Source organism: Paraclostridium sp. AKS73 (assembly GCF_025671395.1).
Lineage (GTDB): Bacteria > Bacillota > Clostridia > Peptostreptococcales > Peptostreptococcaceae > Paraclostridium > Paraclostridium benzoelyticum.
This window is the reverse complement of record NZ_JAIXHU010000012.1, coordinates 1-57,671: the sequence shown is the minus strand read 5'-3', so window position 1 is coordinate 57,671 and position 57,671 is coordinate 1. Positions and strand designations below refer to the sequence as shown.

The 57,671-nt window shown below is 29.1% G+C and carries 57 protein-coding genes and 10 pseudogenes (1 of these 67 running past the window's edge); 64 read left to right on the top strand and 3 right to left on the bottom strand.

The window, feature by feature from the left end; translation table 11 throughout:
• The 5 genes from LEQ07_RS08800 to LEQ07_RS08780 form a co-directional block, all read left to right on the top strand.
• Window positions 1-814 carry the 3' portion of a hypothetical protein gene (locus tag LEQ07_RS08800; RefSeq protein ID WP_046821668.1) on the top strand. Its footprint begins 299 nt before the window's first position, so only the last 814 of its 1,113 coding nucleotides appear in the window; the start codon falls outside the window, past its left edge; the stop codon is at window positions 812-814.
• Window positions 815-907: 93 nt separating this feature from the next.
• A complete protein-coding gene (locus LEQ07_RS08795) occupies window positions 908-2,023 on the top strand; it encodes a M20/M25/M40 family metallo-hydrolase (protein WP_046821667.1) in 1,116 nt (371 codons plus the stop codon).
• A gap of 184 nt (window positions 2,024-2,207) precedes the next feature.
• Window positions 2,208-3,104, top strand: a complete 897-nt coding sequence (locus LEQ07_RS08790) for a cation diffusion facilitator family transporter (RefSeq protein ID WP_046821666.1) — start codon at window positions 2,208-2,210, stop codon at window positions 3,102-3,104.
• Between the two features lie 108 nt (window positions 3,105-3,212).
• Window positions 3,213-3,377 carry a hypothetical protein gene (locus tag LEQ07_RS08785; RefSeq protein ID WP_263330273.1) on the top strand — a complete coding sequence of 55 codons (165 nt, stop codon included), beginning with the start codon at window positions 3,213-3,215 and terminating at the stop codon, window positions 3,375-3,377.
• 8 nt (window positions 3,378-3,385) lie between these two features.
• Window positions 3,386-4,006 (top strand): hypothetical protein, encoded by a 621-nt coding sequence (locus LEQ07_RS08780; protein WP_263330272.1) that lies wholly within the window; start codon window positions 3,386-3,388, stop codon window positions 4,004-4,006.
• Window positions 4,007-4,030: 24 nt separating this feature from the next.
• Here the strand turns inward: LEQ07_RS08780 and murC are convergent, their stop codons facing one another.
• Complete coding sequence (gene murC, locus LEQ07_RS08775; protein WP_263330271.1) at window positions 4,031-5,383, bottom strand: UDP-N-acetylmuramate--L-alanine ligase; 1,353 nt, start codon at window positions 5,381-5,383, stop codon at window positions 4,031-4,033.
• Between the two features lie 223 nt (window positions 5,384-5,606).
• On the opposite strand from murC, the pseudogene purR reads away from it, so the two are divergent.
• From purR to LEQ07_RS08495, 58 genes and pseudogenes are all read left to right on the top strand, one after another.
• Window positions 5,607-6,490, top strand: a pseudogene (gene purR, locus LEQ07_RS08770) (pur operon repressor).
• 174 nt (window positions 6,491-6,664) lie between these two features.
• A complete protein-coding gene (gene spoVG / locus LEQ07_RS08765) occupies window positions 6,665-6,943 on the top strand; it encodes a septation regulator SpoVG (RefSeq protein ID WP_021430398.1) in 279 nt (92 codons plus the stop codon).
• A 209-nt stretch (window positions 6,944-7,152) separates the two neighbouring features.
• A complete protein-coding gene (gene glmU, locus LEQ07_RS08760) occupies window positions 7,153-8,520 on the top strand; it encodes a bifunctional UDP-N-acetylglucosamine diphosphorylase/glucosamine-1-phosphate N-acetyltransferase GlmU (RefSeq protein ID WP_046821662.1) in 1,368 nt (455 codons plus the stop codon).
• Between the two features lie 94 nt (window positions 8,521-8,614).
• Complete coding sequence (locus LEQ07_RS08755) at window positions 8,615-9,565, top strand: ribose-phosphate diphosphokinase (RefSeq protein WP_046821661.1); 951 nt, start codon at window positions 8,615-8,617, stop codon at window positions 9,563-9,565.
• A gap of 184 nt (window positions 9,566-9,749) precedes the next feature.
• Window positions 9,750-10,811 (top strand): type IV pilus twitching motility protein PilT, encoded by a 1,062-nt coding sequence (locus LEQ07_RS08750; RefSeq protein ID WP_263330270.1) that lies wholly within the window; start codon window positions 9,750-9,752, stop codon window positions 10,809-10,811.
• Between the two features lie 44 nt (window positions 10,812-10,855).
• Window positions 10,856-11,461, top strand: coding sequence for a prepilin peptidase (locus tag LEQ07_RS08745; protein WP_046821659.1), 606 nt, complete (start codon window positions 10,856-10,858; stop codon window positions 11,459-11,461).
• Between the two features lie 50 nt (window positions 11,462-11,511).
• Window positions 11,512-12,070: pseudogene (pth, locus tag LEQ07_RS08740) on the top strand (aminoacyl-tRNA hydrolase).
• A gap of 20 nt (window positions 12,071-12,090) precedes the next feature.
• A pseudogene (mfd, locus tag LEQ07_RS22490) lies at window positions 12,091-15,562 on the top strand (transcription-repair coupling factor).
• Window positions 15,495-16,106 (top strand): SurA N-terminal domain-containing protein, encoded by a 612-nt coding sequence (locus tag LEQ07_RS08730; protein ID WP_263330269.1) that lies wholly within the window; start codon window positions 15,495-15,497, stop codon window positions 16,104-16,106. The pseudogene mfd and the gene LEQ07_RS08730 overlap by 68 nt, the downstream one beginning before the upstream one ends.
• A gap of 40 nt (window positions 16,107-16,146) precedes the next feature.
• Window positions 16,147-16,488: pseudogene (locus tag LEQ07_RS08725) on the top strand (peptidylprolyl isomerase); the annotation flags it as partial.
• A gap of 99 nt (window positions 16,489-16,587) precedes the next feature.
• A complete protein-coding gene (locus tag LEQ07_RS08720) occupies window positions 16,588-17,127 on the top strand; it encodes a stage V sporulation T C-terminal domain-containing protein (RefSeq protein ID WP_021430424.1) in 540 nt (179 codons plus the stop codon).
• A 119-nt stretch (window positions 17,128-17,246) separates the two neighbouring features.
• A pseudogene (locus LEQ07_RS22485) lies at window positions 17,247-18,871 on the top strand (putative polysaccharide biosynthesis protein).
• A gap of 79 nt (window positions 18,872-18,950) precedes the next feature.
• The gene (gene mazG, locus LEQ07_RS08710; protein WP_263330268.1) at window positions 18,951-20,399 is read left to right on the top strand and encodes a nucleoside triphosphate pyrophosphohydrolase; all 1,449 of its coding nucleotides are present in this window, start codon (window positions 18,951-18,953) and stop codon (window positions 20,397-20,399) included.
• Between the two features lie 89 nt (window positions 20,400-20,488).
• Window positions 20,489-20,767: an HU family DNA-binding protein gene (locus LEQ07_RS08705; RefSeq protein ID WP_021430423.1), complete on the top strand. Its 279-nt coding sequence runs from the start codon at window positions 20,489-20,491 to the stop codon at window positions 20,765-20,767.
• 62 nt (window positions 20,768-20,829) lie between these two features.
• Entirely contained in the window at window positions 20,830-21,072 is a 243-nt protein-coding gene (locus tag LEQ07_RS08700) for an RNA-binding S4 domain-containing protein (RefSeq protein WP_046821653.1), read from the top strand.
• Window positions 21,073-21,136: 64 nt separating this feature from the next.
• Window positions 21,137-21,391: a sporulation protein YabP gene (gene yabP, locus LEQ07_RS08695; RefSeq protein WP_021430372.1), complete on the top strand. Its 255-nt coding sequence runs from the start codon at window positions 21,137-21,139 to the stop codon at window positions 21,389-21,391.
• A complete protein-coding gene (yabQ, locus tag LEQ07_RS22480; RefSeq protein ID WP_046821652.1) occupies window positions 21,391-21,885 on the top strand; it encodes a spore cortex biosynthesis protein YabQ in 495 nt (164 codons plus the stop codon). Before yabP ends, yabQ begins: the two co-directional genes overlap by 1 nt.
• A gap of 57 nt (window positions 21,886-21,942) precedes the next feature.
• Window positions 21,943-22,098, top strand: coding sequence for a hypothetical protein (locus LEQ07_RS08685; RefSeq protein WP_263330267.1), 156 nt, complete (start codon window positions 21,943-21,945; stop codon window positions 22,096-22,098).
• Complete coding sequence (locus LEQ07_RS22985; RefSeq protein ID WP_442952413.1) at window positions 22,074-22,196, top strand: FtsB family cell division protein; 123 nt, start codon at window positions 22,074-22,076, stop codon at window positions 22,194-22,196. The genes LEQ07_RS08685 and LEQ07_RS22985 overlap by 25 nt, the downstream gene beginning before the upstream one ends.
• Window positions 22,197-22,252: 56 nt before the next feature.
• Window positions 22,253-23,173, top strand: coding sequence for a Ppx/GppA phosphatase family protein (locus LEQ07_RS08680; RefSeq protein WP_263330266.1), 921 nt, complete (start codon window positions 22,253-22,255; stop codon window positions 23,171-23,173).
• 91 nt (window positions 23,174-23,264) lie between these two features.
• Window positions 23,265-25,631 (top strand): stage II sporulation protein E, encoded by a 2,367-nt coding sequence (gene spoIIE / locus LEQ07_RS08675; RefSeq protein WP_046821649.1) that lies wholly within the window; start codon window positions 23,265-23,267, stop codon window positions 25,629-25,631.
• 419 nt (window positions 25,632-26,050) lie between these two features.
• On the top strand, window positions 26,051-26,263 hold the full coding sequence (locus tag LEQ07_RS08670; protein ID WP_263330265.1) for a hypothetical protein: 213 nt from the start codon (window positions 26,051-26,053) through the stop codon (window positions 26,261-26,263).
• 17 nt (window positions 26,264-26,280) lie between these two features.
• Entirely contained in the window at window positions 26,281-27,960 is a 1,680-nt protein-coding gene (locus LEQ07_RS08665) for a M3 family oligoendopeptidase (RefSeq protein WP_263330264.1), read from the top strand.
• 165 nt (window positions 27,961-28,125) lie between these two features.
• Window positions 28,126-28,773: a fructose-6-phosphate aldolase gene (gene fsa / locus LEQ07_RS08660; RefSeq protein ID WP_046821647.1), complete on the top strand. Its 648-nt coding sequence runs from the start codon at window positions 28,126-28,128 to the stop codon at window positions 28,771-28,773.
• Between the two features lie 157 nt (window positions 28,774-28,930).
• Window positions 28,931-29,929, top strand: coding sequence for a class II fructose-bisphosphatase (gene glpX, locus LEQ07_RS08655; RefSeq protein ID WP_046821646.1), 999 nt, complete (start codon window positions 28,931-28,933; stop codon window positions 29,927-29,929).
• A 195-nt stretch (window positions 29,930-30,124) separates the two neighbouring features.
• A complete protein-coding gene (gene rho / locus LEQ07_RS08650) occupies window positions 30,125-31,570 on the top strand; it encodes a transcription termination factor Rho (protein ID WP_263330288.1) in 1,446 nt (481 codons plus the stop codon).
• 113 nt (window positions 31,571-31,683) lie between these two features.
• Window positions 31,684-31,884 carry a 50S ribosomal protein L31 gene (rpmE, locus tag LEQ07_RS08645; protein WP_025161269.1) on the top strand — a complete coding sequence of 67 codons (201 nt, stop codon included), beginning with the start codon at window positions 31,684-31,686 and terminating at the stop codon, window positions 31,882-31,884.
• 57 nt (window positions 31,885-31,941) lie between these two features.
• Window positions 31,942-32,451 (top strand): thymidine kinase, encoded by a 510-nt coding sequence (locus tag LEQ07_RS08640; RefSeq protein ID WP_332843037.1) that lies wholly within the window; start codon window positions 31,942-31,944, stop codon window positions 32,449-32,451.
• 197 nt (window positions 32,452-32,648) lie between these two features.
• Window positions 32,649-32,846 (top strand): hypothetical protein, encoded by a 198-nt coding sequence (locus LEQ07_RS21135; RefSeq protein ID WP_332843036.1) that lies wholly within the window; start codon window positions 32,649-32,651, stop codon window positions 32,844-32,846.
• Window positions 32,847-32,914: 68 nt separating this feature from the next.
• Window positions 32,915-33,499 carry a DUF1385 domain-containing protein gene (locus LEQ07_RS08635; protein ID WP_334307506.1) on the top strand — a complete coding sequence of 195 codons (585 nt, stop codon included), beginning with the start codon at window positions 32,915-32,917 and terminating at the stop codon, window positions 33,497-33,499.
• A gap of 15 nt (window positions 33,500-33,514) precedes the next feature.
• On the top strand, window positions 33,515-34,108 hold the full coding sequence (locus tag LEQ07_RS08630) for a N5-glutamine methyltransferase family protein (RefSeq protein WP_263330263.1): 594 nt from the start codon (window positions 33,515-33,517) through the stop codon (window positions 34,106-34,108).
• A 300-nt stretch (window positions 34,109-34,408) separates the two neighbouring features.
• Window positions 34,409-35,473 (top strand): peptide chain release factor 1, encoded by a 1,065-nt coding sequence (gene prfA / locus LEQ07_RS08625; RefSeq protein WP_046821643.1) that lies wholly within the window; start codon window positions 34,409-34,411, stop codon window positions 35,471-35,473.
• A 245-nt stretch (window positions 35,474-35,718) separates the two neighbouring features.
• The gene (locus tag LEQ07_RS08620) at window positions 35,719-36,285 is read left to right on the top strand and encodes a ZIP family metal transporter (RefSeq protein ID WP_263330262.1); all 567 of its coding nucleotides are present in this window, start codon (window positions 35,719-35,721) and stop codon (window positions 36,283-36,285) included.
• A gap of 7 nt (window positions 36,286-36,292) precedes the next feature.
• Window positions 36,293-36,873: pseudogene (locus LEQ07_RS22980) on the top strand (L-threonylcarbamoyladenylate synthase); the annotation flags it as partial.
• The gene (locus LEQ07_RS22975) at window positions 36,874-37,353 is read left to right on the top strand and encodes a Sua5 family C-terminal domain-containing protein (protein WP_442952412.1); all 480 of its coding nucleotides are present in this window, start codon (window positions 36,874-36,876) and stop codon (window positions 37,351-37,353) included.
• Between the two features lie 122 nt (window positions 37,354-37,475).
• A pseudogene (rpiB, locus tag LEQ07_RS08610) lies at window positions 37,476-37,921 on the top strand (ribose 5-phosphate isomerase B).
• Window positions 37,922-37,933: 12 nt separating this feature from the next.
• Entirely contained in the window at window positions 37,934-38,563 is a 630-nt protein-coding gene (upp, locus tag LEQ07_RS08605) for a uracil phosphoribosyltransferase (protein WP_021430412.1), read from the top strand.
• A 568-nt stretch (window positions 38,564-39,131) separates the two neighbouring features.
• A complete protein-coding gene (locus tag LEQ07_RS08600; protein ID WP_046822496.1) occupies window positions 39,132-39,362 on the top strand; it encodes an AtpZ/AtpI family protein in 231 nt (76 codons plus the stop codon).
• Window positions 39,363-39,366: 4 nt separating this feature from the next.
• Complete coding sequence (locus LEQ07_RS08595; protein ID WP_263330261.1) at window positions 39,367-39,756, top strand: ATP synthase subunit I; 390 nt, start codon at window positions 39,367-39,369, stop codon at window positions 39,754-39,756.
• Between the two features lie 2 nt (window positions 39,757-39,758).
• Complete coding sequence (gene atpB / locus LEQ07_RS08590) at window positions 39,759-40,460, top strand: F0F1 ATP synthase subunit A (RefSeq protein WP_046822498.1); 702 nt, start codon at window positions 39,759-39,761, stop codon at window positions 40,458-40,460.
• 59 nt (window positions 40,461-40,519) lie between these two features.
• The gene (gene atpE, locus LEQ07_RS08585; protein ID WP_021430381.1) at window positions 40,520-40,774 is read left to right on the top strand and encodes an ATP synthase F0 subunit C; all 255 of its coding nucleotides are present in this window, start codon (window positions 40,520-40,522) and stop codon (window positions 40,772-40,774) included.
• An 85-nt stretch (window positions 40,775-40,859) separates the two neighbouring features.
• Window positions 40,860-41,360: a F0F1 ATP synthase subunit B gene (gene atpF, locus LEQ07_RS08580; RefSeq protein ID WP_035118335.1), complete on the top strand. Its 501-nt coding sequence runs from the start codon at window positions 40,860-40,862 to the stop codon at window positions 41,358-41,360.
• Window positions 41,357-41,898 (top strand): annotated as a pseudogene (locus LEQ07_RS22970) (F0F1 ATP synthase subunit delta). The gene atpF and the pseudogene LEQ07_RS22970 overlap by 4 nt, the downstream one beginning before the upstream one ends.
• A 15-nt stretch (window positions 41,899-41,913) precedes the next feature.
• Window positions 41,914-43,417, top strand: a pseudogene (gene atpA / locus LEQ07_RS22475) (F0F1 ATP synthase subunit alpha).
• Window positions 43,418-43,460: 43 nt separating this feature from the next.
• Window positions 43,461-44,308, top strand: a pseudogene (gene atpG / locus LEQ07_RS22470) (ATP synthase F1 subunit gamma).
• A 16-nt stretch (window positions 44,309-44,324) separates the two neighbouring features.
• Entirely contained in the window at window positions 44,325-45,719 is a 1,395-nt protein-coding gene (gene atpD / locus LEQ07_RS08555; RefSeq protein WP_021430421.1) for a F0F1 ATP synthase subunit beta, read from the top strand.
• A gap of 2 nt (window positions 45,720-45,721) precedes the next feature.
• Entirely contained in the window at window positions 45,722-45,982 is a 261-nt protein-coding gene (gene atpC / locus LEQ07_RS08550; protein WP_263330256.1) for an ATP synthase F1 subunit epsilon, read from the top strand.
• A 336-nt stretch (window positions 45,983-46,318) separates the two neighbouring features.
• A complete protein-coding gene (acpS, locus tag LEQ07_RS08545; protein ID WP_317852050.1) occupies window positions 46,319-46,579 on the top strand; it encodes a holo-ACP synthase in 261 nt (86 codons plus the stop codon).
• 4 nt (window positions 46,580-46,583) lie between these two features.
• The gene (locus LEQ07_RS08540) at window positions 46,584-47,045 is read left to right on the top strand and encodes a CBS domain-containing protein (protein ID WP_046822503.1); all 462 of its coding nucleotides are present in this window, start codon (window positions 46,584-46,586) and stop codon (window positions 47,043-47,045) included.
• A gap of 22 nt (window positions 47,046-47,067) precedes the next feature.
• Window positions 47,068-47,658: a germination lipoprotein GerS gene (gene gerS / locus LEQ07_RS08535; protein ID WP_263330255.1), complete on the top strand. Its 591-nt coding sequence runs from the start codon at window positions 47,068-47,070 to the stop codon at window positions 47,656-47,658.
• A 14-nt stretch (window positions 47,659-47,672) separates the two neighbouring features.
• Window positions 47,673-48,836, top strand: a complete 1,164-nt coding sequence (gene alr / locus LEQ07_RS08530; RefSeq protein ID WP_046822505.1) for an alanine racemase — start codon at window positions 47,673-47,675, stop codon at window positions 48,834-48,836.
• Between the two features lie 42 nt (window positions 48,837-48,878).
• Window positions 48,879-49,154: a hypothetical protein gene (locus LEQ07_RS08525; protein ID WP_035118413.1), complete on the top strand. Its 276-nt coding sequence runs from the start codon at window positions 48,879-48,881 to the stop codon at window positions 49,152-49,154.
• Window positions 49,144-49,509 carry a type II toxin-antitoxin system PemK/MazF family toxin gene (locus LEQ07_RS08520; RefSeq protein ID WP_021430410.1) on the top strand — a complete coding sequence of 122 codons (366 nt, stop codon included), beginning with the start codon at window positions 49,144-49,146 and terminating at the stop codon, window positions 49,507-49,509. The genes LEQ07_RS08525 and LEQ07_RS08520 overlap by 11 nt, the downstream gene beginning before the upstream one ends.
• 161 nt (window positions 49,510-49,670) lie before the next feature.
• Window positions 49,671-50,498 carry a transketolase gene (locus tag LEQ07_RS08515; RefSeq protein ID WP_046822506.1) on the top strand — a complete coding sequence of 276 codons (828 nt, stop codon included), beginning with the start codon at window positions 49,671-49,673 and terminating at the stop codon, window positions 50,496-50,498.
• Window positions 50,491-51,426 (top strand): transketolase family protein, encoded by a 936-nt coding sequence (locus LEQ07_RS08510; protein WP_046822507.1) that lies wholly within the window; start codon window positions 50,491-50,493, stop codon window positions 51,424-51,426. The genes LEQ07_RS08515 and LEQ07_RS08510 overlap by 8 nt, the downstream gene beginning before the upstream one ends.
• Window positions 51,427-51,544: 118 nt before the next feature.
• A complete protein-coding gene (locus LEQ07_RS08505) occupies window positions 51,545-51,970 on the top strand; it encodes a hypothetical protein (protein ID WP_046822508.1) in 426 nt (141 codons plus the stop codon).
• A 200-nt stretch (window positions 51,971-52,170) separates the two neighbouring features.
• Window positions 52,171-54,315, top strand: a complete 2,145-nt coding sequence (locus LEQ07_RS08500) for a Lon protease family protein (protein ID WP_263330251.1) — start codon at window positions 52,171-52,173, stop codon at window positions 54,313-54,315.
• Between the two features lie 26 nt (window positions 54,316-54,341).
• The gene (locus LEQ07_RS08495; protein WP_263330250.1) at window positions 54,342-54,551 is read left to right on the top strand and encodes a hypothetical protein; all 210 of its coding nucleotides are present in this window, start codon (window positions 54,342-54,344) and stop codon (window positions 54,549-54,551) included.
• Window positions 54,552-54,595: 44 nt separating this feature from the next.
• Here LEQ07_RS08495 and LEQ07_RS08490 read toward each other — a convergent pair whose 3' ends face one another.
• A complete protein-coding gene (locus LEQ07_RS08490; protein ID WP_263330249.1) occupies window positions 54,596-55,027 on the bottom strand; it encodes a 5-formyltetrahydrofolate cyclo-ligase in 432 nt (143 codons plus the stop codon).
• Between the two features lie 291 nt (window positions 55,028-55,318).
• Here LEQ07_RS08490 and LEQ07_RS08485 point away from each other — a divergent pair, with 291 nt between their 5' ends.
• Window positions 55,319-56,440 carry a S41 family peptidase gene (locus tag LEQ07_RS08485; protein ID WP_263330248.1) on the top strand — a complete coding sequence of 374 codons (1,122 nt, stop codon included), beginning with the start codon at window positions 55,319-55,321 and terminating at the stop codon, window positions 56,438-56,440.
• 75 nt (window positions 56,441-56,515) lie between these two features.
• On the opposite strand, the gene LEQ07_RS08480 is transcribed toward LEQ07_RS08485, so the two are convergent.
• Window positions 56,516-57,388: an aldose 1-epimerase family protein gene (locus tag LEQ07_RS08480; protein WP_263330247.1), complete on the bottom strand. Its 873-nt coding sequence runs from the start codon at window positions 57,386-57,388 to the stop codon at window positions 56,516-56,518.
• Between the last annotated feature and the right edge of the window lie 283 nt (window positions 57,389-57,671).

Sequence of the window (57,671 nt, the reverse complement as noted above, 5' to 3'; positions counted from 1 at the left end):
TTTAACATACGAAAAAAGTATTCCTTTAATAGGTTTTAAAGGAAGTAAATTAGAAAATTATGAAGAACTAATATTTGCTGAAAATGAAGAATATGGAGAATATGAAGAAATAGAAGATGATGAATATGAATACGAAGAAGTTGAGTATATTGATGTAGAAGATGAAGATAGCGAATATGAATATGAATATTTAGAGTATATAGAAGTAGAAGAAGGTGATCAAGAAGAAGAGATAGAAGATGAATACACAGAGCCTAAACAAGAATATGTTCCTAATAACAATAATAGAAATCAAAATCAAAGTCAGAAACAAAAACAAAATAAATATAGCAAACAAGTTGAAGATATAAAACAGGTAAATGAAAATATAGAATATGAAGAAGTTGAAACAACTAAAATAAGAAACTTATTAATGCCTAGACAAATAAAAAAAGGATTAAAAATGTTTAAAGAAGTGAAACCATTTGTAAATGAAAGCTTTGATAATACTAGATGGTGGAAAATAGAAATAACACCAATGACTATGTGTGGTTATACAATGCCTTATTTAGGATATGTAAATACTCTAAATTATACGATGTATAGTGATATAGTTTTACAAGCTTATAGATATAGACACTATTTATTTGGTGTTGAATATGATGAATATAATAAACGTAAAAATTATATATATGCAATTCCAGGTAATAAAAATGAACAGCCTGATCAAGGACATACAGGATTTGATATGTATAAGCCTTGCGATGACAGAAGTGATAAATTAGGATACTGGATATGTCTTGTAGATTCTAGAACTAGAAAAATTGTAAAATAATTGGCACTAGTTTTAAAATATCGTTTTCTCTTGAAAAAACTACCAATATAAATTACAATGTATATATCACATATACCAAGGAGGAGATTTAAGATGATAAACAAACAAAGATTAATAGACGAATTCATTGAATTAGTAAAAATAGATAGTCCTTCAGCTAAAGAAGGCAAAGTTGCAAAGGCTTTAGTAGAAAAGTTAGAAGCTATAGGATGCGAAGTTTGCATAGATGAAGCTGGAACAAAAGTTGGAGGAGAAACAGGAAACGTAATAGCTAAATTAAAAGGAAACAGAGAAGGTAAAACTATTTTATTCAGTTCTCACATGGATACAGTTAGCCCAGGAGAAGGAATAAAACCTATAATAGATGAAGCTACTGGAATAATAAAAAGTGATGGAACTACAGTTTTAGGTTCTGACGATAAAGCTGGTATAGCAGCTATATTAGAAGCTTTAAGAGTTATACAAGAAAACAATATAGACCACGCTGATATAGAAGTAGTATTCTCTATATGGGAAGAAGGTGGATTATTTGGAGCTCAATACTTAGATTATTCTAAAGTAAGCCCAGATTTTGCATTCGTTTTAGATAGCGGTGGATCTCCAGGAGAAATAATAACAAAAGCTCCGGCTCAAGATAAAATAGAAATAACTATAAAAGGTAAGCCAGCACATGCAGGATTACAACCAGAAAATGGAGTAAGTGCTATAATGGTAGCTTCTAAGGCTATAGAAAATATGAAGTTATTAAGAATAGATGAAGAAACTACTGCAAACATAGGTATAGTTAATGGAGGAATAGCTACTAACATAGTTATGCCAGAACTTGAAATAGTTGCAGAGGCTAGAAGTTTAGAAGTAGGTAAATTAGAAGCTCAAACTAACCATATGGTAGAAGAATTTAAAAAAGCAGGAGAAGCTATGGGAGCAGAAGTAACAGCTAAAGTAACTAGATGTTATGCACCATTCAAAATGGATGATAATGAAGAAATAGTAGAACTTGCTAAAAAAGCATTCTCTAACTTAGGAATAGAAGCTTATACAGCAGCAACAGGTGGAGGAAGTGACACTAACGTATTAAATGGAAATGGCGTAAAAGCTGTAAACTTAGGAATAGGTATGAAAAATGCTCATACATTAGAAGAATATATAGCTATAGAAGATATAATAAATTCTTCAAGAGCAGTATTAGAAATAATTAAAGAAGCTTAATCAAATATATGATATAATATAAAGATCGCCCAACATTTGTTGGGTGATTTTTCATTTTAAAGATAAATGATAATTAATATTGAATTATAACTATAATTTATTGCACTTAATATTTAATATAAGTTTAAATGTGAATAAAAATGGATAGTAAAATAAAAGATAGTATTAAAAGGAGGAAAATTAAGTGGAAACAAGGTATGATGAAGCAAATAAGGTAACAATAAAATCTATAGTATGGAATGTTATTTTAACTTTTATAAAAATATTTGCAGGTATGGTAGGTAAATCTAACGCTATGGTTGCAGATGGACTACATTCAGCATCTGATATTATTAGCTCGGTAGGAGTTTTAATAGGAAACAAAATAGCTAATGCTCCCAATGATGAAAATCACAATTATGGACATGAAAAAGCTGAGACATTGGTATCTTTTTTACTTTCTATATTATTAATAGTGGTATCTGTAAAAATAGGATTTGATGCATTAAAATCATTATTTAATTTAAATAGTGTTAAAATCCCCACAGTTTTACCATTAGTAGTATCTGTTATATCAATAGCTATAAAAGAGTATCAATATAGAATAACAATAAAAATAGCTCAAAAAATAAATTCACCATCATTAAAAGCAGATGCATGGCATCATAGATCAGATTCTCTTTCATCTATAGCAGCATTTATAGGTATAGGAGGAGCTATGTTAGGATTTAAAGCATTAGATCCTATTGCTTCTATAGTAGTTGCTTTATTTGTTGCAAAGGTTGGATTTGATATATTGAAAAATTCAGCAAATGAACTTATGGACTATTCTATTGATACAGAAGAAGAAAAACAAATTATAAGCATAGCTGAAGGAACAGAGGGTGTAATCAACTTAGGTGAAATTAGAACAAGAAAACATGGTGCAACTGCATATGTGGATTTAACTATATGTGTAAATAGAGATTTAACTGTATATGAAGGGCATGAAATCGCCACGAAATTAGAAAAAAGGATAATAAAAGACATGCAGTTTGTCAAAGGAATAACAGTTCATGTAGAACCATGTATAAATTGCCCAGGAAATTCATGTAAAAAATAATAAAAAATTTTAAAAGTAATAAAAAAGCACTATGATTAAATTGTAGTGCTTTTTAGTTTGTGAATTTTATAGTATAATAAAATCGTAATTATATAGGGGGGAGCTTTTATGGCAAAGAAAAGAAAAATAAAAAAACGTGTAATCATACTTATAGGGATTATTGTTTTTTCGTTGTATATGCAGGTACATATATTTATTTCTCAAAACAACAAGAAAGTAGTGAACCTGTTAAAGTTCAAGATAAAAGTACAGAATCCGATAATAAAACTTTAATTTCTCAAATGAAAGAGACTGATACTGTGTATATTTCAGATGATAAATTAAAGGATGTAAGGATAGAAAAAGATTACTGGGATCAAATAAAGTTTTTCTCTACAAAATTTAAAGAAGTTAGAAAGCCTAGTAATTACGAAAGTAAATATGAAGCTTACATGGACAATGGAATTAGATTTTCTACAGACTTAGATTACTTTAGAATTTATACAGTAAATAAAGAGGAGTTTTATAAAATTCCAGTATCAGAAAAACAAGCATTTGACAAGTTGCTTCAAGAAAGTATATATACATCTATAGATTCTGTAAAGAAATATAAAACTTGGGATAGTGTAGAAATAATATACAAAGATGAAGTGAAAAAACCGTGGAAATGGAAATATGATGATTTAGCTTATAAAATATCTGTAAAGAGATTAGTTGGAAAAATTCAACCAGAAAAGAGTAAAGAAAGAAGTGAATATAACTTTACTATTAAAATTCATGGTGATGGTTACTCTACTACATTAGAAACAATGGGTAATGATTATGTTAAAATAACATCAGATAAAGCAACTGCATATTATGAAGTTCATAATGGATTATATGAATATTTAAAAAATGATATATTTAAGATTGGAAACAAATAAAAATAGGGCTTAACCCTAGTTTTTTTATTTATTAAGAAGCATTTCACCGATTTTGTAAACTGTACCAGCTCCTGCAGTTATAACTAAATCATCTTCAACTACATTTTCAGCGAGATAATTAGCGATATCTTCAAACTCACTTAGGTAGATTACATCAACATTATTTTGATATAACTTATCTACTAAATCTTTAGAATGGATATCTCCAGGATCTTTTTCACGAGCAGCGTATATATCTGTTATTATAACTTTATCAGCAGCGTAGAATGCATCTGAAAATTCGTTTAATAAAGACTTAGTTCTTGTATAAGTATGAGGTTGGAATATACACCATAATTTATTCTTTTTAATTTTCTTAGCAGCAGATAAAGTTGCTTTTAATTCTGTTGGATGATGAGCGTAGTCATCTACAACTAAAGCATTTTTATATTTACCTTTAACTTCAAATCTTCTTCCTACTCCTCCATATAATGCAATATTTTTTCTTATAGTCTCTAATTCTACACCAGAAACTAAAGCTGCTATTATAGCACCAGTAGCATTATATATATTGTGAACACCAGGAACAGAAAGTTTGAATTCTCCTAAATTGTTTCCATTATAGTTAATGTTGAATATTCCGTATCCATTTTCATCAAATCTAACATCTTTTATTAAAGCATTATTTCCTTCATCTTGACCGTATTTTATAACAGTAGCTTTTATTTCGTGAAGTATATCTTTAGTATTTTCGTCATCTCCATTGATTATAAAGTATCCATCATAAGGTAATAATTTACCAAACTTATTGAAAGATGCTTTTATCTCATCGATTCCAGAGAAGTAATCTAAATGATCTTCTTCTATATTAAGTACTACTGAAATTTTAGGATTGAAGTTTAGGAAACTGTCAACATACTCACAAGCTTCAGTTATGAAGTTCTCAGATTTACCTATTTTAACATTTCCACCTATAATACTAAGGTTTCCTCCAACTAATATTGTAGGGTCAAGATCCGCGTATTCAAAAATTGCAGATAGCATCGAAGTTGTCGATGTTTTCCCGTGAGTACCAGAGATTGCTATAGCATTTTGATACTCCCTCATTATTTGACCTAAAAATGCAGCTCTATTTATTGTTAATTTATTTTTTTCTTTAGCAGCGATTAATTCCTCATTGTCAGATTTAACAGCAGCAGTATATACTACCATATCTATATTATCAGTTATATGCTCTTTTTTATGACCAACATATATTGTTGCTCCCTGAGAACGCAAATCATCTAATAGATATGAATCTGTAGAATCTGAACCGAAAACATTATAACCTTTATTTAGGCATATTTTAGCTAGAGCACTCATGCTTATACCGCCAACACCTATAAAGAATATGTTCATATTGAAACCACCTTTCTAATAAATTAAAAGTTCTACAATAAGAACTATGTTTGTGATATAATAGTATAATGTTCAATATTTTAAGCAAACTAAAATTATAAAATATTTCTATACATTAATATATTAAATTTCAAATAAAACATAACAAATATTATAACATATTGGAAAAAATATGCATTAACAAGTTTAAATACATAGGTTTCAGGTACAGGAGGTATTATATATGAAGTTTAAAAGAACGGAGCGTATAGGAGCGATAGTTAAAATACTGTCAGATAATCCTAATAAAATATTTACTTTAAGTTATTTTACATCAAAATTTAATTCGGCTAAATCTACTATAAGTGAAGACTTAATAGTTGTTAAAAATGTTTTTGAAAAACTAGAACTAGGACAAGTAATAACTATATCAGGAGCCGCTGGTGGAGTTAAATATATTCCAAAAACATCAAAATCAGAAAATGAAGAATTTTTATTAAACCTATGTGAAGAAATAAAAGATCAATCTAGAATTCTTTCTGGAGGGTTTTTATACCTTATAGATTTAATATACGATCCTAGAATAGCGTCTAAGATTGGTAAAATATTTGCATCAAATATAGATTATTCACAAGCTGATTATGTTGTTACTATGGAGACAAAAGGAATACCTATGGCATTAATGACAGCAAAAGCTATGAATCTACCTTTAGTGATAATAAGAAAAGACACTAAAGTATCAGAAGGTCCGACACTTAGTATGACATATGTAAGTGGAAACAGTTCTAAGGTAGAAAGTATGAGTTTACCAAGAAAGGCTGTTAAACCTGCAAGCAAAGTTATATTAATAGACGACTTTATGAGGGGCGGAGGAACTATAAAAGGTATGATGCAACTTATGAATGAGTTTGGAGCAGAAGTTATAGGAAAGGGAGTATTCATATCTACTACTAATCCAACTCAAAAATGGTAGAAGATTATATATCTTTAATAGAAATTGATGTAGTTAATAATGAAGTTGTAAGCGTTAAACCTAACTTACAAACTTTTAGGGAAGAGTATTGGTCTACAGATGAAGTGGGAGAAACTGTAGAAGAACAAAGTGAAAATGATAAATTAGAAGAATAATACAAATTTTAAGGGTAAATTTCTATCAAATAAAAAAAGTGAAAAAAATAAAAAAATTTTTTCTGAAATAATAGAGGAAATTTAGCAGTTTGATAGAATTAATATATTATAAATAAAAAAGATTTTTAATGTTCAAATTAAATGTGTCAAAACTAAAAGGGGGATATTAGTAAAATGAAAATCACTGACGTTAGAGTAAGAAAATTAACTGATGAGGGGAAAATGAAGTGTATAGTTTCATTAACTTTCGATAATTTATTTGTGGTACACGATATAAAGGTTATAGAGGGGCACAATGGATTATTTATAGCTATGCCAAGTAGAAAAATAGGTGAAGGAAACTTCAGAGATATAGCTCACCCTATAAATGCTGAAATGAGACAAATGTTAGAAGAAGAAGTTTTAAAAGCATATCAAGAAGCAATTTCTCAATTAGAAGTAGCTGCTGAATAGTAAAAAGAAGAACTAAAATAAGATATATTTTCGAATATATTTCTTAAAGAGCCGAATCTTAGGCTCTTTTTTATTTGAATAATATGTACTTTTTACTTCAAAAATGGTATATTAGTTAATAGAATTAGGAAATTGTATACAAAATAAAATATTTACACATCATATATAGATTTATTTAAAATTAAAAAAGATTGAAATGGAGTGGGTTTATGAATTTTAAGGCAATAATCCTTGCGGCAGGAAAAGGAACAAGAATGAAATCAAGTTTGCCAAAGGTAGTTCACAAGGTATGTGGAAAAGAGATGGTAAACCACGTTGTCAATGTATCTAAAAAGTCAGGGGTTAATGAAATTGTTGCGATTTTAGGTCACGGAAGTCAGGTAGTTCAAGATGTATTACCTACTGACACTAAAATAGCTATGCAAACAGAGCAATTAGGAACAGGTCATGCTGTTATGATGGCAAATGAGCACATATCAGAGAATGACACTATAGTTGTTTTATGTGGGGATACTCCTCTAGTAAATTCAGATACATTAGAAAATCTATTCAAATATCACTTAGATAATGAATATCATGCTACTGTATTAACTACTAAAGTAGAAAATCCAACAGGATATGGAAGAATAATAAGAGATGAAAATCAAGACTTATTAAAAATAGTTGAACAAAAAGATGCTAACGAAGAAGAAAAACTAGTAAATGAGATAAATTCAGGAATTTATTGTTTTAATGGAAAAAGTTTAAAATATGCTCTTTCTAAAATAGATAATAATAATGCTCAAGGAGAATATTATTTAACTGATACAGTAGAAATAATGAGAGATAATAATCTTAAAGTAGGAGCATTTAATGGAGCTACAATAGAAGAACTAATGGGTGTAAATTCAAGAGTTGAGCTATCTAAAGCTGAAGAAATAATGAGAAGAAGAATAAACACTATGCACATGGTAAATGGTGTAACTATAATAGATATAAATAGCACATATATAGAAGCGGATGTAGAAATAGGAAATGATACAATTGTATATCCAGGAGCAATGCTAAAAGGAAATACAAAAATAGGAAGTAATTGTAAAATTGGAATGAACAGTTCTATATCTAATTCAACTATAGGTGATGAAACAGAGGTAGAAAATTCTACGATAATAGATAGTAAAGTTGGTAATAATACTACAGTTGGACCTTATGCATACTTAAGACCTAAGAGCAATATAGGTAATAATGTAAAAGTAGGCGATTTCGTAGAAGTTAAAAATGCTACAATAGAAGATAATTCTAAGGCATCTCACTTAGCTTACATAGGAGATGCGCATGTAGGAAAAAATGTTAACATAGGTTGCGGAACAGTATTTGTGAACTATGATGGTAAAAATAAATTTAAGTCAGTTGTAAAAGATGGAGCCTTTATAGGATCAAACTCTAATTTAGTAGCTCCAGTTGTAGTAGAAGAAAATGGATATATCGCTACAGGATCTACTATAACAGATGATGTTCCACAAGGAGCATTAGCAATAGCTAGAGAAAGACAAGTTATAAAAGAAGGTTGGGTAGAAAAGAAGAACCTTAAGAAATAAATTGATATAAATAAGGCTATAACGCAGATATAGCCTAGTCTATACCTGCGTTTAAATATAATATTTTCTTTAACAAAATTTTCGGGAGGTAATTATGAATACTAGCGGAAGCGAAATTAAAATACTTGCAGGAAATGCGTCGAAAGAGTTGGCTCAAAAAGTAGCTGATTACATAGGTGTACCAATGGCGAAATGCGAAGTTGGGACATTTAGCGATGGAGAAATATCTGTAAATATAAGTGAAACAGTAAGAGGTTGTGATGTTTTCGTAATACAATCAACTAATAGCCCAGTAAATGATAACTTAATGGAGCTATTAATAATGATAGATGCATTAAGAAGAGCATCTGCAGGTAGAGTAACTGCTGTTATACCATACTATGGATACGCAAGACAAGACAGAAAGGCTAAGGCTAGAGATCCAATTACAGCTAAATTAGTTGCAAACTTAATAACTGCAGCAGGAGCAGATAGAGTTTTAACTATGGATTTACATGCAGCACAAATACAAGGATATTTTGATATACCATTAGATCACTTACAAGGTGGAACAATATTAGCTGACTATTTCAACACAAAAGAAATAGAAGACTTAGTAGTAGTTTCTCCAGATCTAGGAAGTGTTACAAGATCTAGAAAGTTTGCTAATACTTTAAACGGAGATGTTCCAATAGCAATAATAGATAAGAGAAGACCAAAAGCGAATGTATGTGAGGTTATGAATATAATCGGTGAGGTTAAAGGTAAGAATGTTATATTATTAGATGACATGATAGATACAGCAGGTACAATAGTTAATGCAGCTAATGCTCTTAAAGAATTTGGGGCAAAAGATGTATATGCATGTTGTACACACGGAGTTTTATCAGGTCCAGCTATAGAAAGAATAGAGAATTCAGCTATAAGTGAGTTAATAGTACTTGATACTATACAACTTCCTGAAGGAAAGAAAATTGACAAGATAAAAGTGAAAAGTGTAGCTTCTTTATTTGGAGATGCAATAAAGAAAATATTTGCTAATGAATCAGTAAGTCAATTATTTTAATATTAGAATCAAATAAAAAAGAGTTCATTTATTTATAAATGAGCTCTTTTTTACTTCAATCTTAATATAATATTTTAAAGTTTAATATAATTTCATATATTTCCTAGGAAAATATTTGTATATCTGAACTCAATAGAGAAATAATCTTAAAAGGGATGCAAATAAATCGTAGGAGGTATATATTATGGATATATTTGATATTTTAGTAAACGCTAGTGATTTAGGAGCCTCAGATGTACATATAAATTATAAATGCGAACCGATAGCTAGAGTTAATGGAAAGTTTATAAAAATTTCAAATGAATTATTAAGCAAGTCGGATACTGAAAAAATGGTTAATGAATTAATAGGGGCCCAAAAACTCAATGAGGTCAAAGAATTAGGAGAATATGATTTTTCTATCTCAATAAAGAATTTGTATAGATTTAGAGTGAATATATATAAACAACAAGATAGTTACGCTATTGCTGCAAGAGTAATAAATTCTAAAATTCCTAGTATTGAAACATTAGGACTGCCTGCTGTTGCAAAAGAGTTTGTAAGAAAAGAAAATGGAATGGTTTTAGTTACAGGTCCAACGGGAAGTGGTAAAAGTACAACATTAGCAAGTATATTAGATTGTATTAATGAAAATTTTCAAAAACATATAATAACTTTAGAAGATCCAATAGAATATATTCACAATAGAAAAAATAGTATTATATCTCAAAGAGAAATAGGCAAAGATACAAGCAATTTTAGTTCTGGATTAAAATCAGTTCTTAGACAAGATCCAGATGTTATCCTTATAGGAGAGATTAGAGATGAAGAAACATTAGCTACAGCTTTAATAGCAGCAGAAACTGGGCATTTGGTTTTTTCCACATTACACACTATTGGAGCAGCTCAAACAATAGATAGGATCATAGATATGTTTCAAGCTAATCAACAAAATCAAATTAGGACGCAACTATCGAGTGTATGTGAAGGTATAATTTCACAACAACTTATACCTGATATAAATAATGAAGGGATGGTTGCAGCTACGGAGGTAATGGTATCTACACCTGCTATAAAAAATTTAATAAGAGATTCAAAAACCCATCAGATTTCAAATATTATACAAACTGGATCTAAAAATGGTATGCAGCTTATGGATCAAGATTTAGTAAATTTATTTAAAGGAAGGAAAATTTCAAAAGAAAGTGTAATAAATAGATGTATAGATTTAGAATATACGAAACGATTAATTGGATTAGAATTTTAGCAAGATGTTAATAATTAAAATATCCTGCTATTAGTACTTAAATTATGATGAAAATAATATTAATGAGTTTATTAATGGTACAAATAATAATATTTTTTTTAGATGAGGTCTTTAAAATTGACTTAAAAGATAATAAAATTAAAATCTTTTTATATGTTATAATACCTATAATTATCTATATGTTATACGTGAAACTAGGATTAAGTAAAGAATTTATAATGTACTCAATACTAATAGATTTTTTAATAGTGATATCTATAGTGGACTATTATACAATGTATATATACGATATAACTACGATTAGTGGTATAATAGTTCAAGGATTTATTATATTGATAACAAGAGGAATAATAATAGATCATTTGATGGGATTGATATTTGGATTTATGATTCCGTATATAGTGGTAAAAATAACGAAAGGTGTAGGCTCAGGAGATATAGGAGTCTATGCTTTGTGCTGTTTTTGTATAGGAATAGAAAAGTGCATATATATAATACCTATATCTTTTGTAATTGGGGGTATATATGGTATGTATATGTTGATTACGAAAAAGAAGCGTGTAGGATCGTATGTTCCTCTTGCACCATGGATTTCTTTAGGTACATTGGCTGTGATATTTTTAGAACAAAACAGCATGTTACTGATATGAAAATTTTAAAGTAAGGTTTAAATTGAAACAAGATATAAGGAGGAATGAAAATGTATGTAATAGTAGGATTAGGAAACCCAGGAAAACAATATGAAAATACAAGACATAACGTTGGATTTAATGTTATAGATATTTTGGCAAAGGAATATGGCATAAGCGTAACGAAAATAAAACATAAGGCCTTTATAGGTGAAGGTAGAGTAGGAGCTGAAAAAGTTTTATTGGTAAAACCACAAACTTACATGAATTTAAGTGGAGAAACTTTAATTGATATATATAATTACTATAAAGTAGATTTAAAAAATATAGTTGTTATATACGATGATATAGACTTAGATGTTGGGAAAATAAGAATAAGAAAAAGGTAGTGGCGGAACTCATAATGGAATGAGATCTATATTAAAATGCTTAGGTAGTAATGAATTTCCAAGAATTAGAGTTGGAGTATCAAAGCCAAGACAAGGACAGGACTTAGCAGATTTTGTGTTATCTAGATTTAGAAAAGAAGAGTCAGAAGATATTCAAGATGGCTTAGAGAAAGCAGCTAAATCCGTAGATTGTATGATTAGAGAAAATATAGATTTAGCAATGAATAAATATAATGGTTAGGTTATAAGGGGGATTTGAATATGTCTGATATTTTTATATCTCCTTTGCAAAATTCTAAAGAATATAAAGACATAATAAATAATATTGAAAATAATAAAAGTGCATTGCTTGTAAATGGATTATTACAAGCTCAGAAATCCAATATAGCTTACTCTATATTTAGTGATTTAAAGAAGCAAATTTTATATGTTGCAAATACTGATTTAGAAGCTAAAAAAGTATATGAAGATTTATGTTTTTATATGAAGGATAAAGTGGATTATTTAAGTTCACAAGATATCTATTTTTATCATTTAGATGCAAGGATAGAAATGAAGAAGCAAAAAAATTAAAAGTACTTTTAAAGATGATAAGCAGAGAAAATACAATTATAGTCACATCTGCAGAAGCTATACTTAGAAAGTATATACCTAAAGAAATTTTAAAGAAAAATATTTTTACATATAAAATCGGTGATGTAATAGATTTAGATGAACTATCAAAAAAGTTAGTTTCTTTAGGATATGAAAGAGTATCTAAAATAGAAGGTTTTGGTCAATTTAGTATTAGAGGTGGGATAATAGATATATTCTCTTTAGAATATCATATGCCTATACGTATCGAATTATTTGACGATGAAATTGAATCTATAAGAACTTTCGATGTTTTTACTCAAAAATCTGTAAAGAAAATAAAGAAATGTACAATAACACCATCAAGAGAATTTATATATCCTGATGATGTAAATACTACTATTGAGAAAATAAAAAAGATACTCATAAATTTACGGATGACGATGTATATAAAAGTTTAGATAATATATCTAGCAAAACGTATTTTGAAGGTGTAGAAAATTATATAGATTATATGTATGAGGAAGAAAACAAAAGCATTTTTACTTACTTAAAAGAAGATGCAATAGTATTTATAAATGACTTATCTCGTTTGAAAGAAAGATGTGAAAATTACACATCAGAGTTTAAAGAAAATTATAAGTTAAATCTAGAAAGAGGATTAGCTTTAAAAGAACAAGGCAAACTTCTTTATCATTATTCAGATTTAGAATATTTAGTAGAAGAGAAAAAATTGATATTAAATATGCTATTAACTAAATCTGTTAAGGAATTCAACATAGGAAGTATAGTTAATTTTGAAAGTAGAGAAATACCTACTTTTAATGGAAAGATAGACATTCTAGCAGAAGAATTAAATAGACTAAAATATAATGGACATAAAATTCTTTTAGCAACTAACACATATGATAGAGCTAAAAAATTAAACAAGGAACTATTAAATTTAGGAACAGAAAGTATTTTATCTAGAAAAAGAGATATAGATATTCAATCATCACAAATTGTTATAGTTGTAGGTAATATAACGTCAGGTTTCCAATATAAGTCTATAAAATTTGATGTTATAACCGATAAAGAAATGATAGGCTCAAACAAAAGAGCTAAAACAGTGAAAACTAAAAAATCTAATAAAGGTCAAAAGATAGAAAGTTTCTTAGATTTAAATGTAGGAGACTATGTTGTACATGAAAACAGCGGGGTTGGTAGATATGTAGGTATAGATCAACTAAGTGTGAATGGTGTAAAAAAAGATTATATGAGAGTTGTATATCAAGGTGGAGATAATTTATATGTACCTATAGACCAAATGGATAAGATACAGAAGTTTATAGGTTCAGATACAGAAAAAATTAAATTAAATAAACTTGGTAGCAATGAATGGTCAAAGGCTAAAGCTAAAGTAAAAAAGAAATAGAAGACATGACCAAAGATTTAGTAGAACTATATGCAAGAAGAGAAAAATAAAAGGATACAAGTTTAGCAAAGATACTTTATGGCAAGGTGAATTTGAAACTTTATTCCCGTATCAAGAAACAGATGACCAAATAAAAGCTATAGAAGAAACTAAAAAGGATATGGAGTCTAACAAGGTAATGGATAGACTTATATGCGGTGATGTTGGTTACGGAAAGACAGAAGTAGCTATAAGAGCTATTTTTAAGGCTTGTATGGACCAAAAACAAGTTGCAGTATTAGTTCCTACTACAATACTTGCTCAGCAGCATTACAATACTTTTAGAGCTAGATTTGAAAATTATCCTATAAGAGTTGAGGTATTAAGTAGATTTAAGACTCCAAAAGAGCAAAAACAAATAATTGAGGATGCTAGAAAAGGATTGGTAGACGTAATTATAGGAACTCACAGAATAATATCTAAAGATATAGATCTTCCTAATTTAGGATTAGTGGTAATTGATGAAGAACAAAGATTTGGGGTAAAACATAAGGAATCTTTAAAAAAGATAAAATCAACAGTAGATGTTTTAACATTATCAGCAACACCTATACCTAGAACTTTACACATGTCTCTAAGTGGAATAAGAGATATGAGTGTTATAGAAGAACCACCTCAAGAGAGATATCCAGTTATAACATATGTTGTAGAAGGTAAAGAGAGTATAATACAAGATGAGATAGAAAGAGAAATCGCTAGAGATGGTCAAGTATTTTTTGTATATAATAGAGTTGAAAGAATAGATGAGATGGCTAGCATGATTCAAAGATTAGTTCCAGATGCTAAAATAGCTGTTGCTCATGGAAGGATGACTGGTAAAGAGTTAGAAAATATTATACTAGGATTTTTAAACAAAGAATACAATGTTCTTGTCTGTACAACTATAATAGAAACAGGTATGGATATATCTAACGCTAACACCATGATAGTTTATGATGCTGACAAAATGGGATTAGCCCAACTGTATCAGTTAAGGGGTAGGGTTGGAAGAAGTAATAGGCAAGGTTATGCTTACTTTATGTATGAAAAGGATAAAGTTTTAAGTGAAGTTGCAGAAAAAAGATTAAAAGCTATAAAAGAGTTTACTGAGTTTGGATCAGGCTTTAAAATCGCTATGAGAGACTTAGAAATTAGAGGTGCAGGAAATATACTAGGACCACAACAACATGGACATATGGCTGTTATTGGATATGATTTATATGTTAAAATGTTAAATGATGCAATAAGAAAGGTAAAAGGAGAAATATTAGAGGAAGAAATAGATGTAGAAATAGATTTACCGGTAAATGCATACATACCTGATAGCTATATAGAAGATGAAATTATAAAAATTGAAATGTACAAAAAAATTGCTTCTATAGAAAATGAAGAAGATTTAAATGATATAAAAGATGAATTAGAGGATAGATTCTCTGATATTCCTAAGTCTGTAAATGCACTTATGTCTATTGCTTACATGAAAACATTATGCAAAAAGTTAGGTATAGAAAAAGTTAGAATGGCAAAAGATGAAATTATTCTTTTACCACAAACAAGATACAAAACTAAGGAAAAAATGGATATAAGATAATTTTAGAATTAGAAAACATACTTGAACAAATGTGTAATTCAAAAATAAAAATTAGAGAGGATGTTGAAATTGAAAAAAATAATATCATTAATAATGGTAGTTCTTTTAGGGGTAGCTATGACTGCGTGTGGCAATGAAAAGCCTGTAGCGGTAGTAAATGGAGTTGAAATAACTGCATCTGATTATAAAAAGACAGTTGAGACTTATAAAGAATCTATTTCTAAAATGTATGGTAAGGATTTATGGGATCAAGAAATTAAAGAAGGTGTAAAATATAAGGATGAAATGAAAAAGGCTATTTTACAACAAATGGTACAAGAACAAGTTATATATCAACAAGCAAAAAAGGATAAGTTAGAAGCTAAACAATCAGAGGTTGATAAACAATTTAAACAATTAAAAGAAAGTGTAAAGCAAGATAAAGATTATGAGAAATTTTTAAAAGATAATGGTATCGATGATGAGTTTTTAAAATCTCAATTAGAAAAAGATATAACTATACAAAACTTTAAAAATAACTTTGATAAAAATACAAAAATAAATGAAGCTGAAATGAAAAAGTATTATGACGAAAATAAAAATAACTATGTAGATGATGAGGTTAGAGCATCTCATATATTAATATCAACAGTTGATCAAAAACTAATAAACCTCTTTCTGAAGAAAACAAAAAGAAGCTAAGAAAAAAGCTGACGATCTTTATGAAAAAGTTAAGTCAGGAGGAGATTTTGCTAAGCTTGCTAAAGAAAATTCAGATGATAAAGGTTCTGCAGCTAAAGGTGGAGATTTAGGATTCTTCTCAAAAGGCCAAATGGTTCCAGAATTTGAAAAAGCTGCATTTGCAATGGACAAAGGAGACATTTCTAATGTAGTAAAAACTCAATATGGATATCATATAATAAAAGTAACTGATAAAAAATATAAAGAATATACATTTGATGAAGTTAAAGACAATATAAAACAAAACTTACTATATCAAAAATATACTGAAAAAGTTAAACAGTTAACAGATAAGGCAGACGTTGAAACAAATGAAAAAGAAGCTCTAAAAATTAACATATAAAAAAAACCTATACCATTATTATAATGGTATAGGTTTTGTATATTTTCTTAACGTTGGTAAAAATAAGTTCAAAGTTACTAATGGAGGTATTAATCTGATATGAGAGCTACAGGAATAGTTAGAAGAATAGATGACCTTGGAAGAGTTGTTATACCAAAGGAAATAAGAAAAACTCTAAGAATTAGAGAAGGAGATCCTTTAGAAATATTTACAGCTAAAGATGGAGAAGTAATATTAAAAAAATACTCTCCAATTGGAGAGCTTAATGAATTTTCTCAAGAATATGCAGAAACTTTGGGAGAAACCTTAGGTCATGGAGTTGTGGTAACAGATTTAGATTCAATAATAGCTGTATCTAAATTACCTAAAAAAGATTATAAAGAAAAAAGTATAAGTAGGGAATTAGAAGATCTTATAGAAAATAGAATTTCTACTCACGTAAAAGATAATAAATTAGTTGCACTATACAAAGATGATTCAATGGACTATAAAATGCAAATAATAATGCCTATAGTTAGTTCATCTGGAGATTGTATAGGATCTATATGCTTAGTTTCTAAAGATGAAGCAGGTCTAAATGATAGTGATGAGAAATTACTTAAAGTGGCAGCTAATTTCCTAGGCAAACAAGTTCAATAGTATTTTTTAAAAGACCCTTTGATATAGGGTCTTTTAAAGTTTACAAGGTAATTATTGAATCTACAATAGCATATATGTTATATTAGAGTTTGTTATACAACATAATATGGAGGGGAATTATGAGTAACAATAAGGGAAAAGATTCATTCTTGAAAGGGGCATTAATACTAGGATTAGCAGGAATCATAGTTAAAATAATAGGTGGATTTTTTAGAATACCTGTTGGGAATTTAATTGGGGCAGAAGGTATGGGGTATTATCAAGCTGCATACCCTGTATATACCTTTTTTTTAATTTTGGCAACTGCAGGGTTTCCAACTGCACTAGCCAAATTGGTTTCAGAAAAAATAGCTATAGGTAACTATAAAGGAGCACATAAGGTATTTAAAGTATCTCATCGTGTACTGACAATAACAGGGTTCGTATCATTTTGTATATTTTTCTTTGGATCAGATTTTATTGTAAATTACATAATGAAAAATCCGGGAGCTAAATATGCAATGGTTGCTATTTCACCAGCTCTTTTATTTGTTCCGGCGATGTCATCTTATAGAGGATATTTTCAAGGAAGAAGAGAAATGACTCATATAGCGATTTCTCAAATAATTGAACAACTTTTTAGAGTTATATTAGGAATAACTCTTGCGTATCTTTTTATGACTAGTCTTGGGCCAAACCCTGGATCACAACAAGGTGCAGCAGGGGCTATAATTGGTGCTACTATAGGGGCTATAGCATCTATTATATATCTGATAATAGCTTATTTATTTAAATTAAAAACTATAAAAAGAGAAATAAAATCAAGTAAAAAATTTAGAGAAGAAAGTGTATCTAGGATACTAAAAAATTATTAGTAGTAGCTATACCTATAACTATAGGAGCAGCTGTTATGCCACTAGTAAATATGGTAGATACTGTAATTGTTATAAGAAGGTTAGTAGAGGCTGGTTTTACCCAAACTGAGGCAAATGTAATGTTTGGTCAATTAACGGGAATGGCTATGGCTATAATCAACTTACCAGCAGTTATAACTGTTGCTATGAGTATGAGCTTAGTTCCTGCCATATCACAAGCTTATGCTGTTGGAAATAGAGCTAAAGCTATAAAAGAAACTAAAACTGCTATAAAAGTAACATTAATGATTGTTTTACCAGCGGCTTTTGGGATGGCATCTTTAGCACATCCTATAATGAAACTTTTATTTCCAGCACAACCAGATTCAGTTGGGACTATATTATTAGTTTTAACACCTTGTGTAGTATTTTTAGGGCTTATACAGAGCTTAAATGGTATACTTCAAGGTATGGGAAAACCTATGGTTCCAGTTTTTTGTTTGGTTATAGGTATGGCTTTTAAAATAGTGATTAGTTACACATTAACAGCAATACCAGAAATAAATGTTATAGGATCAGCTTTAGGGACTGTAACGGCTTATTTTGTAGCTGCTATGCTTGAATTAAACTACATAAAAAAAGCAATGAGAATGAGATTATCAGTTAAAACATTTTTCATAAAGCCATTAATAATTGTACTTATTATGTTTGTAACAGTAAAATTAAGTTATGGTATTATGATAGGAACGTTAGGAAATACTTTATCGACTTTAATATCAATGGTTATTGGAGGTATAGTTTATGTAATTTCAACTATTGGATTAGGCGGTATAAAAAAAGATGAATTGTTAAATATGCCTAAGGGAGATAAAGTATATAAAGTTCTTAGAAAATTAAAACTTATGAAATAATGTATATATATGTGTAAATAAAGGAAATACTTATATTAAGTAACTTCCTTTATTTTTACAGGATAAGGAGACTTTTTATATGGGAAAAATAACTATAGTAGGTCTTGGGCCTGGAGAATATTCTTTAATAAGCCAAGGAGCTTTAGAAGCTTTAAAAAATAGCTCTAGAGTTTTTCTTAGAACTGAGAAACATCCTATAATTGATAAGTTAAAGAATGAAATAAAATATACATCTTTGGATTATTTTTATAATCAAGATGAAAACTTTGATAATATTTATAATAATATATCAAATTTTATAATTGAAGAAACACAAAATGGAGATCTTATATATGCAGTACCTGGACATCCTAGGGTTGCAGAAAAGACTGTAGGTATAATTGCTGGGATTGCACATAGAAAAGGCGTAGAAGTGGAAACAATAGCTTCTATGAGCTTTGTAGATGCTATGTTTAACTATTTAGAAGTTGATCCATCAGAAGGATTTAAGTTAGTAGATGCATTTGAAATTGAAAATAGCTATATAGATACAAATACTAGCATGATAATTACTCAAATTTATGATAGATTTATAGCATCAAATGTAAAGTTAGCATTAATGGAAAATTATGATGATGAACAAGAAATATGTATAGTAAAAGCTGCAGGCGTTAAAGCTTTAGAAAGCAAAAAGTATGTTAAATTATATGAACTTGATAGAAATGATAATGAATTTGATTATTTAACAAGTTTATATATTCCAAAATCTGATAAAACTATGTATAATACAGTAAAAGATCTAGAAAATATAGTTGAGCAACTTAGAGGAGAAAATGGATGTGATTGGGATAAGAAACAAACGCATAAATCTCTAAAAGCTCATATAATTGAAGAAGCATATGAACTTGGACAAGCTATAGATAATGATGATATTGATGAAATGATAGAAGAACTAGGTGATATTTTACTTCATGTTGTTTTTCACTCACAAATAGGTAAAGAAGAAGGCTACTTTGATTTAAAAGAAATTACTAATAGCATTTGTGAGAAATTAATATTTAGACATCCTCATGTATTTAAAAATGAAGAAGTGGATATGAATACATATGACAAAACTTGGGAAGAGTTAAAAAAGAAGGAAAAAGGTGAATCTACGATAACAGAAGGATTGAAAAGAATTCCAAACAGTTTACCAGCACTAACAAAGGCTAAAAAAGTACAATATAAGGCATCTTTGGTAGGGTTTGACTGGGATGATATTGACGATGTTTTTAAAAAAATTGTAGAAGAATATAAAGAATTACTTGACGAACACAAACAAGGAAATATAAAATACATAAAGGAAGAACTAGGAGATTTACTATTCTCTATAGTTAATCTTGCTAGATTTTTAGATATAAATCCAGAAGAAGCATTGAACTTGACTACTGAAAAATTTGTAAATAGATTTGAATTTATAGAAAATAGAGCTATAAGTTTAAATAGACAATTAGAAGATATGTCATTAGCAGAGATGGATGAAATTTGGAATGAATCTAAAAAAATTTAGTAAGCAGAAGGTATTTTGTTAAAAATCTAGAATTTTATCTAATATTGAGTATAAAATTCTATAATATAAACTTTTAGGAGGTAAGTAACGTGAATAAAGCTGAATTAGTAGCAAAAATGGCAGAAAAGAGTGAATTAACAAAGAAGGAAGCAGAAGCAGCATTAAATGCTTTCATGAAATCAGTTGAAGAAGCATTAGTATCAGGAGAAAAAGTTCAATTAGTAGGATTTGGAACTTTTGAAACTAGAGAAAGAGCAGCAAGACAAGGAAGAAACCCAAGAAACCCAGAAGAAGTTATAGATATACCAGCTTCTAAGGCACCAGTTTTCAAAGCTGGAAAGGGATTAAAAGATATAATAAATGGATAATTTTATTTATATTTAAAAGTGTGGATTTTCCACACTTTTTCTATATAAGGAGGTTTTCATAGATGAGATTAGATAAATTTTTAAAAGTTTCAAGAATAATAAAAAGAAGAACAGTGGCTAAAGAGGCTTGTGATAAAGGTATAGTTACTATAAACGGTAAGTTAGCTAAATCATCATCAGAAGTTAATATAGGAGATATTCTTGAAATTCAATTTGGTGAAAAACTAATGAAATTTGAAATAAAAGAAATAAAAGATCATGTATTAAAAAATGATGCTAAAGAAATGTTTGAGATAATAGAATAAATTTTAAATATCCCTCGTATATTTATATTAGGTTAATTATAAAGATTTAATATGGAGGGATATTATGGAACATAGTATAAGCTTAAACAATCGATCAAGTTTAACTATTTCTGGAGTAGAGCATATATACTCTTTCAATGATAAAAAAGTAGAAATAAGAACTACATCTGGAGATATGATTGTAGATGGAGAAAATTTAGACATGAGTAAGCTTAGTATAGACGAAAAAGTTATTACTGTGACAGGGACTATAAATGGAATAAATTACAGTAAGGCTAAGGAACCTCAAGAAAATTTCTTTAAGAAGTTATTTAAATAATGATACCATTCACTCAGGACCTCGGAGCATTTTTTGCAACGATATATGGTGGAATATTTATAGGGGTTTTATTTGATCTATATAGAGCTTTTAAACAAAACTTTAATATAATAAAAATTTTCTCAGTTTTTTATGATGTATTATTTTGGATAATTGTGACTTTGCTTGTTTTTGTAACTATAAATGTCATAGAATCCTTTGATTTAAGATATTATCATTTTATTGCTTTATTTATAGGATTTATTATTTATTATAATACTATCAGTAAATTCATACTAAAAGTATTAAATAAATCAATAGGATTTGTTATTAACACTATAAGACGAATTTTAGTATGTACGTGCAAGATTTCGGTTAATTTGTATTACGTTATAATCTACTCAATACACTTATTATTTGATACTATATTTTATATACCTAATTTAATTTTAAGAATAGCGATGTTTATGAAATTTAAGTTAGGTAAGTTAAAAAGAGTAAAAATTAAATCGTAAGGGGGGAGATTATGAACAAAAGAAAAATTTTTAGGGTCAAGATATCTAATTGTTGGGATGTTTTTATCTTTTTTAGTAATATCACTTATAGGTGGGTTTACTACTCAAATTTTTAAATCTGTTAAATACAACAATGAAATTGCTTCTTTGAAAAAAGAAATAAAAGAAACAGAAAAAGATATTAAAGGATTAAAAAATCCAAGAAAAGCTTAGATGATGATAAATATGTAGAGGACATAGCCAGAAATAGATTGAAAATGGTAAAGCCAAATGAAATAATATATGTAGATATAAATAGAGGAAGTAATTAGATACTTCCTCTATTTATATCTACATTTTTTAATTACGTTAATAGGAGGTTAGCAAATTGAGATTAGGAGCTATAGATATAGGAACGAATTCTATGAGATTATTAGTAGCAGATTTCATAGATGGCAAACTTTTAAATAGAGAGAAGTTTGTAAATACTACTAGAATTGGTCAAGGGGTAGATAGTGAAGGATGCATATCAAAAGAAGCTATAGAAAGAAATATTGAAGCTTTAAAAGAATTTTCAATTTTAGCAAAATCTAAAGGTTGTAAAACAATTTTTTGTATAGGGACATCGGCTTTAAGAGATAGCAAAAACAAATTGGATTTTGTAAATAGAGCAAAAAAGGAATTGAATATAGATGTAGATATAATAAGTGGAGAAGAGGAGTCCAATTTAGGTTTTGCAGGGATTTTACAGGGTCTAGAAGAAAAAGAAAGTATATTAGCTATAGATATAGGTGGAGGTTCTACAGAATTTATTTTAGGAGGCTCTGAAGGAATTGAATTTTGCCAAAGTGAAAATGTAGGAGCTTTAAGAATGACTGAAAAATTTTTAAAGCAGGATCCAATATGTGAAATAGAGTTTAAAAATATGGAAAAATTTATATTTAAAACTATAAATAAAACTCTAAGTGTATTAAAAAAAGAAAATATAAAATCAATAGTTGGTATTGGAGGAACAATAACTTCTGTTTCGGCCATAAATCAGGAGTTAGAAACATATTCTATGGAAAAAATCCATGAAAGTGAAATATGCAAAAAAGATTTAGATAATATTTTACAAAATTTAAAAAAGATGACATTAAATGATAAGAAAAACTTAAAAGGGCTACAGCCTAAAAGAGCGGATATTATAACAGCTGGTGTAGCAATTTTAAATTTAATAATGAAAAACTTAGAAAAAGAAAAAATTATAGTAAGTGAATACGATAATTTGGAAGGATTATTATGTCAAAACGCAAAAAAAATGTCTTAATATTATAAGGTATTTGCTACCTATTATGACAAAAAAGCTATCTCTCATTTGTTACAATTTCAGTATGAAAATAACAGGGGGAGGTTTTTTTATGGAAAGAAGTATATCGGTTAATAAAAGAAATTTAGTTTTTAAAAATATAGGACAAGTTAATTTTTTGGATACGAACACACTTGTTTTATGTTTGTTTGGATTTTTACTTAGTAGAGCTATGGTTGTGGATAATATAGCTCCATTGGGGGTAGCTTTTTTCTTATGTGTATCTGTTATAGATAAGTATAAACTACCTGTATTTATAGCTACTTTAGCGGGTACGGTACTATCGTTTAATCAAGTATCTAACATTATAAAATATTCAATTTGTATAATTATTATTCAAATTATTTCTAGTTATATTAAAAATATAAAATCAATAAATAAAATATCTATTATAGGAACTTTAATAATGATTCCCATATCTATTGGACAAGCTCTTATATTTGGTAGTTATGTATATAACTTAAGTATAGCTTTAGTTGAATGTATTCTAATGTTTGTAGGAACATATATTTTTTCGTATGGAGTAGCTGTAATAAACAAAAGGGCTTCAAGAACAGTTACATCTAATGAAGAAATAGTAGCTTTAACGATCATTGTGATCTTTAGCATAATGGGAATAGGAGAAGTTTCTTTACTTGGAATATCTATTAGAAATGTTTTAACAACAATGACTATACTAATATTATCTATTACAGGTGGGGCTGCACTAGGTTCATCTAGTGGAGTTATAATTGGATTAGTTTACTTCATAAATAACCTTGTATCTAGTATGTATATGGGTATTTATGCATTTGCAGGATTGATTTCAGGTGGATTTAATAAAGTTAACAAGTATTTAAGTATAGCAGGATATATAGTAGGATGGAGTTTGATTTATATTTATACATCTGGAATTGGATCTAATATTATGGAAGTTAGAGATATTTTGATAGCAAGTGTATTGGTAATACTTATTCCTGATAAGATAATAAAAGGTATAGAAAAAACTATAAAAGGTAATGGCAGTCTTAAAGATGGAATTGAAGATTATTTATCTAGAAATAGAGAAATAACAAATAATAGATTGAGGGGAATGTATAAAACGTATTCAGATTTAGCGAATACTTTTGATAGGGTAAGAGAAAAAGAAAAAATATTAGATCAAAAGGATATAGCACACATAATAGATATGGTTCATAACGATGAGTGTAAAAATTGTGGAATGAGAAGAAGATGTTGGGACTCTAAATTTAATTACACTTATACAATGCTGAATAGGATATTAGAAGAATTAGAGGATAGTGGTGAAATTTATTTAGAAAATATACCTATTGATTTTAAAAAGGATTGTATAAAACCTGAAAGTATTGTTAAGGCATCTAATTATTATTATAAAATGTTTGCATTAGATTATAGTTGGGAACAAAAATTTTCTGAAAATAGGAAATTGGTAGCAAATCAAATCAGGTATATGTCTAAATCAATAGAATGTATGGCTAAAGAATTAGATAAAGATATAACGTTTGATATGGAGATGGAAAAAAACTTGCTCGTTGAACTAGATAGAAATAATATAAGTGTAAAAAAACTTAATTATATATCTACAGACAGCAATGATTTTGAAGTTTTAATAGAAAAAGAAACTTGCAGTGACAATAAATTATGTGAAAGGAAAATAACAAATATTATATCTAATATTTTAGGAGAAGAGTTAGTGGCAAGAAAAGTTGGATGTACCTGTACAGGAGGCCAGTGTAAAATAAAACTAACTAAAAGGCAAGAATTTAAAATTGCAACGGAAGTTTCAAATATGTCAAAAGATGGATACATAATTTCTGGAGATAATTATACTTATATGGAAGTGTCAGATGGTAAATATATGCTAGCCATAAGTGACGGAATGGGTAAAGGAAGAAAAGCATATGAAGAATCATCTGTTACCATAGATATATTAGAAAATATGATGGATTCCAATATAGATGAAGAAATAATAATTGATACTATAAATAATATATTAATGCTTAAATCATCAGATGAGATGTTTTCGACATTAGATTTAGGAATTATTGATTTAAACAAGGGAGTATTAAATACTATTAAAATGGGAGCTTGCTCAACTTATATAAAAAGAAGTAGTGGAGAAATAGAACTTATATCTAGTGCTTCTTTGCCAGTAGGAATACTATCAGATATAAATATAGATAGAGATAGTCGAAAATTAAAAGATGGAGATTATATAATTATGGTTTCTGATGGAATTGTTGATGCTGGAAAGAATAAAAACTTAGGAGATAACTGGCTTATATATTTCTTAAAAGGATTAGATACAACTAATCCAAAAGAAATTTCAAATGAAATTTTAAACAGAGCACTTGATATACAAAATAATAATATTCATGATGATATGACGGTACTTGTTAGTAAAGTATTCAAGCATTAAATTTATAAATCCACAAGTTATACACAAAATGTTAATAAAATGTGGATAAAATGTGGATATATATATATGATTTAAAGCTATGAATATGTTGAAATTACAATATTCGACAAAATATGCGCGAATTTAAAAATAATTCTAACAATTTTAACTAAAAAATATTTATTTAAAAATAAATAAATATCAACAAAAAAACATAAAAAATGTTAATAACTATGTATAATATGTGGATAATTACAGTGTTAAATGTATAAATACGAAAAAATTTGTATAAAATATGTTGAAAAATTAACATTTTAAACATGTTAATATGTTGATAATTATGTGGATAATTTTTAAAATACTTATTTTCCAAAAACTGAATAATATAAATTCAAAAAGCCATCCTAATACTAATAATCTTAGTGAAAGGATGGCTTTTTATGGGGAAAAATATGTATAGAGTAATAACTATAGTCATTGCAGTTATATTATTTGCATCTATTTTATTAAAACGAGATATAAACGGAAACAGTGAAGCTTTTAGTGAAAAAGCACTTGAAATGATAAATGATACTAATAAAAAAGAACCTTCTAAAAATGATAAAAAAGAAGAAGAAAAACCAAACAAAATTTACTACTTGGGATATATCTAAATTATATAAGAGTAATAGTGATTGGAAAAAATCTAAGTAAATTTAGTAAAGAAACTAAAGAGTTAGAAAATTATGTGGGAAAAGTAACAAAATCTCAAAAACATTTACTATATGCATTAAATATAAAAGAAGAATTAGATTCAGAATTAGAAAAATTAAGTGCGTATGTATCTTTAAATAGTGATATTAACAATAAATCGTATGACTATCTAAATATGAACGAAAGTTTGAATAAAGTATATAAAGAATATAGTTTTATTTGTTCTAATTTAGAATTAGAAATTTTAAAACTATCAAATAAAGATTTTAAAGATATCATGAAAAATGAAAAAATATCAAGTAAGTATAGTATGTATTTAAATGATATCAGAAGGAACAAAAAGCATTATCTAAATTCTAAGGAAGAAGAAATGTTAAGCAATATAAGTGATATAGCTTCTTTACCTAAAGAAGTATATGACCTTTTTATGAATATGGATAAAAAATCGAACTTAAATCCATCACAATATGCATTAGCACTAGAAAGTTCTAATCGAGAAGAAAGAAAAAAAGCTTATGAAAATGAATCTCTACAGTACAATGATAATATAAATATGTTATCAGGATTATTTATAGGACAAGTTAAGAAAAATATTTTTTATTCAAATACTAGAGGTTATAAAAATTCAAGAGATATGTACATGTCAGGCGATGATATAGATCCTAAAGTTTATGATGAACTTATAAATACGGTTGATAATAATTTAGGAAGTTTGCACAAATATATACATTTAAGAAAAAAAGTATTGAACTTAGATAAAGTTTACTCATATGATATGCATGCTCCAATCATAAATCCAGTAGATGAGTATATTCCATATGATAAAGCGCAAAGTATTGTATATGCATCGTTAAATCCTTTAGGTAAAGAATATGGAGATATACTTTATAAAGCTTTTAATGAACGATGGGTGGATGTATATTCTAATCATAATAAAGTAAGTGGAGCATATTGTTTATCTGTATATGATAGTCATCCCTATGTTTTAATGAATTATAGCGGAAATTTAGATTCTGTATCTACTTTATCTCATGAATTAGGACATGCTGTGTATGGATATATGAGTTCAAAGAATCAAAATTATTTAAATTCAAAACCTAGTATTTTTACTCATGAAGTAGCATCTATAACTAATGAAGCTATGTTATATGAAATGTTAATAAAAAATACTCAAAATAAAGATGAAAAAGCTTATTATATAACTCAGTATCTAGATTTAATAAAAAATACTTTGTTTGTACAAACCATGTATGCAGAATTCGAGTACAAAGTGCATCAAAAGCTTGAAAGTGGAGAAGTTGTAAATGTATTAGTACTAAATGATATATGGGGAGAACTTTTGCAAAAATATTATGGTAAAGATTTTGGAGTAGACCAATTATCTAAGGTTGGTTGGGCAAAAATACCACATTTTTACAATAGTTTCTATGTTTATAAATATGCTACAGGATGTAGCGCCGGAATTGCATTTTCTCAAGATATAATTAAAAATGGTCCTGAAAATTATTTATCATTTCTTAAAAAAGGAGGTTCTAACTATCCGATAGAATTATTGAAAGAGAGTGGTATAAATCTTTACAGTACTAAACCTATAGAACAAACTACACAAAAATTTAATTCTTTAGTATCAGAGTTAGAAAAGCTCTTAATAAATTAAGGATAGAAGTAATTGAGAAATAGTGGTAGAATATATTAAAAAGTCCTTGTAATTTAAGGACTTTTTAAACTTTTAGTTTAGGTTAATTTATAAGTAATACATAATGTTTAAAATTGATAAGGTAATAACTTTATTTATAGGATTGTAAATATAAGGAGGTAAAACATGAAACTATTTATAGATACTGCAAATGTAGATGAAATAAAAGAAATAAACTCTTGGGGAGTTATAGAAGGTGTTACAACAAACCCTTCATTAATAGCTAAAGAAGGAAGAGTTTTTGAAAATGTAGTTAAGGAAATAACTCAAATTGTAGATGGACCAATATCTGCAGAAGTTATCTCAATGGATAGCGAAGGAATGATAAAAGAAGGCGAAGAGTTAAGTAAAATTCATGAAAATATAGTAATAAAGATACCTATGTGTGCAGAAGGATTAAAAGCTGTATCAGCTTTACATAAAAAAGGAATAAAAACTAATGTAACTTTAATATTCTCATCAAACCAAGCATTATTAGCAGCTAAAGCAGGTGCTTCTTATGTAAGTCCTTTTGTTGGTAGATTAGATGATATAGGTCAAGAAGGAATAATGTTAATAGAGGAAGTTGCAGAAATATTCAGCATACATGGTATAGACACTGAAATAATATCAGCTAGTATAAGACATCCTCAACATGTTTTAACTTCAGCTAAAGCAGGTGCTGATATATCAACTGTTCCTTACAAAGTTTTTAAACAAATGCTAGGGCATCCTATGACAGATATAGGTATAGAAAAATTCTTAAAAGACTGGGAAACTGTACCTAAGAACTAATAAAAAGGCGATAATTTTTAAATTATCGCTTTTTTTATGTATTTTTACAATTATATAACACACTAAAACCCTTATTTAACATTTATAAATGTTTACTATTTATTAAATGTGATATATAATTTGAAGAGAGATTAACGAACTAAGGGAGATGAATTTTATGGATAGAAATTTAGCATTAGAGTTAGTTAGAGTAACGGAAGCAGCAGCTTTAGTCTCATCGCAGTTTATGGGCAGAGGAGATAAAAACGGAGCTGACGGCGCAGCAGTTGAGGCCATGAGAAGAGCTTTTGAAACAGTTAAGGTCGATGGTGAAGTTGTAATAGGAGAAGGAGAGTTGGATGAGGCTCCTATGTTATATATTGGTGAAAAAGTTGGTATGGCGACAGATGATAGCATGAAAGTTGATATAGCAGTAGACCCTTTGGATGGAACTACACTAATCGCTAAAGGACTACCTAATGTTATTTCTGTAATAGCAATGGGGAAAAAAGGAAGTTTACTTAAAGCGCCTGACACTTATATGAAGAAGATAATTGTTGGACCTAAGGCAAAGGGATGTATAGATTTAAACGCAAGTGTTGAAGAAAATATAAAAAATGTAGCAAAAGCTTTAAATAAAAAGACAACAGAAATGACTATAATAGTACAAGACAGGGAAAGACATGACTATATATTTGAAGCAGCTAGAAAATTAGGGACAAGAATAAAAATGTTCGGAGATGGAGATGTAGCAGCAGGTATTGCAACTTGCTTTGAAGATACAGGAATAGATATGCTTATGGGAATTGGTGGTGGACCAGAAGGTGTTATAACAGCGGCAGCAATTAAGTGCATGGGCGGAGATATGCAAGCTCAGATTTATCCACTAAGTGAGCAAGAAAGAATTAGATGCCATGAAATGGGATTAACAGATGAAGATATATCAAAAATATTATCATTAGAGGACTTAGCTCAAGGTGATGAACTGTTCTTTGCAGCAACAGGAATAACAGATGGAGATTTATTAAAAGGTGTAGTTAGTTTAGGGAACAATAGAATAACAACAAATTCGGTTGTTATGAGAGCAAAAACAGGAACAATCAGATTTGTCGATGCAATACATTCAGTTGATAAAAATGATATATTAACGGATTTAATGGGTAAATATAGTATATAGAAGGTGAGAAAAATAAAACTATTTTGTTTGAATAGTTTTATTTTTTTATTTGTTGACCATAATGTATAAATAGTGATAGTATTAAGTTTAACTGTTTGCTATAATAATGGTAGCTTCTCATTTGCACGCCTTTAATTTCCGAATAAAATTGTAATTTAATTATGGGATAGGAGGACTTTTTTGAATACGAAAGATATGACTTTGGATAATTTAGATGACATGACTCTAGTTCAACTAAAAGAATTAGCAAAGAAATTAGAGATTAAGTCTATAAGTAAGTATAAAAAAAATGAGTTAATACAAATAATAAATGAGTATAAAAATAAGGACATGATAGATAATAATAAAGAAATCGAGAAAAAAGAAACCGAAAAAGAAATTAAAAGTAGAACAAACAAAAGTGTGAATAAGCAAGAACCTAAGGTTTATGAAAATAGAACTCAAAGATACAATCAAAATTACAACAGGAATTCATATAATGTTAAAGAAGTTGATGAAGCTAAAATTGTTGACGAGTTCAATACATCTAAAGATGATGAGGTAATGGGTGTTTTAGAAATACTACCAGATGGATTTGGATTTTTAAGAGGACCTAACTATTTATCTACAGAACACGATGTATATGTTTCACCATCGCAAATTAGAAGATTCAATATGAAAACAGGAGATAAAGTTAAAGGTATAACAAGACATCCAAAAAGTGGTGAAAAATTTAGAGCATTATTATATGTTCAAAAAATAAATGACGAACATCCTGAAACAGCTACAAAAAGAAGGTCTTTTGAAACTCTTACACCGATATACCCAGAAGAAAGACTTACATTAGAGAAGTATCAAAATGAAATATCTACAAGGTTAATAGATTTAATTTCTCCTATTGGTAAAGGGCAGAGAGGATTGATAGTAGCACCACCTAAAGCTGGTAAAACGATTCTTTTAAAAAGTGTAGCCAATAGTATAGTTAAAAATCATCCAGATGTAGAGTTAATAGTTCTTCTTATTGATGAAAGACCAGAAGAAGTTACAGATATGCAAGAATCTATAGACGCAGACGTTATTTATTCAACTTTTGATCAGGTATCAAGCCATCATGTTAAAGTTGCTGAGATGGTTCTAAATAGAGCGCAAAGATTAGTTGAACATGGAAAAGATGTTGTTATATTATTAGATAGTATTACAAGACTTGCAAGAGCGTACAACTTAAGTATATCACCAACTGGAAGAACGTTATCAGGAGGATTAGATCCTGGAGCGCTTCATGGGCCTAAAAAATTCTTTGGAGCTGCGAGAAATATTAGACAAGGCGGATCTTTAACTATTTTAGCTACAGCGTTAGTTGAAACAGGATCTAGAATGGATGATGTTATCTTTGAAGAGTTCAAAGGAACTGGAAATATGGAATTACACTTAGATAGAAAATTAGCTGAGAAGAGAGTGTTCCCTGCTGTTGATATATACAAATCAGGAACAAGAAGAGAAGATTTACTATTAACAGAAGAAGAGAAAGCTGCACTTTGGAAACTTAGAAAAGATATGAGCAGTAATTCAGTATATGAAGTAACTGATAAAGTACTAGAATTACTTAAGAGAACAAAGGATAATAATTCGTTTATAAAGTATATAAAAGAGACTTTAAACTAATTAGAAAACTCTTGTACCCTAAATAATCTTATGTTATAATGGTGTAGTTGAATAATGAAAAACGAAAAGTTAATATAATTAATTTCGAAAAGTAAGGAGAAGAGGTGACAAATATGCAAAAAGATATACAACCAAAATACCAAGAAGTTGAAGTACGTTGCGCTTGTGGAAACACATTCGTTGCTGGATCAACTAAAGACGAAATAAAAGTTGAGATATGTTCAGAATGCCATCCTTTCTATACTGGAAAGCAAAAGAATATAGAAGCTGGTGGAAGAATAGACAAGTTCAAGAAGAGATTCAAAATCGACTAATAGTAAATACGGAGTTGGCTTGCCAACTCCTATTTTATTTATATAGGAGGATTAAGTATGTATAGACCGGTAAATCATGGATATATAGAAATTGTCATAGGTCCTATGTACAGTGGTAAAAGTGAAGAATTAATAAGAAGATTAAAAAGAGCTAAGATTGCAAAACAAAACGTAGTTGTTTTTAAACCTCTTATTGATGATAGATATAGTAAAGAAGATGTAGTATCTCATAGCGGATATGCAATAAATGCTATTCCTATAAAGGATTCTTCGGAAATGGAAAAGTATATAAATGAAGATACTCAAGTAGTTGGAATAGATGAGGTTCAATTTTTTGATAATGAAGTAGTTGATATGGCTATAAAGTTAGCAGATAAAGGGATAAGAGTTATTGCAGCTGGATTAGATATGGATTTTAAAGGAGAGCCTTTTGGTCCTACGCCTAAATTGTTAGCTGTAGCTGAATTTGTAGATAAAATTCAAGCTATATGTTCAGTTTGTGGCCAACCAGCAACTAGATCTCAAAGACTTATAATGGTAAGCCAGCTAAGTATGATGAACCGATAATACAAGTTGGAGCTGTAGAAAGTTACGAAGCTAGATGTAGAAAATGTCATGTAGTTGAAAAATAAATTTACACATAACAAACACCTTTTAGGTGTTTTTTCTTTGCCTAATATAGTAATATTATATATATAGTTTAGGAGTAGAGGTGGATATATGAAAAACAACCAGTAGGTGGGCAAGCTGTAATTGAAGGGGTTATGATGCAATCTAAAAACAAGAGAGCAATAGCTGTTAGAAAAAATGATGGAGAAATTATAATTAGAAAAAGAAATATAAAAAGTTGGATATCTGATAAGAATATAGATAAGATTCCATTTTTAAGAGGTGCTTTTATATTAATAGAAACCATGATTGAAGGAATAAATAGTATGAACTTTTCATCTGAGTTTTTTTAGATGATGATGAAGAAGAGTCAGCTTTTGATAAATTCATAAATAAACTATTTAAAGATAAGGCAAATGATGTGATAATAATAATTTCCCTGATAATAGGATTGTTTTTTGCAATGTTATTATTTGTAGTAACACCCACAATGATAGGTGGATTATTTTCAAGATTTATAAATAGTGACTTAATATTGAACTTAATAGAAGGATTTACAAGAATATGCATTTTATTTATTTATATACTATTAATATCTATGAATAAAGATATTAAAAGAGTGTTTGAGTATCATGGAGCTGAGCATAAAGCTATTTATTGTTATGAAAATGATCTAGATTTAACTGTTGAAAACGCAAGGAAGTTTAAGACACAACATCCAAGATGCGGAACTAATTTTTTATTTATAGTAATGTTCACTTCAATAATACTTTTTTCTTTTTTTGGGTGGCCTAACCCAATTGTAAGAATTATTATGAGAATTGTATGTGTTCCTATAGTTGCCGGAATATCATATGAAATAATAAAATTGCTTGGGAAATATAATAACATTTTGACAAAAACTGTAGCTTATCCAGGAATGATGTTACAAAAACTTACAACTAAGGAACCAGATGATAAACAACTTGAAGTTGCATTAAAAGCATTAGATGCTGTCATAAAGTAAAAAAGGAGAAATTCTATGACAATAAGAGAAATTTTAATTAAATATATGGAGGAGTTATCAAGTATCAGTGATACTCCCAAATTAGATACAGAAATAATATTGCAGAAAGTATTAGGTGATGTTGATAGGCTGTATATTCAATTAAACTTGAATAAAAAACTTTCAGATGAACAAATGGAAGAGTTTAATAGAATGATTAAGGAAAGATTAGATGGAAGACCTATTGCATATATAGTTAACAATAGAGAATTTATGGGATTAGATTTTTTTGTAGAAGAAGGAGTTTTAATTCCTAGACCAGACACTGAACCGTTAGTTGAGGAAATAATAGAACTTACTAAGGATAAGAAAATGTTGAACATTGTTGATATTGGAACTGGATCAGGAGCTATATCTGTAAGCTTAGCAAAGTATATAGACAACTGTCATGTCTATTCACTAGATATATCCGAAAAAGCTTTGAGTATAGGTAAAAAGAATGCTATAAGTAATAAAGTTAACAGTAAAATTGATTTTATAGAATCTAATTTATTTAGTGGAATTAAAGATAAAAACATAAAGCTAGATTTAATAGTTTCTAACCCTCCATATATAAGAAAAAAGATATAGATACACTTCATACTCAAGTTAAAGATTATGAACCATATATAGCGCTTGAAGGTGGAGAGGATGGTTTAGATTTTTATAGGTCAATAACTAAAGAATCTGTTTGTTATTTAAAGGATGGAGGAATATTAGCTTTTGAAGTTGGCCATGATCAAGCTAAAGATGTGTATGATATTATGAAGGATAATGGTTACTCTAAAATATATACAAAGAAAGACTTGCAAGGAATCGATAGAGTTGTTATAGGTTATAAACTATGATATAATCAACTATTGATATTTTACAATTAAAGAGGTGAAAAGTATGCTAAACAAATTAGAAGTACTAGAAGATAAATATAAAGAACTAAGTGAAAAAATAGCGGACCCGGAAGTAATAAATGACCAAAAAGTATGGCAGAAATTTATAAAAGAACATGCTGAAGTAGAGCCAATTGTAATGAAATTTAGAGAATATAAAGATGTGATGAAAGCTATATCTGATTCTAAAACTATTTTACAAGAGGAATCAGATGAAGAACTAAGAGAATTAGCTAAAATGGAACTATCTGAAATGGAAGAAAAAGTTGAGCCTATAGAGGAAGAATTAAAAATACTATTATTACCAAAGGACCCTAATGATGATAAAAATGTTATAGTTGAAATAAGGGGTGGAGCTGGAGGAGATGAAGCAGCTCTATTTGCTGGGGACTTATTTAGAATGTACTGCAGATATGCAGAAAGAAGAAAATGGAAAATTGAGTTATTAAGTGCTAGTGATACTGGTGTTGGGGGATATAAAGAAGTATCTTTCATGATAAAAGGTAATGGAGCATACTCTGTTCTTAAATACGAATCAGGAGTTCATAGGGTTCAAAGAATACCATCTACTGAATCAGGAGGAAGAATACATACATCAACAGCAACTGTTGCAGTTTTACCAGAGGTAGAAGACGTTGAAGTAGAAATAAATCCAAATGACTTAAGAATAGATGTTTTCCGTTCTTCAGGAAATGGAGGACAAAGTGTTAACACTACAGACTCTGCAGTAAGGGTTACACATATACCTACAGGAGAAGTAGTATCTTGCCAAGATGGAAAATCTCAATTAAAGAATAAAGAACAAGCTTTAAAAATATTAAAGGCTAGATTGTATGATAAAGCAGTTGCTGAGCAACATAAAGATATAGCTGCAGAAAGAAAAAGTCAGGTTGGAACAGGGGATAGATCTGAAAGGATAAGAACTTACAACTTCCCTCAAGGAAGAGTAAGTGATCATAGAATAAACTTAACTCTATATAAATTAGATGCATTCTTAGATGGAGATTTAAATGAAATGATAGATGCATTAATAACTGTAGATCAAACTGAAAAAATGATGTCTATATAATTTTAATATAAAAAATCCCTATTTTGAATAGGGATTTTTTGCAAGCAAAAAGAGTTATTATCTAGTGTTGTAATAATAGTAATTTATATTACATAAAATTTAGAGCAAGTTAAATAATACTAGGGGGTAACAAGAATTGTTTCGAATAACATTGATTGGATTGATATCTGGAGTTATAGGGACAGGAATCGGAGGCATCATATCCACTGTTTTTAGAAAAAATATAAAAAGATATATAACTTTTTATGGGAATATCTGGAGGCGTGATGCTAGCTGTTGTGGTATTTGATCTTCTTAAAGAATCCATGAACCAAATAGGGGTTATTTATACAAGTTTGTTTGTATTTGCTGGAGCTTTACTTACTATGTTAATAAAAAATAAACTAGAAGTAGAATCGGATCTTAAATCAGGGTATTTAATATTTTTAAGTATACTTTTACATAACTTACCGGAAGGTTTAGCGATAGGATCTTCATTTATAGCAACTGAAAACCTAGGAATTACCTTAGCAATTGTAATAGGTATTCATAACATACCAGAAGGTTTAGCAATGGCGCTTAGTTTAGCTGGGAGTAAAATGAGCACGTTTAAAGTTGTATTATTAACATTAATAGCAGGGATTCCTATGGGTATAGGTAGTTTTTTTGGCGCATATTTCGCAGGTATGTGTACTTCTTTAATAGGGGGGTTCTTGGCTATAGCAGCAGGAACTATGATGTATGTAGTTTTAGAAGAAATATTTCCATCAGCAAAATCTATGTATTCTATAATAGGTTTTTTAATTGGAATTTTAGTAGTCAGCTATATATAAACTAAATATGGAGGAAGGTATACTAATGATAAATACAAAAATAAGTAAAATTGATGAATCAAATATAGATATAGAAGAAATAAGAAAGCATGCGAAATTATTATCTGAAGGAGATACAGTTATTTTTCCTACAGAAACAGTTTATGGTTTAGGTGCAAATGCTTTAGATGAAGATGCTGTAAAAAAATATATGAAGCAAAAGGACGACCTAGTGATAATCCTTTGATAGTACATATATGCGAACAAGATGAGATAAATAAATTAGCTACTGATATAAATGAAAAAGCTAAGGTGTTAATGGATGAATTTTGGCCAGGACCACTTACTATGATTTTTAAGAAAAAAGAAATAGTTCCACAAAGAACTAGTGGTGGTTTAGATACGGTAGCTATAAGAATGCCTTCGAATCCTATTGCTAGAGAAATTATAAGACAATCAGGAGTACCTATAGCTGCTCCATCAGCTAATATATCAGGTAGACCATCTCCAACAAAAGGGAAGCATGTATGCGATGAAATGAACGGAAGGGTAAATGGGATTATAGTTGCAGGAGACTGTGATTTTGGACTTGAATCTACAGTTGTAGATATGACATCTGAAAAGCCTATGATCTTAAGACCCGGAAGTGTTACTAAAGAGCAAATGGAACTTTTAATAGGAGAAGTTCTTATAGACCCATCTATTGAAGGAAAAGCAGACGTAAAAAAAGCTAAAGCACCAGGAATGAAATATACGCACTATTCACCAAATGGAGATGTTTTTATAGTAAGAGGAGAAGATTCAAAAGTAATTAATAAAATAAACTCTTTAATAGTTGAAAATGAAAAAAAAGGATTAAGATGTGGTGTTATGTGTCTTAATAAAAATAAAGAAAACTATAAAGGCGAAGTCATAGGTCTTGGAGACAATTTAGAAGAAGTTGGAAGTAACCTTTTTAATGCATTAATAGAAATGGATAAAAAAGAAATGGATATAATATATTCTGAAGCTTTTTCTAATCATGGAGTTGGTAGAGCTATAATGAATAGATTAATGAAGTCAGCTGGGTATAAAATTATAGAATTATAATAATAAAGTCCAAAAAATATATGAAATAATTATGTATAAATGATGCAAAAATATTTAAAGTTTAGTATAATATAAAATTAAGTATAAATCTATGTATACAAAAGTATTGGAGGTATTGGACTATGAAGATAGGTTTAGGTAGCGATCACGGTGGATACAATTTAAAAGAAGAAATAAAAAACACTTACAATCAAAAGGAATTGAATGTGTAGACTTTGGAACTGAAAATGGAATAGATTCAGTTGATTATCCTATATATGGAGAAAAGGTTGCCAAAGCGGTTGTTAGCAAGGACGTAGACTATGGGATATTATGTTGCGGGACAGGTATAGGAATCTCATTAGCAGCTAACAAAGTTAAAGGTATTAGATGTGCTGTTGTTTCAGATACATTTTCAGCTAAAATGTCAAAAGCACATAATAATGCAAACATGCTTTCTTTAGGTGAGAGAGTAATTGGAAAAGGGTTAGCTCTTGAGATAGTTGATGCGTGGATAAACACTGAATTTGAAGGTGAAAGACACTTAAGAAGAGTAAATATGTTAAATGACATAGAACAAAATAATTAGGAGGCTTACATAATGAAAAAAGTAGTAGTTGCAGATCATCCATTAATACAACACAAATTAACTTTAATGAGGGATAAAAATACAGGATCTAAAGATTTTAGAGAACTTCTAACAGAAATAACAATGCTTATGGGATATGAAATAACAAGAGAATTACCTTTAGAGGAAATAGAAATAGAAACTCCTGTTGTTAAAACTAAAGCAAAAGTTATAGCTGGAAAAAAATTAGGAATAGTTCCGATATTGAGAGCTGGATTAGGAATGGTAGATGGACTTGTAAACTTAGTTCCAGCAGCTAAAGTTGGACATGTTGGTTTATACAGAGACCCAGAAACTTTACAACCAGTTGAATACTATAGTAAATTCCCACAAGATATACAAGAAAGAGAAATGATAGTAGTAGATCCAATGTTAGCTACTGGTGGATCTGCTGTAGCAGCAATAGATGTATTAAAGAGAGATGGAGCTAAAACTATAAAATTAGTTAACTTAGTTGCTTCTCCAGAAGGTATAGAAGAAGTTCACAAATATCACCCAGATGTTGATATATACGTAGCTAATATCGATGAGAAATTAAATGATCATGGATATATAGTTCCAGGATTAGGAGACGCTGGAGATAGATTATTTGGAACTAAGTAATAAATTTAAACAAGGTATCTATAAAGTTTTATAGATGCCTTTTTCCGTTTAGTTATTAGCCTAAATATTAGGAAAACACTTATTAAAATAACCAATGAATACTATAAAAAATTAAATTTAAAAAATATTTTAAAATATTTTTTAAAATGTAATTATTTGTAGAAAATTTTCATAAAAGGTATAATATATATATATCTTTTATGGATTTATATCGAAAAATGAATTGAAAAGTTTAAATTTTTCAAATGTTTTAAAAAGTAAAAATGTGCATAAATACTAGCATAATGAAGATTATATAAGTATAAACTAAAAAATAAACGAATTATACAATAATTATTTCATAATATATACATTTGAATAATTAAAAAAAATTATTCAAAATTTATACAAAAATGAAAAAACTGAAATTTAAAAATCAATATTAGGTATTGATAAAAATATTTAAAAGAAATATAATAATGAAATATAATTTACAATTAAAATATTCAACGTTTCAAACAAACATCTTACATACGTACAATGAATTAACAGAATTAAAATATATTACGATACAAGAGGTATGATATTTATGGAAGATAAACATAGAAAATATGTACAGGCTCTTAGTATGCTTTCTTTAATAAGCCAAGTAGGATTAATGATTTTAATCCCTATTTTAGGATGTGCTTTTATAGGAAAGTACTTAGATGATAAATTTGGAACAAGTCCATTTTTATTATTGATTTTCCTTTTGTTAGGAATAGGCGGTGCATTTAGTGGTGTTTATAAAACCTTAATTGTATACGCAAAAAGGAAGTGATTAAATGGATAATGGTTTAGGAAAACAAATAAGAGACGTAAATAAAGGTATACTCATAATTGATTTAATCGCAGCTATCCTTATTGTTTTTTTATCAAACTCTCCAAAAGAAATGCTTACAGGTCTTTTGTTTGGGAGCATAATAGCTATGTTAAATTTTAGATTATTAGCTATCTCGTTACAAAAATCAGTAACGTATCCTCCTACTAAGGCTCAAATATATTCAACTAGTAGATACATAATAAGAATGACAATAGTAGGTGTGGTTTTATTTGTTTCAGCAAAATCTCCACATATAAGTGTTATTGGAACTACCATAGGCTTATTGAGCACTAAGTTTTCTATATTAGGAAAAAGAGTAGTAGTAGACAAACTTAAAAGAAAGGAGGCGTAACTGTGAAGCAAGCACAATATATACTATATTTTGGGAACTTCAAGTTAAGTGATACAGTTATAACAAGTTGGATAATATTAGCAGGTCTTGCTATAGCATCTTATTTTTTAACTAGAAACTTAAAGAAAGTTCCAACTAGTAAAGTACAAATATTTTTAGAGTTTGTTATAGGTGGATTTGATAAGTTTGTAAAAACAACTATGGGACCGACAGCTATAAAAGAATTACCTTTTATGGTTCCATATATAGGAAGTTTATTCTTATTCTTTGCAACATCAAACCTTATAGGATTATTAGGATTTAGATCACCTACAACAGATTTAGACACTACATTAGCATGGGCATTAATAACATTCTTTATGATTTACTATGCAGGTGTCAAGAAAAAAGGTATGGGAATGTTCAAGGAGTTACTTGAGCCAATACCATTCTTATTACCGCTTAATATAATAGGGGAATTAGCAAAACCTATATCATTAAGTTTCCGTCCATTTGGTAATATATTAGGAGGATCTGTTATCATGGCACTTTTATATCAATTCTTAGGATTCGTGTCAACAAGCTTAACAGGTATAAATATACCTTTTGGACAATTAATAATACCAGTACCATTACATTTATACTTTGATATATTTGCTGGTATATTACAAGCGTTCATATTCATAATGCTTACAATGGTATTTGTATCAAATGCTACAGAGTAATTGATATGTAAATAAACAAAAACAATAAAAAATTATTGAAATTTAAGGAGGAAACAATCATGGAAACAGCTATATTATTAGCAGGTTCAGCTATAGGAGCAGGTATTGCAGTTGCAACAGGTATAGGAGCAGGAATAGGACAAGGATTCGCAGCAGGTAAAGCTGCAGAGGCAGTTGGAAATCAACCAGAAGCTAAAGGTGATATAACTCAAACAATGTTACTTGGAGCTGCAGTTGCAGAGTCTTCAGCAATATATGGTTTAGTTGTAGCTATAATACTTCTATTCGCTAATCCATTCATAACAAAATTATAAGAATTAGAGTTTAAGGTATCATAAATAGGAGGTGGGTAACCATCTCCTAATTACGAATTGTGATTAGTAGAAAGGAGGAATAAGGATGGAATTAAAACCACTAATTGGGTTAACGTATGAATTACTATTCCAATTAATAAATACATTCTTAGTGTTTGTTATTTTAAAGAAACTTTTATTTAAACCTGTTTTAGGTATAATAGAAGCGAGAGAAAAAGATATTCAAACAAACTTAGCTCAAGGAGAGAAATCTAAATCTGAGGGTGAAAAGTTCAAAAAAGAATTTGAAGAAAAATTAAGTTCTGCTAAAGAGCAAGGGCAAGAAATAATAAAACAAGCAACTGTAAGAGCAGAACAAAAATCAGAGGAAATAATATCTACAGCTAAAAATGAAGCTACAAGCATAAAAGAAAAAGCTAGCAAAGATATAGTACAAGAAAGACAAAAAGTTATGAATGAAGTTAAGGATGATATATCTTCAATAGCTTTACTTGCAGCATCTAAGGTTATAGAAAGTGACCTAGATAAGTCTAAGCATGAAAAGCTAATAAATGACTTTATAAAAGAGGTAGGCGAAGCTCAATGATAAATATAGTTGCAAGCAGATACGCTGAAGCCTTATTCCAAGTTGGAGAAGACTCTAAGTCGACTGAAAAACTATATAATGAGCTAAAGGCTGTAGTAGATATAATAAATGAAAATAAAGAGTTTGCAAATATACTAAAATCTCCAATAGTTTCAAAGGATGATAAAAAGGATTTAATATCTAATGTATTTGGATCTCAATTAAATAAAGAAATGTTAAATTTCATGAAAATATTAGCTGATAAAGATAGATTATCTTTAATAACTGGTATAGCAGAAGCTTTTAAAGCTTTATTAATGATAAAAACAATATATTAGAAGGAATGGCTGTAACAGCAGTTCCTATGGAAGGAAAAGAGCTTGAAGATCTTCAAGCTAAACTTTCAACTAAATATAACAAAACAGTTATTTTAAAAAATGAAGTAGATGAGTCTGTATTAGGTGGAGTCCTAGTTAGACTTGGAAACGAAGAGATAGATGGAACGGTTAAAAATCGTTTAGATAAAATGAAGGAACAACTATCTCAAGTAATATCTTAGGAGGGCGGTGAACCCATGAATTTAAAACCAGAAGAAATAAGTGCTATAATAAAAGAGCAAATAAAGAATTACGAAAATAAAGTAGAGTTAACAGATACAGGAAGTGTTTTAAAAGTTGGGGACGGTATAGCTAGTGTTTACGGATTAGAAAAAGCTATGGCTGGTGAGTTATTAGAGTTCCCAGGTAAAGTATACGGAATGGCTCTTAATCTTGAAGAAGAAATGGTTGGAGCGGTTATGTTAGGAGATGACTCTGGAATAAAAGAAGGAGACATCGTAAAAAGAACTGGTAATATCGTTCAAGTTCCAGTTGGAGATGAAATGATAGGTAGAGTTGTAAACTCATTAGGTCAACCAGTTGATGGAAAAGGACCTATAAATGCAACTAAGTTCAGACCAGTTGAATCTGAAGCTACAGGAATAATGGCTAGAAAATCTGTTCATGAGCCATTACAAACAGGTATAAAAGCTATAGATGCCATGATACCAATAGGTAAAGGGCAAAGAGAGCTTGTTATCGGAGATAGACAAACAGGTAAAACATCTATATGTGTAGATACAATACTTAACCAAAAAGGTAAAGATGTTATATGTATATATGTTGCAATAGGACAAAAAACGTTCTACTGTTTCTCAAGTTGTTAGTACATTAGAAAAAGGTGGAGCAATGGATTATACAATAGTAGTTTCTGCTACTGCATCTGAATCTGCACCACTTCAATTCTTAGCTCCATATGCAGGTGTTGCTATGGGTGAAGAATTCATGTTCAATGGAAAACATGTATTAATAGTATATGATGACTTAACTAAGCATGCTGTTGCATACAGAGAAATGTCATTATTACTTAAGAGACCACCAGGACGTGAAGCGTACCCAGGAGACGTATTCTACCTACATTCAAGATTACTTGAAAGAGCAGCTAAGTTATCTGATGAATTAGGAGCAGGATCAATAACTGCATTACCTATAATAGAAACTCAAGGTGGAGACGTTTCTGCTTATATACCAACTAACGTTATATCTATAACAGACGGACAAATATACCTTGTACCAGAATTATTCTACGCAGGAATAAGACCTGCAGTTGACCCTGGTATATCAGTTTCAAGGGTTGGAGGATCTGCACAAATAAAATCAATGAAAAAAGTTGCAGGACCATTAAAACTTCTTTACTCACAATATAAAGAACTTGCTGCATTCTCTCAATTTGGATCTGACTTAGATGAAGATACTAAGAAGAGACTTGCTCAAGGGGAAAGAATAGTTGAGGTTCTTAAACAAGGAGAACATCAACCAATGGAAGTTTCAAATCAAGTTGTAATGGTATTTGCAGTTACAAATAACTTATTAGCAGATATACCTGTAAATAACATAAAGAGATTTGAAGCAGAATTATTAGAATTTATAGATGCTAATTATCCACAAATAGGAGAAAAAATTCTTGCAAATGAAGACTTTGCTCAAGAATTAACGAACGCTATAAACGATTTCAAAAAGAAATTTGTTATAGAAGCGTAATCCTTTTTAAAAAAAGGAGGTAACTCAATTGGCAGGAGCTGGAATGAAGGAAATCAAAACTCGTATTGCCAGTGTTGAAAATACGAAACAAATAACTAAAGCAATGGAATTAGTTTCTTCTTCTAAATTTAGAAGAGCTAAGGAAAAAGCTGAAAGTTCTAAAGCGTATTTTAACACTTTAAAAGAAGCTGTAGAGAATATAGCTAAAAGTACGAGTGGAGTTAAAAGTGAATTTCTTAAACAAAGAGAAGTTAAAAATAGATGTTATGTAGTAATAGCAGGAGACAGAGGACTTGCAGGTGGATACAACGCAAATGTATTTAAAGCGTTAGCTGCTGAAACTCAAGGCTCTAAAAATGTTAAAGTTGTTACTATAGGAAAAAAGCAAAAGAATTTGTTAGCAAAAGAGACTTTGAAGTAATAGGATCAATACCTTCTGTTGAAAATGCTAACTATGAAGATATAATGAATATATCAAAAACTGTAATGGATTCGTATCAAAACGGAGACATAGACGAAGTTAAATTAATATATACAGAGTTCGTTTCTGCATTAAGTCAAGAGCCAAGATTAGTTAAGCTTTTACCAATAAGTATAGAAGCTAATAAAGGTGAAGAGAAGAAGCAAAGTGGAGCGGCAGTTCAATACTTACCTTCTGCAGACGCTGTGCTTGGATTTATAGTTCCTAAGTATGTATCAGGAATGATATACGGAGGATTAGCTGAGTCTTACGCTTCAGAGCAAGCTGCAAGAAGAACAGCTATGGAATCAGCAACAGACAATGCAAATGAAATGATATCTAATTTAGAATTACAATACAATAGAGCAAGACAAGCTGCAGTTACTCAAGAAATATCTGAGATAGTTGCAGGAGCTTCTTCAGCTCAATAAATAAGGAGGTTAGGACATGGCAAACATAGGTAAAATAGTTCAGGTTATCGGGCCAGTTGTTGACGTAAAGTTCAATGATGAAAAAAGCTTACCTAATCTATTAAATGCATTAGAGATAAAGCACGGAGATAAGAAAATAGTTGTAGAGGTTGCACAACACGTTGGTGATGATACTGTAAGATGTATATCAATGAGTTCAACTGATGGACTAGTAAGAGGTATGGAAGTTGTTGATACAGGAGCTGCTATAAGTGTTCCTGTAGGAGAAGAAACTTTAGGAAGAATATTCAATGTATTAGGTGAGCCAGTTGATGGTAAAGAAGCTCCAAAAGATGCTCCTAAAAACCCTATACATAGAGAAGCACCAGCATTCGATGAATTAAACCCAGGAGCTGAGATACTAGAGACTGGTATAAAAGTTGTTGACTTACTAGCACCATATTTAAAAGGTGGTAAGATAGGTCTATTCGGAGGAGCTGGAGTTGGTAAAACAGTTCTTATACAAGAGCTTATCAACAATATAGCTACTCAACACGGTGGTATATCAGTATTCGCAGGTGTTGGAGAGAGAACAAGAGAAGGTAACGACTTATTCCATGAGATGAGCGATACAGGAGTTATAAACAAAACAGCTCTAGTATTCGGACAAATGAATGAGCCGCCTGGAGCAAGAATGAGGGTTGCTTTAACTGGTCTTACAATGGCTGAGTACTTCAGAGATCAACAAGGACAAGACGTTTTATTATTCGTAGATAATATATTCCGTTTCACTCAAGCAGGATCTGAGGTTTCTGCACTTCTTGGACGTACTCCATCAGCAGTTGGATACCAACCAACATTAGCAACAGAGATGGGTAGATTACAAGAGAGAATAACATCTACAAATAAAGGGTCTATAACATCAGTTCAGGCTGTATATGTACCTGCCGATGACTTAACTGACCCAGCACCAGCTACAACATTCACTCACTTAGATGCTAAAACAGTTTTATCTAGACAAAAAGCTTCTCTAGGTATATTCCCAGCTGTTGACCCATTAGAGTCTACATCTAGAGTACTTGACCCTGCTATAGTTGGTAAAGAACATTACGAGATAGCAGTATCAGTTCAATCTATACTTCAAAAGTATAAAGAACTTCAAGATATAATAGCTATACTTGGTATGGATGAATTATCTGATGAAGATAAGATAACTGTTAACAGAGCTAGAAAAATAGAGAGATTCTTATCTCAACCATTCTTCGTTGGTGAGCAGTTCACAGGAATACCAGGTAAATATGTACCTGTTAAAGAAACTGTAAGAAGTTTCAAAGAAATATTAGAAGGTAAGCATGATAACTTACCAGAATCAGCTTTCTTATTCGTAGGAAGTATAGAAGAGGCAGTTGAAAAAGCGAAGGAGAGTAGATAATAATGGCAAGCGAATTTGCGGTTAAGATTGTTACTCCTGAAAAAGTCTTCTATGAAGGTCAAACAGAGATGATAATAGTGAGAACTACTGAAGGAGATAGAGGTATATTAAAAAACCATAGACCTTTAGTTGCAGGATTATCAGATGGAACTCTACGTATAAAAAAAGAAGGTAAGTTTAAAGAAGCAAAAATATCTGGAGGATTCGTTCAAGTTGAAAAAGAGCAAGCTGTTATTTTAACTGAATCTGCAGAATGGTTATAGAAAAAAGGCTAGAGTTTAACTCTAGCCTTTTTATTTTTTTTAGATTAAGATAATTTATAACCACTATTAAGTTAAATTTAAATGCTTGTGGAACTGTTAAAATAAATTTCTATATAGTAATATAAAAATAGATTTGAAAATAAAATTTAGTATAAACAATTGAATAGATTTGAATTTAAGTCACAAAATAGTAATATATACATAAATTTGGAGGTATCCATGAATATATTGGGTATAGGTATAGATATAGTAGAAATAGAAAGAATAGAAAACATACTAAAAATAAAAAAGATTTTTAAATAAAATATTTACTGAGGAAGAGATAAAGTATTTTGAATCAAAAAATTTAGATCTGAAACTATAGCTGGAAATTTTTCTGCAAAAGAAGCCATAAGCAAAGCTTTTGGAACAGGAATTAAAAATTTTAATTTTGATGACATAGAGGTTTTAAGAGATAAAAATGGAAAGCCTATAGTTAAAACTTATAATAATTTAAGACAAATGTGCATAGATTATAATGTTTTAGAAATACAAGTATCTATATCTCATAGTGAAAATTATGCTGTAGCTAATGCTATGGTAATAGTTAAGGAGTGATAAGATGAAAACTAAAAAAGCGAAAGATATAATGACTACTAATGTAAAGGTAGCAAGAGAAACTGATAATATACAGGATATAGCTAACATTCTTATAACTGAGAAAATAGGTGGAGTACCTGTAGTGGATAAAGATAATAAAGTTGTAGGTATTATCTCAGAAACAGATATAATGAAAAAAGAAAAATACGTAGATCCTCCAGAGTACATAACATTTTTACAAGGACTAATATGTATTAATGATTTTAAAAAGATAGAACATGATATAAAAGATATAGCAGCTACTAAAGTCAAAGACTTAATGTCTGAAGATGTAATAAAAGTTTATGAGAATGATACATTTGATGATATTGCAAACATAATGATAAAAAGATCAGTAAACAGAGTTCCTGTAGTTGATGAAAATGACAAAATAAAAGGAATAATTTGTAGATACGATATAATAAAATCTATGTATGAAGGATAGGTTTTAAACTAGGAGGTATTGTGTGAAACGCAAGTGGACGTTATTTTTGATTTTGGTTATAAGTTTTACGACTATATTTATAGGTTGTGAAAAAAGCAAGTCCACAAAAGAAGAGGTATACAAAAACTTTCAAAATGACATATCGAAGATGAAGTACTATAAGTGTAAAGCAGATATAGAAGTTATAGGCAATAAAAGATCTCATAAGTACTCTTTTTTACATGAATACAATGGTTCAGGAAACTTTAAATTAGTTGCTTTGCAGCCTGAGCATCTTAAGGGAAAAACTATAGAATATAAGCAAGATAAGATAATTGTAACTAACCCAGAAGTAGAAGATAAATTAATTTTACCTAATGTAGGAAAAGATAGTCAGCATTTATTTGTTGGAGATTTTGTAGAGAATTATCTACAAGGGGAAGATGTAGAGATTGGAATGAAGAATGGACATTTAATGCTTACGGTTTCAATACCTGGAAACACTAAATATTTCAACAAGCAGATACTTTATATAGACTCAAAAGATAATTATCCTGCTAAATTAGAAATATTAGATCAGGAGGGAAACACCAGATTTATAGTCAATTATTCTGATTTTAAGTACAAGAAATAGCAAGGAGATAGACAATGAAGATAAATATAACAGCTCCTACATGGGCGGAGATAAATCTAGATAATATAAGCAATAATTTAAAAAATATAAAAAAAATATTAAAAGAAGATACTAAAATTTGTGGAGTGGTTAAGGCTAATGCATATAGTCATGGGGCAGTGCAGATATCAAAGTTTTTAGAAAGAGAAAATGTAGATTATTTAGCAGTATCTAGACTAGAAGAAGGTCTAGAACTTAGACAAAATGATATAGTATTACCTATATTATGTTTAGGATATATACCAAATCAATCTTTAGAAGAAGCTATAATTAATGACATCAGCTTAACTATATTTTCATATGAAACTGCATTTTTAGCAAATAAAATCGCGAAAAAACATAACAAAAAAGCTAAAATTCATATAAAAATAGATACAGGAATGAGTAGAATAGGATTTCAAGTAAATGATGAATCTATAACTGAAATAATTAGAATTAATCAACTTGAAAATATTTTTATAGAGGGCATATACACACATTTTGCTACGGCTGATGAAAGAAATAAAGAATACACTTATGGTCAAGTTTATAAATTTAACTTAGTAATTGAAAAATTACAATCTGCAGACATTGATATTCCTATAAAACATGTTTCTAATAGTGCAGCAACTATGGAATGTAAAGATTTGAATTTTAATATGGTTAGATGTGGAATTATACTTTATGGACATTATCCTTCTGACGAGGTGAATAAAGATATAATTGATTTAAAACCTGCTATGACATTGAAAACTAGAGTTTCTCATATAAAGGAAGTGGATGAGAATATAGGTATAAGTTATGGTCTTAAATATGTAACTAAATCTAAAGAAAGAATAGTTACGGTACCTATTGGATATGCTGATGGATTTACAAGAATGCAAAAAAATCCAAAGGCTTATATACAAGGATTAGAGTTTGATGTTGTAGGAACTATATGTATGGATCAATGTATGATAAAAATAGATAAAGATATAGACATAAAAATTGACGATGAGGTTATAATATTTTCTGAGAGCGAAAATCAGAGTGTAGAAAAAATAGCTAAAGACTTAGGAACTATAAATTATGAAGTCTTATGCATGATTTCTAGACGAGTTGAGCGTGTTTATATGGAAAGAAATGCAATTGTACAAAAAGATAATTATTTGGTAAAATAAAGATGATAGTATTACCCCCTAGGAGGCGATTTTGTGCACAATATGAGCAAAGAGAAAATTGTGTTTACTCTACCTGACTCTTTGATTTCTGAAGTTGATCATATAGTACAGATAGAGAACTCTAACAGAGAAGATTTTGCAAAAGCTGCTTTTCAATTCTACATTACACAAAAGAAAAAGTTTGACTTGAAAGAATCGATGATAAAGGGTTATAAAGAAATGGGTCAAATTAATTTAACTTTAGCCGAGCTAGGAATGACAAATGAGGTATCTTCTGATGATAACCTTGAAGGGACTATAGCTCAAGGTGAGTTCTAACAATTTAGATATAAAACGCGGACATTTATTTTATGCCGATTTAAGCCCTGTAGTTGGATCTGAACAAGGTGGAATAAGACCAGTTTTAATCATTCAAAATGATATAGGAAATAAGTACAGTCCAACTGTTATTGTTGCGGCTATAACTTCGCAAATTAACAAGGCTAAATTACCAACTCATATTGAAATTAGTTCTAATGAGTATGGGCTTAATAAAGATTCCGTTATTCTCTTAGAGCAAATAAGAACTATAGATAAAAAGCGATTAAGAGAAAAAATAGGTTATCTAGATGAATGTATGATGGAAAAAGTGAATAATAGTCTACTTATAAGTTTGGGATTATTTCAAATTTAATTTAAATTATTGGTGTATTGAAATAGTATATCAATAATTTTTGGATTTTTAAGCAAAAAAAAGGCAAAAAGTGATATAATAATATGGAATTAGTATGGTACAATTGCAAAGTACATAATATAGAGTCAGTAGTTTTACTCATAAAACAAGGAGGTAATTACATGAGAGACCATAAAGTATTAAATGGAATTGCACGTAATATAAGAAGAGATATAGTTACCATGATACATAGTTCTAAATCTGGACATCCAGGAGGATCATTATCTGCAGTTGAAATATTAACATCACTTTATTTTGATGAAATGAATGTAGATAATAGAAGCCCAAAGATGGAAGATAGAGATAGATTTGTACTATCAAAAGGACACGCAGCTCCAGTTTTATATTCTACATTAGCTGAAAAGGGTTATTTTGATAAATCAGAATTAAACTCATTAAGAAAAATAGGAGCAATGCTACAAGGTCACCCAGATATGAAGGGAATACCAGGGGTTGAGATGTCAACAGGTTCTTTAGGACAAGGTTTTTCAGTAGCATGTGGTATGGCAATGGCGTCTAAATTAGATAATGCGCCATGGAGAGTATACACATTACTTGGGGATGGAGAAATACAAGAAGGTATAGTTTGGGAAGCAGCAATGAGTGCGGCTCACTATAAATTAGATAATTTAGTAGCATTTTTAGACTTTAATGGATTACAAATTGACGGAGAAGTTGAAAAAGTTATGAACGTAGGGCCTGTAATGGACAAATTCAAAAGCTTTGGATGGAACGTTATTGAAATAGATGGACATGATTTTGATCAAATATTCGCAGCTCTTGATATGGCTAAAGAAACAGTAGGAAAACCTACAATGATAATAGCGAAAACTGTTAAGGGTAAAGGTGTTTCTTTTATGGAAAATAATGCTGGATGGCATGGAACAGCACCTAGTGACAGTGATCTAGAAAAAGCATTACAAGAATTAGGAGGTTCGGATAATGAGTAGTATAGCAACTAGAGAAGCATATGGAAAAGCCTTAGTTAAATTAGGTCAAGTAAATGATAATGTGGTTGTTTTAGATGCAGATTTATCTAAATCTACAAAAACAAATGACTTTTCAAAAGCATTTCCTGATAGATTTTTCAATATGGGGATAGCAGAACAAAACTTAATAGGTGCAGCTTGTGGACTAGCAGCAGCAGGTAAAATACCTTTTGCAAGTAGTTTTGCTATGTTTGCAACAGGAAGAGGATTTGAAATAATAAGAAACTCTGCATGTTATCCTAAGTTAAATGTAAAAGTATGTGCTACACATGCAGGTATAACTGTAGGAGAAGATGGAGCATCTCACCAAAGTGTAGAAGATATAGCTATAATGAGATCAATACCTAATATGACTGTTATCGTTCCAGCTGATGGAGTTGAAACAGAACAAGTTATATTTGAAATTGCTAAATACAATGGACCAGTATATGTTAGACTTGGTAGATCTGCAGTTCCAACTTTATTTGATGAGAACTACAAGTTTGAAATTGGTAAAGGTGTAGTAGTAAGAGAAGGTAATGACGCTACTATAATAGCTTGCGGAATAATGGTTAATGAAGCCGTAATTGCACATGAGCAATTAAAAGAAGAAGGTATAAATGTTAGAGTTATAAATATGCCTACTATAAAGCCTATAGATAAAGAAATAATACTAAATGCAGCTAAAGAAACTAAAGTAATAGTTACAGCTGAGGAACATAATGTAATTGGAGGATTAGGATCTGCAGTTAGTGAAGTTGTTAGTGAAGAATGCCCAGTTATAGTTAAAAAAGTTGGTGTTAAGGATGTCTTTGGACAATCAGGAACACCAAAAGAACTATTACAAGCTTATGGATTAACTTCTAAAGAAATAGTTAATAGTGTAAGAGAAGCTATAGCTAAGAAATAAATTTATGATTATTAAGCCGTAAACGTTAGATATAATATCTAATATTTACGGCTTTTTATTTTTTTAAAAATCTTCTATTATTAAAAACAAGCTCATATATTTATATGGGGGTGATTAATTGAAAGTTAAATTTAATATTAGGGGAGTAATCTATGGAATAATAGTTTTAATTCTATTATTAGGAGGTTTTGTATTTGTACCAAAAATGTTTATGGATGATTCAAAACCTGTAGATTATATAATGCTTCAAAAAAATGAAATTCCAGAAAAAATTCTTGATATGATGGGTAAATACACAGATGAAGAAAGAGCTCTAGCTGTTAAACTAGATGGCAAAATATATGTAGTTGTGACTAGAGGTAAAGATACAAATAAAGGGATAGAGATGAATTCTATAAAAATGTTTAAAGAAGAAGATAAAAATGTAATGAAAGTTGAAGTTGTACATAAAAATAAAGAGGAATCACATCCTTACATAGTAGTAGAAACTAACTTAAAAGAACTACCAGATAGAATTGAGCTGAATTCAAAAGTAGAAAAATAACAAAAAGTTATAAATAATTAGGCTAAACTAATTATTTATAACTTTTTTATATAAAAAAGTTTTATATGCAAAGCGAATTTTATATTTTATAGAAGCGGATTAAAAATATTAGTTTGAAGAACATTGTTTATAAGTAAAGTACATTATTTATGTTATATAGGTAAAACTAAATGTAAAAATAAATGCTATGAGGTGAATGAATGTTTAATTCGGATAAGTTTAAATTAGATATTGAAAAATTGAAATGTACTTGTGACTTAGATAATATAGAATTCAAATCTACAGAAGATATAGAACCAGTTAGGGATATAATTGGCCAAGACAGAGCTGTTAAAGCTATAGAATTTGGGCTTAATATGAAACAGAAAGGTTATAACATTTATGTTGCAGGGAGTAGTGGTACAGGAAGAAATAGTTATACGAATATGCTTATAAGTAAAGTGAAGAAAAATAATAAAAATATAAAAGATTGGGCATATGTTTATAATTTTAAGAACAATAACGAACCAATAGCTTTATCCTTTGAATGTGGACAAGGTAAGTTATTTAAAAAAGATATGGAAGATATTATTGAAAAGTTAAAATTAGAGATACCTAAGATTTTTAGCACTAAGGAATATGAATATCATAATAGACTATTGATGACGGAACTTGAAAGCAATATTCAATATATAATAGATAAGCTAAATGGAATTGCAAAACCTAGAGGATTTAAATTTGAAGTAACAGAAAGAGGGCTGATAAGTGTTCCCATAAACTCAGATGGTGATATGCTGGGAGAAGCAGAAATTGGCAACTTAACACCTCAACAGATAAAAGATTTAAGAGAAGAGGGTTTAAAGTTAAATCAAGATAGCAAAGAATATATTAATGAAATAAAGCTATGTGAAGATCAATATAAAGAAAAACTGGATGAATTAGATAAAAATGTAGGTAAAAGCTTGGTTGGATTCTATGAGAGATATTTACTAGAAAGATATGGAGAATGTAAAAAAGTTAAAGAGTATATAAATGATTTATGCGATGATATTGTGCAAAATATAAGTAAATTTAAGACTTCAGGAGAAGAAAACAATCAAAATCCAATGGCATTACTAGGTTTGATGGGGCCTAAGAGCGATGCTAAGTTTTTTGTTAGATATGGAGTTAATTTACTAATTGATAATAGCGAGTGTACGGAAGGCAAGGTTATAAATGAAAATAATCCTACATATTACAATTTGGCGGGATCGATAGATTATAAAAATGAGATAGGATCATTAACTACTAGTTTTATGGAGATTAAACCAGGGTCATTACACAAGGCTAATGGAGGATTTATAATAATAAATGCTAAGGATTTATTATCAAGTCCTTTTTCATGGGAATGCCTAAAAAGATCACTTAAGACAGGAAAAATATCAATAGAGTCTTTAAATAAGCAGTATGGTTATTTAGTTACCTCTAATTTAAAGCCAGAACCTATTGACTTAGATATAAAGGTGATTTTAATAGGTGACAATTATATTTATAACATATTGTATTCTTATGAAGAAGATTTTAGGAATTTATTTAAAATAATGGCTGACTTTGATGTTGAAATTAATAAAAATAATCAAAATATATATAAAATTATTAAACTTATATCAAATCAATGTAAAGAATATAACTTAAAACACTTTGATAAAGGAGCTGTAGAAAGAGTTTTACAATATAGTGTAAGAATTAGTGATGACAAAGAAAAATTAACAGCCAAATTTAATAAAATTGTAGATTTGATTTTTGAATCGGAGGCTCTTAGTAAAATAGATTCAAAATATGTAACTAAATCAGATGTAGAAAAGGCAATTAATCAAAAAAGATATAGAAATAATAAATATGAAGAGAAGTTAAATGAGATGTTCCAGGATGGAACCTTATTAATAGATATAGATGGAGAGAAAGTTGGTCAAATAAATGGACTAGCTGTGATGGGAACAGGTGAATATAGTTTTGGAAAGCCTTCTAAAATAACTGCATCAACATATAAAGGGAGAAGTGGGATTATAAATATAGAAAGAGAAATAAAGCAAAGTGGAAGTATACATGACAAAGGTGTTTTAATATTAACTGGATACTTGGGAGAAAGATATGGCAAGGAGAAACCTTTATCTATATCGACATCTATAACTTTTGAACAAAATTATTGTGGTGTAGATGGAGATAGTGCATCTAGTACTGAATTATATGCGGTAATATCTAGTATATCTAAAATACCAATTAAACAGAATATAGCAGTAACTGGATCTGTAAGTCAAAAAGGTGAAATTCAGCCTATAGGAGGAATAAATGAAAAAATAGAAGGGTTTTTGACGTTTGTAAGATAAAAGGATTAAATGGAAAACAAGGTGTAATGATGCCTATACAAAATATTAAAAACTTAATTTTAAAGGATGAAGTTGTAGAAGCTGTAAAAAATGGGCAATTTAGTATATATGCGATATCTAATATAGAAGAAGGATTAGGAATACTTACAGGACTTACTATAGAAGAAATAGATAAAAAAGTTATAGAACAATTAAACATATATAGAAAAAGCGATGATGATAAAAAAGATAAATAGCTATTAAATAGAGTAAAGATAGTACTTTACTCTATTTAATATTTTTATTTTAAAATTCTTTCTTCTGTTACAATGTAATTTAGTTGGGCATCATGACTTTCTTTTGGAATAGAATCAAAAACTTGAAATTCAAAAGCTATGCCTACGGTTATACTATCAGGTCTTAGTTTTTCTATAAACCTATCATAGAAACCACCTCCATAGCCCAATCGGAATTTGTTTATATCAAAAGCAACTGCAGGTACTATTAGGATATCTATTGATTCGATATCTGTTTTTCTTATAAATTCCTTTTTAGGTTCTCTTATACCAAAAGTTCCCAATTCAACTTCTGTATCTATGTTTTTGATTTGAGAGGGAATCAAGGTTTTGTTTTCTTTTACGGTAATAGGCACTAATACTTTTTTACCTAAAGAAATTAATGAGTTTACTAGAATATCAGTTTTTACTTCGTTATTAAAGTCTAAATAAAGCATTATAGTAGAGGCTTTTTTTATATCCTCTAATGATAAAATTATATCGGAAATTTTTTAGATTTATAAATTATAGATTGAGTAGATTGTTTTTTCTGAGTTCTATAACTTTTTTTCTAAAATCTTTTTCAATTTTAATCACCTTTCTTTAATGTGGTATAATATGGTATAAAAACTTCCTAATAAGAAGTTTAGTATTATAATTTGATAACATCAACTGAAAGACATGCAGTAATAAAAATAATATGAAAGCATATAATAATATAGTATATTATGTAAAAGGAGATGCATAAAATGATATCAAAAAAAAGGGCTATAATATACTCTATTATAATTGTAATTGCTACAGCATTGATAACATCTCAAGTAGTAGGTTACAAGTATAAGGGGTATGATAAAGTTGCTGGTTTAAAAAGAACTATAGATAAAGACTTTTACAAAGATCACGATAATGAAAAGTTGATAACAGGGTCTATAAAAGGGATGTTTGAAAGTTTAGATGATCCATACTCACAATACTATACAAAAGAAGAGTTTGAAAAACTACAAGAACAAACATCAGGTAGTTATGTAGGAATAGGGGTAGTTATAGGTCCAACATCCGATGATGAATTAATAACTGTTGTATCTCCTATAGAAGGATCTCCTGCTGAAAAAAGTGGAATAAAATCAGGAGATAAAATAATTAAAGTTAATGGAAAAGAAGTTACTTCTAAAGATATGGATAAGGCAATGAGTCTTATAAAAGGAAAAGCAGGAACAGATGTTAAGTTAACTATAAAAAGAGGTAGTGAAGTATTAGATATAAATGTTAAAAGAGAAGAAATAGTAATGAAAACTATAGATTCTAAAGTTTTAGAAAATAATATTGGATACATAAAAATTTCGTCATTTGATGAACATACTTATGATGATTTTAAAAAGGCTCTAGATAATTTAAATAAAAAAGGTATAAAAGGTTTAATACTAGATTTAAGAGATAATCCAGGAGGGTTATTAAATATATGTGATGACATAGCAGATGAAATATTACCAGAGGGAGACACTATAGTGTCTGTTAAAGATAATAGTGGTAAAGCTAAGTATTTAAAATCTGATAATGATAGAGAATTAGATTTACCGATAGCTCTACTTATAAACGGAGGTAGTGCATCTGCATCTGAAATACTTACAGGAGCTATAGTTGATAACAATAGAGGAATAGCTATAGGAACAACTACATTTGGGAAAGGATTAGTTCAAACTGTAAGAGGTTTAAATGATGGAACGGGGTATAAACTTACTACAGCTCAGTATTATACTCCAAGTGGAGACTATATAAATAAAAAGGGTATAAAGCCTAAAATAGAAGAAAAAGATGAAAATAAGCAACTTCAAGTGGCTATAGATTGGATGGATAGTCAAATAAATAAATAAAATTAAAAGGACTGATGTAAATTAATTCACTTTAGGTGAAATTAGTTTGCCTCAGTCCTTTCTTATTACAAATTATTAATTTATAGTTATTGAATAAGAAGCTTCAAAAGTTTTATTTGGAGATAGTTGATTTACTCCTAATTTGTTTTTGAAAATTTTGTTAGAATCTAAACAGTCTGCTATTCCAAACCAAGGCTCTATACATACAAAAGGTGCTATTGTATTATCTTCTTTGTTATAGGGAGACCAAATGCCAACAAATGGGAAATTATCAAACTTTACATCTATAGATGTAGAACTGTTTGTAGATGATATACTAATTTCATCTACATTATCATATATTAGAGCGTCGTTTTTAAAAATTTCTGGATGCAATTTAATTGATTTTAAACTATCAGCTTTTAAATTTTTACAAACAAAAGGCCCTTGTAATAAATACCTAGATACTTCATCTCTAGTTTTAAAATTTAAGTAGTAATTGTCAATAGTAGTATCCTTATCAAATGGAACATTAAAAGCTGGATGAGCGCCTATTGAAAAAAATATATCATTACAATCTGTATTTACAACTTTCCAGCAAACTTTAATTTCAGTTTCGTTGATTATATATTTAATGAATAATTCAAATTTATAAGGATAGTACTTTTTAGTTTCATTATTAGAAGCTAATTTATATGTTAAAGAGTTTTGATCCTTTTCTATTAAACTAAAATCGAAATCTCGAGCAAATCCATGTTGATTCATACTGTATGTTTTTTCATCTATAATAGTTTCATTATCTTTTAGTCTTCCTACAATAGGAAATAGAATAGGAGAATGTCTTCCCCAAAACTTTTTGTTTCCATCCCATAAAAACTCTTTATTAAGTGTTTTAGAGTATATTCGGCTTAGTTCAGCGCCTGTATTTTTAACTTCAATAATTAAATCTTTATTTTCAAGTTTATTCATTTTAAAACTCCTTTATTTGATATACTTTTGTTCACGTTTTCATTATATAATAAAAATAATTAAATAAAAAATAAAATAAATAAAAAAAGTGTTGACGAAAGACAAAAGAGGTGGTAAAGTATAACTTGTAGAAAAAAATGTAAGAACTTTGAAAATTAAACAGTAGGTTAATTATATAAATTCTTTTTTAAAGAATTAAACACAAACAACCAAGCCAGATATTCAGATAATGATTAGCTGAGCGATGGACAACTTTTTAAATTATATTTGAGAGTTTGATCCT

Excerpts from the sequence above, each read along its gene's own strand:
- LEQ07_RS08795 (WP_046821667.1), top strand. The coding sequence starts at position 908 with ATGATAAACAAACAAAGATTAATAGACGAATTCATTGAATTAGTAAAA.
- LEQ07_RS08785 (WP_263330273.1), top strand. The coding sequence starts at position 3,213 with ATGGCAAAGAAAAGAAAAATAAAAAAACGTGTAATCATACTTATAGGG.
- LEQ07_RS08780 (WP_263330272.1), top strand. The coding sequence starts at position 3,386 with ATGAAAGAGACTGATACTGTGTATATTTCAGATGATAAATTAAAGGAT.
- murC (WP_263330271.1), bottom strand. The coding sequence starts at position 5,383 with ATGAACATATTCTTTATAGGTGTTGGCGGTATAAGCATGAGTGCTCTA.
- spoVG (WP_021430398.1), top strand. The coding sequence starts at position 6,665 with ATGAAAATCACTGACGTTAGAGTAAGAAAATTAACTGATGAGGGGAAA.
- glmU (WP_046821662.1), top strand. The coding sequence starts at position 7,153 with ATGAATTTTAAGGCAATAATCCTTGCGGCAGGAAAAGGAACAAGAATG.
- LEQ07_RS08755 (WP_046821661.1), top strand. The coding sequence starts at position 8,615 with ATGAATACTAGCGGAAGCGAAATTAAAATACTTGCAGGAAATGCGTCG.
- LEQ07_RS08750 (WP_263330270.1), top strand. The coding sequence starts at position 9,750 with ATGGATATATTTGATATTTTAGTAAACGCTAGTGATTTAGGAGCCTCA.
- LEQ07_RS08745 (WP_046821659.1), top strand. The coding sequence starts at position 10,856 with ATGATGAAAATAATATTAATGAGTTTATTAATGGTACAAATAATAATA.
- LEQ07_RS08720 (WP_021430424.1), top strand. The coding sequence starts at position 16,588 with ATGAGAGCTACAGGAATAGTTAGAAGAATAGATGACCTTGGAAGAGTT.
- mazG (WP_263330268.1), top strand. The coding sequence starts at position 18,951 with ATGGGAAAAATAACTATAGTAGGTCTTGGGCCTGGAGAATATTCTTTA.
- LEQ07_RS08700 (WP_046821653.1), top strand. The coding sequence starts at position 20,830 with ATGAGATTAGATAAATTTTTAAAAGTTTCAAGAATAATAAAAAGAAGA.
- yabP (WP_021430372.1), top strand. The coding sequence starts at position 21,137 with ATGGAACATAGTATAAGCTTAAACAATCGATCAAGTTTAACTATTTCT.
- yabQ (WP_046821652.1), top strand. The coding sequence starts at position 21,391 with ATGATACCATTCACTCAGGACCTCGGAGCATTTTTTGCAACGATATAT.
- LEQ07_RS08685 (WP_263330267.1), top strand. The coding sequence starts at position 21,943 with ATGTTTTTATCTTTTTTAGTAATATCACTTATAGGTGGGTTTACTACT.
- spoIIE (WP_046821649.1), top strand. The coding sequence starts at position 23,265 with ATGGAAAGAAGTATATCGGTTAATAAAAGAAATTTAGTTTTTAAAAAT.
- LEQ07_RS08670 (WP_263330265.1), top strand. The coding sequence starts at position 26,051 with ATGGGGAAAAATATGTATAGAGTAATAACTATAGTCATTGCAGTTATA.
- fsa (WP_046821647.1), top strand. The coding sequence starts at position 28,126 with ATGAAACTATTTATAGATACTGCAAATGTAGATGAAATAAAAGAAATA.
- glpX (WP_046821646.1), top strand. The coding sequence starts at position 28,931 with ATGGATAGAAATTTAGCATTAGAGTTAGTTAGAGTAACGGAAGCAGCA.
- rho (WP_263330288.1), top strand. The coding sequence starts at position 30,125 with ATGACTTTGGATAATTTAGATGACATGACTCTAGTTCAACTAAAAGAA.
- rpmE (WP_025161269.1), top strand. The coding sequence starts at position 31,684 with ATGCAAAAAGATATACAACCAAAATACCAAGAAGTTGAAGTACGTTGC.
- LEQ07_RS08640 (WP_332843037.1), top strand. The coding sequence starts at position 31,942 with ATGTATAGACCGGTAAATCATGGATATATAGAAATTGTCATAGGTCCT.
- LEQ07_RS21135 (WP_332843036.1), top strand. The coding sequence starts at position 32,649 with ATGATGCAATCTAAAAACAAGAGAGCAATAGCTGTTAGAAAAAATGAT.
- LEQ07_RS08630 (WP_263330263.1), top strand. The coding sequence starts at position 33,515 with ATGACAATAAGAGAAATTTTAATTAAATATATGGAGGAGTTATCAAGT.
- prfA (WP_046821643.1), top strand. The coding sequence starts at position 34,409 with ATGCTAAACAAATTAGAAGTACTAGAAGATAAATATAAAGAACTAAGT.
- LEQ07_RS08620 (WP_263330262.1), top strand. The coding sequence starts at position 35,719 with ATGGGAATATCTGGAGGCGTGATGCTAGCTGTTGTGGTATTTGATCTT.
- LEQ07_RS22975 (WP_442952412.1), top strand. The coding sequence starts at position 36,874 with ATGACATCTGAAAAGCCTATGATCTTAAGACCCGGAAGTGTTACTAAA.
- upp (WP_021430412.1), top strand. The coding sequence starts at position 37,934 with ATGAAAAAAGTAGTAGTTGCAGATCATCCATTAATACAACACAAATTA.
- LEQ07_RS08600 (WP_046822496.1), top strand. The coding sequence starts at position 39,132 with ATGGAAGATAAACATAGAAAATATGTACAGGCTCTTAGTATGCTTTCT.
- LEQ07_RS08595 (WP_263330261.1), top strand. The coding sequence starts at position 39,367 with ATGGATAATGGTTTAGGAAAACAAATAAGAGACGTAAATAAAGGTATA.
- atpE (WP_021430381.1), top strand. The coding sequence starts at position 40,520 with ATGGAAACAGCTATATTATTAGCAGGTTCAGCTATAGGAGCAGGTATT.
- atpF (WP_035118335.1), top strand. The coding sequence starts at position 40,860 with ATGGAATTAAAACCACTAATTGGGTTAACGTATGAATTACTATTCCAA.
- atpD (WP_021430421.1), top strand. The coding sequence starts at position 44,325 with ATGGCAAACATAGGTAAAATAGTTCAGGTTATCGGGCCAGTTGTTGAC.
- atpC (WP_263330256.1), top strand. The coding sequence starts at position 45,722 with ATGGCAAGCGAATTTGCGGTTAAGATTGTTACTCCTGAAAAAGTCTTC.
- LEQ07_RS08540 (WP_046822503.1), top strand. The coding sequence starts at position 46,584 with ATGAAAACTAAAAAAGCGAAAGATATAATGACTACTAATGTAAAGGTA.
- alr (WP_046822505.1), top strand. The coding sequence starts at position 47,673 with ATGAAGATAAATATAACAGCTCCTACATGGGCGGAGATAAATCTAGAT.
- LEQ07_RS08525 (WP_035118413.1), top strand. The coding sequence starts at position 48,879 with ATGAGCAAAGAGAAAATTGTGTTTACTCTACCTGACTCTTTGATTTCT.
- LEQ07_RS08515 (WP_046822506.1), top strand. The coding sequence starts at position 49,671 with ATGAGAGACCATAAAGTATTAAATGGAATTGCACGTAATATAAGAAGA.
- LEQ07_RS08510 (WP_046822507.1), top strand. The coding sequence starts at position 50,491 with ATGAGTAGTATAGCAACTAGAGAAGCATATGGAAAAGCCTTAGTTAAA.
- LEQ07_RS08500 (WP_263330251.1), top strand. The coding sequence starts at position 52,171 with ATGTTTAATTCGGATAAGTTTAAATTAGATATTGAAAAATTGAAATGT.
- LEQ07_RS08495 (WP_263330250.1), top strand. The coding sequence starts at position 54,342 with ATGATGCCTATACAAAATATTAAAAACTTAATTTTAAAGGATGAAGTT.
- LEQ07_RS08490 (WP_263330249.1), bottom strand. The coding sequence starts at position 55,027 with ATGCTTTATTTAGACTTTAATAACGAAGTAAAAACTGATATTCTAGTA.
- LEQ07_RS08485 (WP_263330248.1), top strand. The coding sequence starts at position 55,319 with ATGATATCAAAAAAAAGGGCTATAATATACTCTATTATAATTGTAATT.
- LEQ07_RS08480 (WP_263330247.1), bottom strand. The coding sequence starts at position 57,388 with ATGAATAAACTTGAAAATAAAGATTTAATTATTGAAGTTAAAAATACA.